Below are 57,671 nucleotides of genomic sequence, written 5' to 3' on the forward strand. Positions count from 1 at the left end.
TACCATTTGGCGGATGCTGAGGGTCTTGGCGTAGATCGTACGGACAAGGGCTCAAATGCGGTGGAGCAGTACTTTCCGGAAGTAAGACAGAAGTATAATGACATCAAAAGTATTCCACCGGAGTTATTGCTTTGGTTCCACCATGTGCCCTGGAAGTACAGGATGCCTACAGGCAAAAGTCTTTGGGAAGAACTGGTATACACTTATTATTCAGGAGTAAGTGCCGTTGAAAAAATGCAGAATACATGGGATGGGCTTAAAGATAAAGTTGATCCCTTACGTTTTGTGCAGGTTAAGCAACTGCTGGCTGAACAACAGCGGGAAGCGGCTTGGTGGCGTGATGGGTCGGTGTTGTATTTTCAAACGTATTCTAAAATGCCATTACCCCAGGGGTTCAAAGTTCCGGCACAAAGCCTGGAACATTACAAGCAAATTAAAATGCCAGATCGAACGGATAAATAATCTAATAAAAAAACAAGCAAAACTGCAAAGTTAAATTTTTAAAAAACTATGTCTAAATTATCTCAACTCATTAAATCAACGTTGTTTCTGTTTCTTTTTATTGGAAGCTTATCTTCCCTTGCACAGGAACCGGTTAACAATGCTCCTGTTCCTTCGGAAATTGAAAACCCTGAATTACTGGGAATTAATAAAGAAGAGGCCCATGCCACATTGATGCCTTATGGTAACTTGAAGCAGGCACTAAATGTCGACAGGAAAGCCTCATCATTAAGTAGAAGTTTAAATGGAACATGGAAGTTTAATTGGGTTCCATGGCCGCAACAAAGACCAGTAGATTTTTATAAGGTGTCATTTGATGTGTCAAAATGGAAGAATATTCCTGTACCCTCCAATTGGCAGGTAGAGGGATATGGCACTCCATTTTATCGGAACATGGGCTATACCTTTAAAACCAATTTTCCTTTTGTAATGAATGACACACCAAAGGAATTTACCTCTTATAAAGAAAGAAATCCAGTTGGAAGTTACAGACGGGATTTTGATCTGCCTTTGGACTGGAAAACGAGACAGATTTTTTTAACCTTCGAAGGTGTGGATGCCGGATTCTTTTTATGGATAAACGGACAAAAAGTTGGTTACAGTGTCAATAGCAGGAATGCAGCAGAGTTTGACATTACAAAGTATACCAAACCAGGTAAAAATATCGTCGCTGTAGAAGTTTATCAATATACCTCAGGCAGTTACCTGGAGGATCAGGATATGTTTCGCTTAAATGGTATTTTCAGGGATGTTACACTTTGGTCAACACCAAAGCAGCACATCAGGGATTATTTTATCAAAACAGACCTTGATGACCAGTACAAAAATGCTACTGTTCAGATCTTAACAAAAATAAAAAATTATAGTACGGTTATAAGCGGGGCTAAAACTGTAGAAGCACGGCTTTATGACGGAGAAAAAGAGGTCCCGGGTTCTACCACTATAATGGCTGTACCTGTGTTAAAACCTGGAGAAGAGGTTTCAGTAAATCTATCTTTTAAAGTGAAAGATCCGGTTAAATGGACTGCCGAAACACCTAAACTATACACTACGGTGATCAACTTAAAAGCCGGACAAACAATTATAGAAACGCTTTCTTCACATACAGGTATCAGGGAGATTGAGATAAAAGGCCGTACATTTTTGGTAAATGGTATTCCAATAAAGTTAAAAGGAGTAAACAGACATGAGCAATGGCCCGATGTTGGCCATGCTGTTACCGAATCCCAGATGATACGGGATCTGGAGGTAATGAAACAAGGTAATTGTAACCACGTTCGAACCTCCCATTATTCTGATGATCCACGTTGGTATGAGTTGTGTGATAAATATGGCATCTGGGTGCTTGCGGAAGCCAATGTGGAGTGCCATGGACTGGAAAACAAATATAGAGAAGATCCTCGTTTGAAATCGGCAATGATAGATCGGAACGTTTCCAATGTCCAGAATTTTAAAAACCATCCTTCGGTGATCATATGGTCTTTGGGTAATGAGAGTGGTAGTGGACCTATAAACTTAGTGGCAGCTTTAAAAGCCGTAAAAGCATTAGATCAGACCAGACCAACGCATTATGAGGGCTTTGGTACTGGAGAAAAAAATCCGGCAGATATTGATAGCCGAATGTATTCCGGTCCTGAATCGGTTGAAAAAAGTGCAAAGGATACGAGTCTTACCAAGCCTTATTATCTTTGCGAATTTGCCCATGCGATGTTTAATTCTATGGGGTCACTGAAGGAATATAACGATTTGTTTGATAAGTATCCCAGTGTACTTGGTGGAGCTATATGGGAGTTCCAGGACCAGGCACTTTGGAATAAGAGAGATCCGAAACATCCAATTCTTGCTTATGGTGGTGGATTTGGGGAATTTCCAAATAATGGGCTTTTTATTCATAAAGGTGTTGTTGCTGCAGACCGAACGCCAAAACCGCATTATCCGGAAATGAAAAGGTTGTTCCAATGGATCGGCACCAGAGATGAAAACCTTAGCAAAGGTTTAATCAAAATAAAAAATAAATACCAGTTTATAAATTTGAATGCATTTAAAGCGAGCTGGATACTTTCAGAAAATGGAATAGAAATTTCTAAAGGCGACTTCGATATTGCAGATATCGGTCCCGGAACAGAGAAGGTTATTAATTTGCCAGTTTCTGTTGTCAATCCCAAGCAAGGTGCGGAGTATTTTTTAAACGTGTCTTATACGTTAATGAAGGACCAGATGTGGGCAAAGAAAGGATATGAAATTGCCTCACAACAGTTAAAAATGCCAGCTCAGAAAAATAGTGTTGAGGTTAAGCAGCCATTAAATGGCAAGGTGGTATTTGCTGAGACTGGTGATGCAATTGAAATTAAAGGTGGAGATTTTAGCGTGGCCTTCGATAAAAAGTCAGGAACTATTTCATCGCTTACACGTGGTGGAATCAATATGCTTCAAACCAACGGTGGTCCCAAGCTGCATTTATGGAGAGCTCCACATCGTAAAGATGATATGTGGGCAGATCCTGACTGGCAAAAGAATGGATTAAGGGATCTGAAATGGACAGTTAATAAAATGGAGACCATGCAGAAAGATGAGGCCACTATTGTAGTAACCGTTGATCTGACTGCTTTGGGTAAGAATGATTTCAAGGTAACCCATTATGTAGTGTATACCATTACTTCCGATGGTAAGTTGAGATCAGTTAATGATGTAAGTTCAAATAAACCTGAATTACCGATCGCACGTATGGGCGTCAGGATTCTGATGGATAAGCAGTTTGGTGATTTTAGTTATTTCGGACGGGGGCCAATGGAAAATTATTCGGATCGTAAATCCGGGTCTGACGTTGGTCTTTATGGTAGTACAGTTTTGGCTCAACTCACTCCTTACGAAAAGCCGATGGAATGTGGTAACCATGAGGATATCAGATGGGCAGCCGTTAAAAATGATATTGGCTATGGACTTAAGGTAGTCTCGTATAAGAATTTATTACAGGTGTCTGCGCTTCCGTATACAGACGAAGAAATGGAAGATGTGGCTTATCGGATTGATCTTCCTCAAAGTAAAGGAACTGTACTTTGTGTAAGTTATAAAACGCTTGGAGTAGGCTCATGGGGTTGTGGTCCTAAACCGCTTGGACCTTACATGCTTTATGCTAAACCAGCTTCGTTTAATTATGAATTGAATTTGTTGAAGCGGAAATAGCTTAGTTGTTACCAAAACATACCAAATATCTAACCACACACAATTAATTATGCGAATTGTATACTTCTTAGGGTTGTTTCTTTTGATGGGGTCCTCTGTTCGGGCACAGGTATCACCTCCTTCATCCAAACCAAAACCGCAAAAAACAATCACTCAAAAACCAAAACCAGATACGGTTATCGTAAGCATGCCAGTAAAGCCGGTTTTGAGTACGAGTGTTAAGGACTTGCAATCTATCAGCTTGCCCTTGTTCCCTGCGTCTTCTTTAAATCAGGCATTAAAAGGTACTGCTGCTGGATTATATGTTCAGGAGCAAAGTGGCGAGCCTGGTGTTTATCAGTATATGCACATTAGGGGTACATTGTTACCACTGTTTTCGGCCGAAGACCTGGTAAGATCGCAGCCCTTGATTGTAATTGATGGAATACCGGTAATTTCAAATGAACATCCCTTTGCCTATGATGTTCAGCTGTACGACTACAGTAGGATAGGCCCGTCAACCAATCTGCTTGCGGGCATTGATCTTGATAATGTTGAATCTGTTCAGTTGCTTAAAGACATTTCTCAATATGCTGTTTATGGACCTAAAGCAGCCAATGGTGTTATTTATGTAAAAACCAAGACAGGAAAAACCAAAAAGGCGATCTCATTCGATTCCTATTTTGGAATAGCGAATCCTGCTCCCGTTACTACTTTTAACGGTGCTACGGAAAACAAGTTCAGAGAACAATTTTATAATCGGTACGCAAGCATGGCGCAAATGCAGAATTATGCTGCTTTTTTAAAGGATTCCCTAAACACTGTTTACTATGGTCCATCAAACTGGACAGATTCTTATTATAAAAAGGCGGCGGTTTATTCGATAAATGCGAGTGCGACTGGTGGAACAGAAAGAGCAAATTTTAAATTTTCATTAGGCAAGGTTGGCAATAATGGCGTTGCTGATGATACTCGGCTTGATAAATATGCTGTTGGTTTTAACTTAAATATGAAACCTGTTAAATGGATGACTGCAACTGCCAATATTATGGCAAGCAGGATGGATAGAAAACGTAACAGGTACAGTCGCGACCGCATAGCTGAAGGCCGTTATTTGCCTGATCTTAGTCAGCCTTTATCACCAAATAATGACATCTATGGTGGAATGCTTACCGCCTACAAGGAGGCGGTTGATGACAATCTAACAAATACTTTAAACGGATATTTTAACATGGGCCTTACATTTGGTAAAGTTAGGTTTAACAGTTTTCTGGGAGTAAGTTACACTGATGGTTCCAGAGATTTGTATAATCCTACAACTTTGCTGGAAACGATTGCCTTTGCCTCAAATTATTTCGGATATAGTCAACGGTTGGTAATTGACAATACCATAAACTATTCTTATAAAATTAATGATAATAACACAATTGATTTTCTTGGCGGTCAGTCGATAAATTGGGACACCTATCGCTATAATTATGCGTATGGATATAGAAACGGCACGGATTACATTAAAGTAAACCTGCTGAACAAAGATGACCTTCAACCCAGTATATTTACCCGTAGGTTAATATTCAGATTCCTGGATAAGACCGTTAATAATCAGGTTTCCTTCTATGGAAAAGCAGATTATAAATATAAAAACTGGTTAACGGTATCGGGGCTTTTGAGGGCTGATGGCATTTCAAATATGCAGCCGACCAATCGATGGTTTTATTCGCCAGTTGTATCAGCTTCATGGAATATTAAAAATCACCTGCTCATCAAAAACAAAACGGTGACGGATTTAAAGCTGAGAGGAAGTTTTGGGATTTTGGGAAGAAATGAACTGAATGACCGTTATGCGCAGGGGTCTCAGTATGTTGTCGATTTTGGGTGGTCTGGAGAACCCCTTGTCCCATCTTATGCGGGTACAGTTGGATTGGTACGTCCCTACACCAAAGGATATATCGGGTATGATATTCCCTGGTCTTACAATGAGCAAATCTCAGTTGGATTTGACTTTTCACTTTGGAAAGGCCGTTTAAACGGGATAATTGACTTGTACGCTAATACCGCTAAGGATCAGCTTCTCGGAGTTCCGGGATTGGCAGAGTACGGCTATACCAAAGCTTATAAGCCGGGTATGGATGTAAACAATTCGGGTGTTGACCTGACACTGACTGCTGATCTGTTACCTGCCAGGAATAAAGTGAAGTGGACTATCTCGCTGGGAGCCAACTATAATAGAAACACATTAAGGTCGCTTCCAGATGGAAGGAAGTCAATTATTATTGGGAATCGTTTATTGCAGGTGGGCAATTCGGTGGATCAGTTCTGGCTGTTAGAAAATAACGGCATCTATAGCGCTGATAATGAGGTGGAAATAAACCCTGCTAATCAGCGTAAGCTAAATTATGAGGGTGTTGATTTAAAGGCAGGAGATCCTAGATGGAAGGATTTGAATGGTGATTTTACGATTAATGAAAAGGACAAAAAACTGATGGGACACATGATGCCTGTCGTGTCCGGAAATTTTTCAAATACCATTTCTTATAAAAAGATAAGTTTAGGGTTTGACTTTTACTATAACCTGGGCAAAAATATTTTAAACAAAGAAATGGCCAACCGTTTTGATTTTATCAATCGTGAAAGCAGTAATGACATTAACTCAATTAAAGAAATTACTTTTTGGCAGGAGCAGGGGAACGTAAAAAAATATCCATTGTATAACGTCTGGAGTAGTGTTATTCCTTATCGTGCGGAACAGGATCTGTTTTTAGAAAATGCGTCGTTCCTGAAGCTTCGTACGGCATCACTGGGATATGACATGACACAATTGATAAATCGTTCCTTTAAAAAGGCCGATGTCAATAGATTTTTTATTTACGCCACAGTCAACAATGTCTTTACGCTTACACCTTATAGTGGCAGAGATCCTGAGTTGGTCGATTATACCGGTTACGACACTGGATATGGCTTGCCTATACCTCGTACTTATACGGTTGGAGTTAAAATGAGTTTATAATCAACAGCACATTTAAATGAGAAAGATATTTCTATTTTTTGCCCTGATAATTATGTTGTCAGGTGCTTGTAAGAACATCCTTGATGTTACTCCGACAAGGGTAGTTGGAGAGGAAAATATGTGGAATGTAATGGAAGACGCCCGGGCCGGCTTGATTGGGGTTTACGGTTTATGCAGATCTGCCCTGGCTGATAATAACAGGTTTTGGTATTATGGCGATGTAAGAATGGCTGATTTTGATGGTACAACCAGAGAGGATATCAAATCAATACATAATAATGAACTTAATGTTCAATATCCGCTTGTTCAGGATTTGTCAGATTGGAGGCGGTTCTACGCCGCTATAAATGCAGCCAATTTATTTATTGAACGTGCGCCCGAGATTTTCAAAAAAGACCCTAGGTATACTGAGCAGAATTTTAACCTGGACATGGCTCAGGCGAGGGTTTTGCGGGCCTTCCTTTATTTTTATATTGTCCGTCTGTGGGGAGATGTTCCGCTGATCACTACTTCGCATGATGGTGAGTTTGCAAATAAGAAAAGGGAAGATCAGCAGAAAGTACTGGCCTTTGCCGCAAATGAGTTAATTGCTTCAGTTCAATATTTACCTTATAGGTTTAATGGTGCTTTTCCTGAACAAACCGGGCAATACTATGGCCGGAATATAGACAATTGGGAATCTGATTTGGTTAGAAAGCATACTGCCTGGGGCATCCTTGCGCATATTTACGCCTGGCAAGGGAATTATGCAGAAACCGCAAGATATGCGCAGCTGGTGATGGATGCTGAGTCAAATCTCGGGCTGGCCACTGCTGCATTTCCCATCAACGGTAGCAATATACGCAGGATGTTCCGTGGCGAAGTCAATGATGAAGTCAAGGCTGTAGTTTTGGGCTTCGGACACAGGTGGAGGCCTGCCGAAACTTCTTTTACCGGGACCATTGAAGGACTTACTTTGGCTCAACCCCTGGTAAATAATAGATTGATACAGGCAATATACGTACCTAAGGATACAATTTTGTCAATTTATAAAGAGGCTAAAGATGATCGGTTTGGAATTGATACCCTGACCAAAAATGTGACAAGTGATCTCTGGTTTACAGGCTTTGATAGACCTTATCCTATGTTTAAAAAGATTTTCGCAGTGGCAGATGTCAGTGTACAGAACACGAATGTGCCAATAGCATATTTTTCCAGTACTACTGTGGTAAACAGAATGGAGGATATTGCTTTGCTCCTGGCAGAAGCCAAGGCGGTATTAAATGATCGTCCGGGTGCAATTGTGATTCTAAACAAAATCAGAACAAAACATGGACTTCCGGTCTATAATCCGCTCGTCAATGGTGAGGCGGTTGATGCCGTATTTAGTGAACGCAGGCGTGAATTGCTGGGTGAAGGGCACAGGTGGTATGATCTGGTCAGGTATAAAAAAATTAAAAACAATGACCTGGAATTTAATGATTTGATACAGTCTGGAGGAATTTACTGGCCCATTAACCGTAACCTGCTTATTCAGAATCCTTTGTTAATACAAAATACTTACTGGCAATAATCAAAATGAAGAAGCTTAATTTATTTAATTATTTAGGATGTGTACTGCTGGGCAGTATAGTCTTTTTCGGATGTGATAAAACGGATAAGGGTGATTATGATTATACCAATCTCAAGACCCCATTTAAAGGTAATACTTATGAGTTTTTAAAAAGTAAACCTGGAATTTTTGATTCTGTGCTGGTGGTTATCGACAGACTGGGACTTAAAGAGGTATTGGAAAAAGAGCGTATCACACTTTTTGCCCCTACTAACCAAAGCTTTGTGTTGGCACTCAATAAATTAAACAATGGTAAGACCATATCATCTCCCAGCTATGTTTCACTCAGCAAGTATCGCGTAAATAATTTGGATAGCCTGATGTGCCGCTATATGATTGCTGGTTTAAACCTCAGTGATTCTATGACGCTCACTGATGGAAAAACGATGAAAAGCTATAAGTATAACTATCCGATGAATGGTAAAAGGAACATTTCCAGATCGGAGGGTTATCAAAATGGTGGTGCCTCGTTGATTACCTTTTCAGATACACGCCGCAGTAGTTTTAAAGCCTCCTGGCTGGGTACAGTTGCTAATTCGATAGATATCCGTACCACTAATGGTATAGTTCATATCCTTGAACCGGGGCATTTATTTGGGTATAATGATTTTTACAAACCGATCCGTTCTCCCTTCAAGGGCTTGCCATTTGAATTCCCATCTGTTATAAATGCAAAGGCAGTACTTGAAGCCGAAGATTTTGATAAAGGTGGCGAGGGAGTAGCTTATCATGCGACTGTATTTCCCTCAAAAAATTACAGACCTACCGAAGGCTTTAGGCTTGAAAACCATGGTGCTTCGACGGCACCGCTTTCAGCAGGTTATTCCTTTCCTTCTACCTGGGATTTACAAGATGGAACTTCCGGTGATTGGGTAATCTATACCATAAACGTATCTGAAGAAGGGGATTACGAAATCATGACCAGGTACCGTAATAGAGCCGGCATTAATTCAGATTTTAGTTTGGTCAGATATAATCTGTCATTTGACTTTATAGAATCAAGTTCTATAGCTATAGTCAAAAGAGATAGTTACCCTGTCTGGTCGGGAAGTATTGTAACCGTGCATCTTAAAAAAGGCATCCATTCTATGCGTTTTTTATGGGAAGTGACCCCATTGGAACTCGACGCATTTCTTGTTAAACGAATAAACTAAATTATATGATCTCGAAAATTAATTGTACATCAGTGCGGTTTAGAGGTAGCTCATTGTTCAAACAGATGATGCTTGGCATCCTGCTTTCAAGTACTGCTTTAACAGCCTGCAAAAAAATATACAACGTTCCGGCGGGTTCTGATTATTTAAGTGAAAGCATCAATTATACCGTTGATACCTATCGCCCGGTATTAGGCCGCACTACTGTCTTTGGAAGCTTTAGTTCTGATGATTCTACTTTCCCTTTAAAGTTTGAAATTGTTAATCCCCGAAATAATGCTGGGACAGCAACAACTGCTTTTTCTCAAACGTCTTCAGCTCTGGTATGGAATGGCAGATATACCGGATTAGAAAAAAGCATAGCTGAAATTGAAGCAAAACGGAGTGTGGAAGAGCGCCCTTTATTTGAAGTGGCTACGTCGGGGGAATTCATTTTATGGGCAGGGGCTAGAAATGATAACTTCCTCAAACCAGTGTCTGACAGTGCCTATGTTTTTGATGTGAGGGTTAGCAATAACGGCGGCAGCCGGCTCATCCGAAAAATAAATATCATTCCCAGAAGAGAACGCCCTTATGAACCTAGCTTTCATATAGATGAAGTAACAGGCTTAAGTAAGCTGGAACCCAATGGTGCTGTAAAGCGCCTGATTCCGGCGATTCTTGCAGGTATGAGAGCCTCAACTTTACAAAGAAATCTGGAACGTGAAATCAGGGATGATCAGAAAAAAACGCTTACGCAGGACTGTTGGGTTTATTTCAAAAAGAAAGCCGGTGATGGTCATTCGCTAACTTTCAAATTTATGGATAAAGATTCACTGCCCATAAATCCGGCAAAGTTTAACAATACGAAGTGGGATCAGCTGGTTCATGGATTTAATATGGAAATGACTCCTCAATATGTGAAGTATGATATTGCTTATCCGGTTCCTTTGATAAAAGCTCCTACAGTTTATACAACTATCGATGGTGCCCAGGCAAATGTAGTTTTTAGTTATAGCCGAATTGGTTTCTCCGGCAGTAGGGAAATAGGCACGATGAGTCTGGCCTTTAATATTTTTGAAAAAGGGGACTGGGAAATTATCTTTTTCTTTCACAATGATACGCCAAAGTTTGAAAATGAATAAGGTTGTAAACACACTGAGGAATCCAGTAAATATGAAAAATAGAATATTGAAATTGCTGTTGATGTTAGTAATGGTGCATTCAGGTATTTACGCACAAAACAAACCAGTCAGAATAAGAGGCTTGGTTACAGAGCGGTCTACCGGTGCGGTAATTCCAGGGGTAAGTATTATTGTGAACAATAAAGCCGTTGGACAATCAAGCAACCAGGGTACTTACTCCATTTCCGTGCCGGAAGGTTCTGAGATCAAATTTCGGATTGTTGGTTATGAGGAGGTTACAGGCAAGGTTAAGCCTGGATCTGATGAACTAAATATACAGATGACCGAGAAAACGTCGGCGCTGCAGGAAACCATTATTAGGGGATATGTATCAACCAGCAGGGAAACCGATGCCGGGTCATCTAAAAAACTTGATGGTAAGAATATTCAGGACGTGCCGGTTGCAAATATTGAGTCTTTGTTACAGGGACAGATTGCAGGATTGAATGTTCAGGTAAATACAGGTGCTCCGGGGTACCGGGGTACAGTATTGATCAGAGGTGTATCCAATATTGATGTAGTGGGGAATGGAGAAGACTCTTTTTTAAATCCAACTTCGCCTTTGTATGTAATTGATGGGATACCAATAGATGCAGAGAGCGAAGCTGCGGATAATGGTTTCAACTCATTAGGGCCGGGAATTAGCCCGCTTTCGATGATTGCTCCTGAAGATGTGGCCAGTATTGAGGTACTTAAAGATGCCCAGGCAACTTCACTGTATGGCTCCAGAGGAGCATATGGTGTGATATTGATCACCACAAGGCAGGGAAATTCTTCTATACCCAGATTGCGTTATTCTTCAAATTTCTTCATAAGCACCCCGCCGAAACTCAGGTCAACCTTAGGTGGGGCCGCTGAGCGGGATTTTAAAATCGGGCAGATACTAAAGTATGGTTCTGTGAATGATATAATTAACAGACTATCAGATTCCTATTACTTATCGGATAGTTTGAGTACCTATTATAACAACTCCACCGATTGGCAGAAAGTATTCTATGGGCCGCAGTTTAATCAACAGCATAATCTTGCTATTGAGGGTGGAGTTAAAGAGTTTATCTATAAAACGAATTTAGGTTTATACAATGAAAAAGGGATCCTTGCCAATACAGGTTTCAACAGGTATACACTGAATTCCAGCTTCACTTATAAACCAAGTGCTAAGTTTTCTGTATATGCCAATATCTTCGGCGGCATTGGTAAAAAAAATAAGGGCAGTGGGGTTGGACTGCTTCAGAATGGCATTGCCAGAAACACTTCGGCATCTTCCTTATTGCCGCCGCCATCATTATACAGTGCTTCGTCAGATGTCATAGGTGCCTTACAGGTGCAAAATGACAACAGCTCCAAGAACCTAAGGACAAGTTTTCAGGTGAATTACCAACCTACCAAAAAAATAAATTTGAGCACTACCGGAAGTTATGATACAACAACGGGAACGGAAGACAGTTTTACACCTGCGGCTGCAAACGGAGAATATGCGAAAGCTTATGCTTATCATGACTCAAAATATACGGTATACAATCGAAATAATATTTCCTACAATACCTCTTTTAAAAAGAGTCACGAACTTTCAATATCCGCCTTCAATGAGGTTTATATTAAAAGCTTCCAGTCTTACGCTGCTGAGCAGACCAGACTGCCGGTGAATTCATACATTGGGCCGATTGGTTATAGCGGAGATTTTGTTACAGGCTCGTCGAGAGGGGGCGGTATGCTTCAGCTTACTAAATCCAGACTGGTGTCTTTTGCTGGTTCTATTGTTTATAATTATAAGAGAAAATATGTATTCAACGGTTCATACCGATTTGATGCAAGTTCCTTTAGCGGAGAGGAAGATCCTTATTCTAAAAACCCTTCCGTTGGTTTAAGGTACAATTTCAGTAAGGAAAAGATCTTTGATGGAGCAAGTAAATGGTTAGAGTATGCTTCTCTTAAAGCAAGCTGGGGTAAAAGTATTTCTCCAACAGGAAATGTTTTTGCTGTGAACGGAACATATGAGAACAAAGGGACTTATAATGGCTTGCCAATTACAGGATTAAAATATGATTTTATTCCAAATCCGGCATTGGGAGCCGCAACAAGAAGTACCTATAATTTTGGTCTAGAAGGTGGTCTGTTTAAGGGACGTATCAGTTTTTCTTTTGACGCGTATTCTAGTCAAATGGATCAGCAAACACGTGAACTACAGTTGAATACAATTATTGGTTACAATAAGGTATTGAGTAACGAGGTCGGATTAACCAATTTTGGGTACGAGGGAGATATCACCATCCAGGTATTGCCACCTAAAAGCAAATTAAGGTGGGTTACAAAGCTTAATGGATCCATGAATACTACTTATCTGACAAAATTACCTGGCGGGGTAAGTCAGATCGTTCAGGGAAATACTGTGTTTTCGGTTGGAAAAAATCCTTTCTCTTATTATTTCTTTAAAAATAATGGCGTATATGCCAGTGACACTGATGTACCGATAAATCCAAAAACCGGTTTGCGAATACGAAATGGGAATAATGCAAATGCTTATTTCCAGGGAGGGGATCCAATCATCCAAGATTTGGATGGGGATTACGTGATTACGGATAAAGACCGTGTTGCCATGGGGAATTCTCAGCCTACTTTTACCGGAGGGTTCATCAATAGTTTTGGATATGGCAACTGGTCTCTTAACATAAATTGCTCTTTTACCATCGATCGTGATGTCATTAATGCCGCAGATGCCTCCCGGTTGAGGATGGCTGGCGACCCTTTTGGTACACAGGCTGTTTTACCAATAGACAATCTCAATTATTGGAAAAAACCAGGTGATCGCGCAAAGTATCCGGATGCGTTGAACTACACCAGGGCTGAACTGATATCGCCATTTAGAACTAATCAATCCCTTTTTATGGAAGACGGTTCCTATTTTAAAGTTAATAACATGACGCTTGGCTATGTATTTAACAGGCAGCTGGTGCAATCACTGTCCATTAAATCTTTAAGGGTATTTACAACGATCAACAACGTAATTACTTTCTCTAACTATTCAGGTTCAAATCCAGAAAATGTATCCAATACAGGTTATGATAATTCTGGGGGATATCCAATGGCGAGAACTTACAGTCTGGGACTGAACGTGGAGTTTTAGGTTTACTTTTAAAATTATACTTATGAAAAAATATATAATATGCCTGTCAGTAGCAATGATTTTTACGAGTTTATCAGGCTGCAAAAAGTTTCTGGATGTAGAATCTATCACTGCGCTTAGTGGTAATAAATTCTGGTCTACGCAGGCTGATGTTGAGTCTTTTACGAATAATTTATATGCCCAGCTCTGGGCCAAGTTTTCAAGCGCTCCGTTTATCTCCTCAACAGGGGAATTGCGGTCGGGTGAAATATTGCCTTCAGTTGATGGTAATTATAACAGTAACAATACAACATCAAGGGTGGTATACCGGTCTTTTGGTATAAACGATCTTAAAACTGTATTGGTTTCGGGACGAGCCTGGACCAATCTCAATTTTGCTTCCATTACACGTTGGCTTGAGTTTTACCAGGTCATCCAGGGAAGTAATATCATGTATGATAAGGTAGATAGAGGTATTCCGGGGATGTCTGACATTGATACAAAGCGGTATAAGGCAGAAGCGGTTTTTATCCGTTGTTTTACCTATTTCTATATGGTTAGGTTGTTCGGAGATGTAGCTTACTATACAGATGCTTATCATTCTGACCCTATAGGCAGGGAAAACTTTGTTTCGGTATTAAATAAATGTATTGCTGAATTAGCAGCCTCCAGGAATGATCTTCCATGGAAGTATGAAGATGCGGCCTTTAATGGTTTTAGGGCTAACAAGGGAGCTGCTATAGATTTATTGATGAATATGAACATGTGGAATGCAGGGTTCGATCAGGCTAACAAGCAAAATTATTACGCAACAACGCAGTTATTAGGACAGGAAATTGTCACCAGTAATGCTTATAGCTTGGTGCCACTTTCCAGATTGCCAACGGTGATGGAAGGCGGTACAGAAGAAGGGTTATTTGCCTTTAAGCAGGGTGTTGATTTCGGAACACCAAACAAAAACGCTTTTCCAGGCGAGATATTGGTTGCCTACCCTCAAAAAGGTAATACAGCTGCAAATGGTACTTATAGCAACGCTTATTTTCGGTCTTCTTATATCAACAAAATATATAATCTGGATGAGGATGACCGTCTGGCTTCATGGTTTGTGAATCCGACTGCAAACGATGGGATCTTCAGTATGAAAAAATTTGCGGGATCCTTATCCTCTACAGGTTTTCCGGATTGGGCAATTGTGATGTTCAGATATGCGGATGCTATTTTATTAAGGGCAGAAGCAGCTGCGGAACTAGGAATGGATCAGGAGGCGGTAGATATGCTTAACCTGGTGCGTGATCGTGCAGGGGCGAGCTTGTTTGAAATTGGCAGTGCGGAGAATCTTAAGGACGCAATTTTCAGGGAAAGACAGAGAGAGTTCATAGGAGAAGGTTACAGTTTTTTTGATCTGGTAAGAACCCGCAAAATTACGGATGGTAACTGGACGAGTAATCCACTCACTCTTGCCCAGTTTAATGAAGGCGCCTGGACCTGGCCGATTGACGCTTCCGCACTTACAAGGAATCCGTTTATGACCCTGAATTCCTATTGGTTATAATTAAAATAAAGAATAAAAGATGAGAAAATATATGAATTCCGGACGCCTACTATTGGCTTTATTGGCATTTACTATACTGATTTTTGCTGCATGCGGAAAAGATACCTACTATCAGGACGGTGGAAAGGAAAACGCAAAATTTGACGGGAGCATTCTTCAGTATCTGGAGTCCAATCCACGGTACTTTGATACCCTGGTTACGGTCATCAAGTTGGCTGGAATGGAAAAAGAGTTTAACAATGATCAGTTCACTTTTTTTGCGCCTGTTGACAACTCATTCCGCGGGCTGATCAAAACCCTCAATACAGTCTTGTATGCAACAGGGAAGGACACTGTGGTAAACCTTAATGATATCCCTGATGCAATATGGCAGAAATATGTTTCGGTATATATGTTTAAGGGGCTTAAAAAAGTAAACGATTACCCGCAGATTGATTTGAACGCTCGCGGTTTGTACCCCGGGCAAAATTATAAGTCCTTAGGGGATGTGGTTTTTAATATTGGTGCCATTTACGATAATGCAGGGAATGTGAGCGGTACAGGAAGTGAGAACTCACAGGGTGTAAAATATGCGGGATACCGCCATCTATGTATCTCATTTATTCCCAATACTGCTGATCCGCTGGCAAACTGGAATACTGTACTGGTGTCATCTTCGGATATTCAACCCAATAACGGAGTTGTGCATGTGCTTAAAGCAAGCCATACTTTTAGTTTTGATGCCACAAATTTTATCCAGGATGTCCTGTTATCCAGGTAGTATAGCTGGTCATAAATAATAAAAATACGCTGATTAAATATTTAGAATATGAAATATACATACCTATTGTTTGTTGCCTTCTGCCTGTTGTTTTTCTGGGGATGCAAGGAGGATAAGACGCTTTCTGAAAATCCTTACAATGGAGGGGCTAAGCCCCTGGGGATCGGTTTTAATGCCGTTATTCCACCTGTTCCAATCGACGGTAGTTCAGGAACGACAGTTACGTTTACCGCATCTGGCTTATTAAAGTATAAAGGAGCTATTTCTTTTTCTTTTAATGGAGAGGAAGCAGAAATTGTTGATATTCAGGATAATGCTATCGTTGTCAAAGTGCCCGCTATGGCAAGCTCCGGGGCCGTTTCAATTATGGTTGAAGATCAGGTTTTTTATGGTCCTCAATTTAAGGTATTGGGTAAAGTCATGATCGATCCATTTTATAAAGCGATTAACGGTGCCAATAATTTGGTGAGGTCTTATCTTAAACTGGATGATGGAAGATACATTCTTACTGGAAGCTTTAGCGATTATAATGGCCAGGCCAATGAGGCTTCACCGATCAGACGGATTGTGCTGACCTCGGCCAGCGGGGAACTTGACCGTTCCTTAAGATTTGGTTCTGGTGCAGATGATCAGATCAATTCAGTAATTCAATCTCCTAATAAACAAAATTTTTATGTAGGTGGACGCTTTAGTAGTTACGACAGGATGAACAGGTTCATTAGTAACATTACAAGGACAACAGTTAATGGTACAGCTGATTCCATTCGGGTGAACACTTACAGTACTCCCTTCACTGGTAAACAGATTACAGTACCGGCTTTTTCAGGTGGCATAAGTGGTTCGGTACTTAAGCTTTTTAATTCGGGAAACCAGTTGATTGCAGTAGGTAACTTCAGTCATTATGTAAAACGTAACTACACTAATGGAAGGACTATTGTAATTACTAATCCGCTTACTCAGGAGCAGTTTTTTGTTTACAAAGACAGCATCACTACAGACAGTATTTCAATGAAACAACTGATCCGTTTTAATCCGGACGGTACGCTTGACAAATCGTTTCATTTTAATGCCGCCACCGGCAGAAGCTATGAAGGAGGTAATGGCTCCATTAACGCAGCCTTTCAGCAGGCAGATGGTAAGATCATTCTGGTCGGTTCATTCAGTAGGTTTAATGAGCTGCCCTCGGGGAGGATTGTAAGGGTAAATCCTGACGGAACGCTAGATAATACCTTTAATGTAGGAAAAGGGGCCAATGCGTCAATCAGTAGCATTACCTATAATGAAATTTCTAAAAAATTCCTCATCACAGGCACCTTTGGAACCTTCAACAACTTGCCTGCAAAAGGTTTGGCCATGCTCAATCAGGATGGGTCTCTTGATGCTAATTTTGTAGCTAAGGATTTCGCCAACGGTTATCCTTCTTATGCCAAACAGATATCAAATGGCATGATTATCATTAGCGGAGGATTTAAAAAATACAGCAATGTTAAACGTTCAGGCTTTATTATACTGACTGAAACCGGGCTGTTGGCTCCCGGATACAATACCGCCGGTGATTTTTCGGGGAGCATATATGACATTATTGAAGGCAAAAATGCAGAAAATAAAACCTCATTGATTTTACTCGGCAGTATTTCCAAGTTTGACGGAAAACCCATTAATAATATCACTTGTATTTCTTTTACAGAAGAATAATTGCAGATCAAATTACAAATAAAGATCACATGAGAAACAAAATTGTATTATTCCTAGCCGTTTGCATCACACTAGGACTGCTTGGCAGCTGTCAGGATAAATTTAAAAGACTTTTACCTGAAAAGGATTACGTAGATGCACCAAATGTAAATGCTGGCGCACAGAAGGTTTTATATGTTATTGTGGACGGCGCACGTGGGCTTTCTGTTAAAGATGCGCCGGCGCCAAACATAAAAGCTTTAACACAGAAAGCAACTTATTCCTGGACGTCATTAAGTGATGAACTTTATAATGATGCCAGTTCCTGGGCGGATATGCTTACCGGTGTTGGGAAAGATAAACATGGGGTATATAATGAGACCCTGATAGGCAGTAATTTAAGCAAGTACCCAACCATTATTACCAGGATTAAGTCGGCAAGACCAGAGACCAGGATCAGTTCTTTTTCTGCTTCAGATGTTTTTAAAGAAAAGCTTGCAACAGGAGCAGATGTCCGTCAGTCATTTTCTACTGATGCTGCCGTTAAATCTGCTGTCGTTACAGAACTTAGCCAACAGGAAGTGGGTATTGTAATAGCCGAGTTTGGTGGTGTCAACGTCGCTGGAAAAACTTATGGTTATGATTTGTCATTTCCGGAATATAAAACCGCCATCACCAGTTTTGATAGCTATGTGGGAGAAATGGTAGCGGCTTTAAAAGCAAGACCAACCTATAATGCTGAAAACTGGCTGATTGTTGTCACCTCTAGCAGGGGCGGGGCATTTGATATCGTTCCGGCTGACGGAACTGTTTTCAGTAACGCTCAAATCAATACATTTACGATTTTCTCAAGTCCAAAATACAATCTGAAATATATAGATAAACCTTATACCGGTAATCGCTATGATGGTACCTTCCTCAAGTTTGGTGGTATTCAGGATGATGCGATAAGTGCCCGGGTAGCTGATCCTGTTGCTAATGATCAGATTTTTAATTTTGGGGATACCGCCCAGTTCACTATTGAGTTAAAAGTTAAGAAAATCAACAGGGGTACAACTGCTCAGCCTAATTATGACTATTCCTATCCAGCTATTCTTTCCAAAAGAGCATCTAATACTGATAATAGTAGTATAGGATGGACAATTTCTTTGGATGGGAAGAGCTGGGCTATTAATTTCGGAAAGCCTTCTGCTGCTAATTTTTCTGTTAGAGGTCGCGATATTAACGATGGGAATTGGCATACACTAGGTGTTGTTGTTGAAAATAGAGATCTTAAAAGGTATATCAAAACATTTACAGATGGTGTATTTAACGGTGAATCTATGTTACCCGATGGCTGGGGCCCAATAGATCTGCCGGTTGGTACTGATTTGCCAAATTTATTAACACTGGGTTATATTCCTGGACGTATAAACACCGGCCAGGCCTTTAATGGCTTTATCAGCGATGTGAGGATTTGGCGTAAAGCATTGACTAATGAAATCCTTACAAGATTTGCCTGTGATACTTATGTGCTGAAGTCACACCCCAATTTCAAAAGCTTAGCAGGTTACTGGCCATGTACAGAAAGTGCTGGTAATCAGTTGCACGACAATAGCGGGACGTTGGCACATTTTAGTGTCGAAAAAGGTAATGATCCCATCATTAATCCGCTATGGGTCTTCAATTCCAGTTTAATTTGCCCGGTTTCTGCGACTAATCTTGCCAGCACGGTTCCTGCTTCCAGGGATGCAGCAACACAGATTTTAAGCTGGATGTCTATCCTACCGAAGGAGACCTGGAAGTTAGATGGAAGAGTATGGCTTAATCAGTAGTTTGATCTCAAAAAATAAAAGATATGAAAACTAAGTATATAATTATGTTTGTGTTGATCTTCATTCTAAGTGCATGTAAGGATGATATCTTTCCCAATAAAGAGTTCCCAGCGGTAACAACGGGATTTGATTATAAGGATGGCCGTCTGGAGGTCCGCAAATCCATTGTACAGAGAGTCGGAGCCTATATGGATGTTCCTGTAGATATTTCACTTGACGGACCAGCCCCTGCCTATTTTACGATGAACATTACTGCAAATGCAGATACTGTAAATACATTAATCGCAAATGGTGGTCTATTGAATACGGTAGCCTTACCAGCGCAGTCTTTCTCCTACCCAGCAAACACCGAGCTACATTATGGTCGGAACAGTTCAAGGATTTATGTGCGGTTTTATGTTCCAGACCTTGAGATTTACTATGGCCGAAATGTAGCAGTTGCGCTTAAATTATCTAATCCCACAAAAAATAATGAAATAGACCCTTCAAAAAAGACTATAATTCTTGTGCTCAATACAAATGAACTGATAGACCAGAGCGACCTTCGTTTGATTAGGTTTGAAAACGGTGGAGAAAGAATGGTAATTGCGCCAACGTCTGGGAGCAATATTACTCAGGATGCCACTTATTTTAACATTCCTTTAAATGCCAGGCTTATGGGGGCCGTTGGCCAGGATGTTTCTGTAAAAGTATCGTCTAATCAGGATACAGTTCAAAAACTACTGTTAGCAGGTGTACTTCCAGAAAATACTGTAATGTTGGAAAGCTCGAATTATTCTTTGCCTTCAGACCCCGTAAAGATTTTACAAGCAGAGGGGGGGAAGGGAACATTTAATTTAAGAATTAATACCAGGGATATGGCAAGGTACTTTGGTAAAAATATAGCCATTGGTCTAAAGCTGAGCGATCCTACCAGGTATCAGCTAGATCCTCTTGATAAATCGCTGGTAATTATCATCAACACTACGGTACTGAAAGACTTGGGCGGTGTTCTAAAAAATTCATTGCGACCATATGCTGTTGTTCAATCTACTGATAGATGGGGTACACCGGTAGATTGGATTGTTAACGATGCTACAAAGGTACATACTGTTGCTGGGGTAAAATACGGGGGACATGATAAAACAAACACTTGTTTAGTTATTGGAGGAGCCACTGGCAGCCCTATTGTTACAAACGGAAAAGTTTACCAAACCATTACGCTGCCGGCAGGAAGTTATCAATACACCACAAATGCAAAAGACGTAATCAACCCTAATAACGGAGTATTTTATTTTGTGGTGAACGTGGGTGATGGGCTGCCGAACACAGTAGATGTACCCAATTCTGCACTTGCTTTTACACGACCAACCAAAAATGATCATACGCTAACAGCAAGCTTTACACTAAATACGCCTACAAAGGTTTCTATTGGGTTTGTTGCCAGTTCTACAAACGGGAATTTCCTGGTAACAGTTAGAAAGATTGATCTTTTTAATACTACTGTTTATTAAACAATGAAACGGAAAAAATATAATCAAATCTTAAACATGAAATTAAAAAATCTGATCATCCTTCTTTTTAGCATTTCATCCCTGGGATATGCCCAAAAAGTAACACTTAGTGATAGATCCGCTCCGCTATCTGTTTTTCTTCGTTCGGGAACTGTTATGGATGGATCCAGTCAGTGGAAAATGAAGAAAGTTACTGAGGTGAGGGAGAAAGAAATGAAAATATCGGCAGTTAATTATAGTGCTGCTGATTGGATGCCTGCAACTGTACCTGGAACTGTTTTAAGTAGCTTGGTTGCAAATAAGATTTATCCGGATCCATATTTCGGTGATAACAACAGAAAAGAGCGCAAATTGATTCCTGATTTGAATGATGAGGGGGTCGAATTTTATCATTACTGGTTTAGGACAGCGTTCATTATTCCAAAAAGTTTTGCTGGCAAAAGGCTGTGGTTAAAGTTTCACGGAATCAATTATCGTTGTGAAATCTGGATGAATGGAAAGAAACTTGGGAATATGGCTGGCATGTTCAATGCACAGCAGTTTGACGTTAGTGAATTTGCAAACAGGCAGGGTAAAAATGTATTGGCTGTTAAGGTGAAACCAGTAGATATTCCAGGATCTAGTCATAATTCAAAAAAAAACAGGACTGGAGCAATTGGGGAGAATTTTAATGGTGGAGATGGTGAAATTGGCAGAAATGTGACGATGCTGATGTCGGTTGGATGGGACTTTACCAGTCCAGATGGGATCAGGGATCGGAATACGGGGATATGGAAGGATGTAGAGTTGTTTGCTACCGGTGATGTTTTGTTAGCGCATCCTTTCGTGATGACTAAGTTGCCATTGCCAGATACGACTTCAAGCAAGGAAACTGTAAAAGTAGAGCTTTATAACGCCGCTGCTGCCGCTCGTTCGGGTGTGCTGTCTTGTTCGATTAAAGAGGCTGGGGTTGATTTTCAAAAGCAGGTATCGCTGAAAGCGGGCGAAAGAAAGACTATGACCTTAACGCCGGAGGAATTCAGCCAGCTAAAAATTTCAAAACCAAGATTATGGTGGCCGTTAAATAAGGGAAAACAGGAATTGTATACACTTGATCTGAAATTTACTATTGGGGGCAAGGAGAGCAGTAGTGTGACCAGCCGCTTTGGTATCCGGGAAATCACCACGGATCAAAATACCCCTGATCAGTCACGCAGGTTTCTTGTAAACGGGCACCCTGTATTTATTCGGGGCTCTAACTGGGTGCCGGAGGCAATGTTAAGGAATTCTGAACAGCGTACCTATGCCGAATTGCGGTATACCCGACAGGCTGGTATTAATTTCCTGAGACTTTGGGGTGGTGGAATTGCCGAATCAGATTATTTTTATCGGCTTTGTGATGAGATGGGGATTATGGTATGGACTGAGTTCTGGATTACCGGCGATACTCGTTTTCCGACAGATACGGCACTATATTTTAAAAATATGACGAATACGGTAAAAAGGGTTCGAAATCATGCTTCATCTGCTTTTTACGTTTCTGCCAATGAATCTACCGAAATCAAGGGAGCGCGGGAGCTGATGTATGCACTAGATCCAACTAAAGGGTATCAGCCACAATCTGAATGCTGCGGGGTGCATGATGGAAGCCCGTATAAATATGAAAACCCAATGCAGTACTTTGAAAATACAGCTTCAAAAAGAGGAAGCCGGGTAGATGGGTTTAACCCTGAATATGGAGCCCCGATTTTGCCGGTCCTTTCTTCGCTGAAAGACATGATGCCGCAAAAAGAGCTTTGGCCAATCAGCACTGCTGTATGGAATTACATGGATGGGGGAGGTTTCCATCAAATGACCACAAAGTATAGGGAAGCAGTGGAACAGTTTGGCCGTTCTTCGTCAATTGAGGATTTTGCGAGGAAAGCGCAATTTGTCGGGGCAATGAACTACCGGGCACTCTGGGAGGTCTGGAATTACAATAAATTCCAATATGGCGATCGCTTTGCTTCTGGATTATTGTTCTGGTATCACAATAGCCCGTTGCCACAAACCTCAAGTAGGTTTTACGATTGGTTCCTGGAGCCGACTGCCGGACTTTATTATTCCCAGAATGGGTTGGCACCGTTGCACCCGCAATATGATTACATCAAAAATACGGTTTCCGTATATAATGATTACAGGCAGTCATTTAAAGGATATAAAATTATTGCAATGGTTTATAATTTCGAAAGTAAGATGGTATCGAAGCTTGATAAAATTGTAGACATCCCTGCTGACGGATTGGTTAAGGATGCTTTAAAAATTAGCTTTCCGGAGGATATTTCGCAGATACATTTTATCAAACTTGTTTTAGAAGATGCTCGTGGAAAGCAAATCGCTGATGCTTTTTACTGGAGGTCAAATGATAAATATAAAGGGGCCTGGACCATAACGGGGCCAGCTGTATCAGGATTTCAGGATATTAATAAATTGAATAAAACAAAACTTAGCCTAAAAACCAGTCAGAAAACTTTTCCGGGGAAAACAGTGGCAACAGTGCTTGTTGAAAATGAAGGGAATTCTCTTTCTTTCTTTACACAACTCAGGCTAACAGATGGTAGTGGGAAAAGTATCAGACCTGCATTTTATAGTGATAATTTCTTCAATCTTCTACCAGGTGAAAAAAAGGAGATAACGATTGAAATTCCATCCTATGTGCTAAAAGGTAATCGTTTTTCAATTGGTATAGATGCTTTTAATGCGGATTCGCCAAAATAGCCTGGCGGTATCCCGTTAAACTCATGCCTTTCTGCTTCTTAAAGAACTTGTTTAGGTGACTGCCATCGGCAAAGCCGAATTCATCAGCCAGTTCATTGATCCGCAGGTCGCTGTACTTTAACCGCCATTCGATCAGCCGGATCCTGTAGCTGGTAATGAACTGCTGGACGGTTTCTCCGCAAGCTTTTTTGAAATAGACACCCAGGTAAGCCTGGGAAATCCCAAAAGCCTGACTTATTGCGGCCGCAGTCAGCTGATCTGGCCTAAAAATATGGCGCTCAATGTGGTTGATGATCTGGAGGATGCGCTTGTCTGTGTTGGTACGGACATTTTCAGGTCTTATCTTTGAAATGTTCCTTGCCGCAATCACAATCAGCGCGTTCACCAGGTTCATGTCCAGATCCTGCTGGTAAACACCCCCAAGCTTCATTCCAAACAGCAACGATTCGACAATCATTTCAACGAGGCGGCTGTCGTCTTTGCAACGCATTACACAACCCGACAGGTGGGTGGCATAGAAGAGCAGACATTCCAGGTGGTGAATGCTTTTCCATGGGTAGCTGCGAATGTAACTGTCGCTAAACCGGATCAATAGGAACTCTGTTACTTCGCTTATCTCGAAAGTATGTCGGTCGTTGGGCGTGATCAGTAACAGATTCCCGTCACGATAAGCCATACGGTTGCCGTTGATGCAGACTGTGCCTTTACCAGAAATCAGGTATACCATTTCAAAGAAACTATACTGTTTGTCGCCCAAGGGGCAGTGATCGGTTTTGAGATATTCCAGCTCCACCTGCTGGTGCATATTTTGTTTGACCATAATGCAAACATACCTTTTTATCATAGAAATGAACCGAAGGAGTGCGTATTTATCGGTTTACTTTTGTTAAAAATGACCTCAAGAATAAAAACTATGTTTAAAGATAAAAAGAATACACTGACCCTGGCCGCCGTTTGCCTTTCCTCACTGATGTTTGGATTGGAAATTTCAAGTGTCCCGGTATTGCTGCCTACACTCGAAAAATTATTAAGGGGCAATTTCAGTGATGTACAATGGATTATGAATGCCTATACCATTGCCTGCACTACAGTACTGATGGCTTCTGGCACGCTTGCCGATCGCTATGGCTGCAAACTTGTTTTCATGGCCGGGCTTGTGCTTTTTGGTATAACCTCCTTGCTTTGTGGGCTGGCTACATCAATGACACTACTCATCGCCGGACGCTTTTTGCAGGGGCTTGGCGGGGGGATTATGCTGATCTGCCAGGTTGCTATTCTTTCTCATCAGTTCCAGGACGGGCGCGAACGCAGCCGGGCATTTGCTGCCTGGGGTATTGTTTTTGGAATAGGATTGGGGTTTGGGCCGCTAATTGGCGGTCTGATCCTTACATTTTTAAGCTGGAAATGGGTTTTCCTGGTACATGTTCCGCTCAGCTTGCTTACGTTAGGACTTGCATGGGCGGGAGTGCGGGAATCAAGGTCAGCTCAAATACAGCGGCTGGATACCTTAGGTATGGTTAGCCTTTCCATAGCTGTTTTCGGGCTAATCTATTACATTACCCAAGGACCCGCAATGGGGTTTACAAGCGTATACTCCCTGCTGATTCTGGGAGTATCTACAGGGAGTTTTCTAATCTTTTTATATGCAGAAAAGACAAGCGTCCAACCCATGTTTGATTTTACTGTATTCAGGATACGGGACTTTTCCGGTGCTATCATCGGCTCTATAGGCATGAACTTTTGTTTTTGGCCTTTCATGATCTACCTTCCTATCTATTTTCAGGGCGTTTTGGGATACAGCAGCCTTTTGGCTGGTACGGTGTTGTTGGCTTATACGCTGCCCACATTAGTGGTTCCACCACTGGCCGAGCGATTATTGCTGAGATATCGTCCTGGTATCGTTATCCCATTGGGGCTTTTTATCATCGGATTGGGATTTATATTGATGTGGTTTGGCATTTATGCTGCACATTTCGGAACTTGGACTATGATGCCCGGCATGCTGTTGTCTGGCATCGGATTGGGGCTCTCTAATACTACTGTTACGAATACCACTACAGGCGCTGTGAGTCCTGACCGTGCAGGTATGGCTTCGGGGATAGACATGAGTGCAAGACTGATCACCCTGGCAATCAATATCGCTTTGATGGGGTTTTTGTTAAGTAAAGGTGTGTTTATGCATTTAAAGGTTGCATTTGCAGGAACTTTTGATAACCTTCAGCTCCATTCAGCGGCCGAAAAAATCGCAGCAGGTAATTTTGCGGGCCTTCTGGAAAAAATCCCTGGGATTATAACTTTAGACCCAAGTGGTGAGGTAACACATGATGCATTGGCTGGTGGTTTTCAATTGCTGACTTTGTTCAGTGGAATTGGGGTCGTTTTCCTGGCATTGGTTAGTTTCTTTATATTTAAGCCGGGATCACAGAATAAGTAATGCCATGGCATTTGGTGCGGAGTAGATCAACTATTATTATGAATAAAAAGAATACAGGTGAAATCTTAGCGGCTTTATGTTCATTTCAAGTCCAGAAAGTCACTTTTTACACATAATCTGTTGATCTTCAAATTTTAACCGAAAAATGTAGGGTCTTCAATTTAAAAGAATTTATATATTTTTGAATCGAATTGCCAAGTTTGAATTCACAAGCGCTCTATCGGCAAGGGAAAATGAAGCCTAAGCAAGAAGTAAAAGAAACGTCTAAATCATCTCTCAAATTGAAGAGTTCGTATTTCAAAGCAGCATTGGTTATTGCGATAATTATAACCCTTGGAATGTTATTTTTTAAACGCTCGGCTAAATTTATTCCGGTCGAAAATGAGCGTAGTTCTGAACATGAATTTGCTTCTATCACCCTGTCTAGTGGCGAAAAGGTAGTTCTTAATGATGAAAAATCAGGAGTTATTCTCGATGGCAGTCAGTTTAAATATAACGATGGCTCGATTATAAATAGAAACAAAACAAAACAATTCTTTTTTGATAAGCCCTTTTCAGAAATTTTGCTGGAGAAGCAGGCGTTTGCGGTAATTATGTCTCCGGCTAAAAGGATGTACCGTGTAGCGTTACCAGACAGCACTAAAGTCTGGTTAAGAGCAAATTCAAGCCTAAAGATTCCTTCAGATTATAATCAATCTGACAAGCGAATAATTCAACTGACCGGAGAAGCATATTTTGACGTCCCAATTAAAATAGCTTCTTCAACAGAAATGAAGAACGTGCCATTTGTAGTCTTAACAAATAATCAGAAAATAGAGACATTTGGAACAAAGTTTAATGTAAGTGCATACTCAAATGCTAATCACGTGAAAACTACTTTATTGGAAGGGGAATTGAGGCTTAGTTCTTTGGTGAATAAATTATGGTTATCTGTAGATCAAGTAGTTGCAGACCCATTTGAAAGTGTTTCAGCTGGGCAGCCGATCATGCTCAAACCAAATCAACAAGCAAATTTGATAGATTCAAAATTCTATATTGAGACTGTTGTCGCTGAAGAAATAGTTGCCTGGAAAGATGATGAGTTTGTATTCAGAAACACATCTTTGGAAAAGATTATGGATGTAATTTCTGGATGGCATAATATTAAAGTCGTTTATAAAACGGAACGCAGTAAGCATATTTTATTGGGTGGGGAAATATTTAAGAACCAGTCATTATCTACGGTCCTTAAGGGCTTGTCTTTAGCAGTTAAAGTAAACTTTAAGATTGTTGGGAATAAAATAATCGTTTACGGCTTATAATGCGAGTTTTTTCCTGATAAATAGTCTTTTGAGGGATGGGTACTTCTGAGCTTTTTTGGAATTTCACCGACATAGCTTTTAAAAGCCCTACTAAAATAATGAGGCTCTTTGTATCCACATAAAATAGCAATGTCTTTAATTGGTTTATCAGTTGTTAGCAGTAATTCTACAGCGTATTCAATTCGAAGTTTTATAACTTGTTCATGAACAGGTAAACCAAAGGCCATTTTAGATAAACGATCCATTGTTCTGATGGAGAGCATCAAATTTTGAGCTAGTTTACTTGCGCTATCAACTTTAGAAGTTGTAAAATTTGCTAAAATGTACGCTTTGATCCTGGAGGCAGAATCCTGTTGATAAATGGTTGTTAATACTTTTCTCTTAATATTGCTGTAGTATTTATCAATACATTCATCAATAAGATAGTAACCATCGTCGTCAACACCATTGAATATTGAACTATTTAGCAATTTAATTAAACGGCGGGGTATGCTAACCTGTGTTAGGTTGATTTTCTTATTTGTTCGATTATAATAAGATGAAAGTATAATTTCAAACTCCGGCATTTTTCTGCATCGATACATGAACCAGTCTGGCTTAAAATTGATTAATATTATTGTATTCATACCTTCATGAGCAATTTTCCGATATTTTCCTGGAGGATGGTAAGTTAAATAACAGGTTGACTTATTAATATTTACGAGCATATAGAACGAGGGGGAGGTTACTGAGATATCGATCAAAACTTTTTTAGAGAGTGAACCTTCAAACATTTCTACATTTGCGAAGTAGAAGGAGTTGGATCGAACAACCAAAGTTCCCTCATTCAAATGATATTTTTTTAAGTTGGTATTTAAAAGCGGTTTGTCAGACTTAGCTGTTAAATCAGAAAGGATTTCAGATTTAATCGGATCCAAGTGAATAACGATATTCGAGCGCATTTTTGTCCCAGTTTGTTTTGAGCGAAAGGTGATTTAATTAAGATTCTATATATTAAGTCAATCTTTAAGCGGGTAAAAACAACAATTAGGGGATGCAAAAATAAATTAAGATTAGGGTTATACAAATAAAGATAGAATTAACCTGTCATTAAAAACCAATACCACTTGCTTTTGTTATATCTAGTCAAAACCCTATATTATGGAAAATAAAATTCTTGAACTTGAAAAAAAGTATTGGAAAGCAATGGAAACCCGTGATTTTGATACTGTAAGAAGTCTTACCCGTTTCCCCTGCATCGTGGCTGGTAAGGATGGGATAAGAAGTGTGGATGAACCTTCTTTCAAAAAAATGTTTGATTCGGGAGCCGGAAACCAGTTGAAAGTAGTGGATATTTCTGATGCGGAAAGCGAAATCATAGCTGAAGATACTGCGGTTTTAGCCTACCTTGTAGAATTAGAATATAGCATGGAAGGTCGGAAATCTTCAGGAAAATGCGCATGTACATCGACCTGGGTTAAGGTAAATAAAAATTGGGTTTGTGCCATGCATACAGAATCTGATTTAAGAAAATAAGAGATGAATATGGTTATATATATAAGATGATTATTGAAACTGAGAGGCTTTATTTTAGAGAATTATTAGAAACTGATATTAGAGGTGTTTTTAGTTTGGATTCTGACCCTGAAGTGCATCAGTATTTAGGGGGGAATCCAATTGAAAGTGCCCAACAAGCTCTAAATGCTATAAAATTCATTAGACAACAGTACATTGACTATGGAGTGGGCCGTTTAGCAATAATTGAAAAAGAAACCAATAGTTTTGTTGGATGGGGCGGTTTTAAATTAATTACTGATTTAACTAATGGGCATAAGAACTATCATGACTTAGGATATAGATTTCTAAAAACGGCTTGGGGAAAAGGTTATGCCACTGAATCTTCAAAAGCAACAGTAGAATATGGTTTTAATAAACTTAAGCTTCCAGTAATTTATGCTATGGCTGATAGAGGTAATTTGCAATCCCGAAAAGTTCTAAAAAAATGTGGTTTTATAGAAAAAGGGTTATTTGATTATGATCTCGTCCCACATTATTGGTATGAACTTTTTAATCAATCGGGAGTGTAAACCAAAAACTACTACCATTTCCAAGCTCGCTTTCTGCTCCAATTTCCCCATCATGTTTTTTAATAATTTCTGACGATATATATAAGCCAAGGCCTAAACCTGAATATTGGCTCCGACTTTTATCGCCTCTGTAATAACGGTTAAACAAATGGGGGATCTGGTCTCTTGGTATTCCTGGGCCCTGGTCTATTACAGAAACCTTTGCTTTGTTTTTTATTTTTTGAATATCAACAATAATCTCTTTAGACTCTGGGGCATAGTTTCTGGCATTATTTACAAAGTTTATGATCACCTGATCGATTCTATGAGGATCTGCATATACCTTCAAATTCAGGTCTCCTGTGGCTTTAATACTATATATGCCTTCAATTTTGAGGTGATTGCAACAGTCTTCTATCAGTTCAGAGATGGTAAACCAGTTTTTTTTTATATAAAGTTCCCCCTGATTTAACTTACTTGCAATTAGCAGGTCATCGACAAGAATGTTGATTTTATCCAAACTTCTAGAAGCCTTTTCAATTAGAGTGGGCAAGAAATCTGTTTCTGGATGTTTCTGGAGTCTGGTAATTAATTGCATAAAAGCAGATAAGCTGGTGATTGGTGTTTTTAGTTCATGACCAGCAATACTAACAAAATCGTCCTTTTGTTGCTGAAGTTGTTTTAGGTCATGAATATCGGTGGCCGTTACAATCCAAAGGCCAACGATCCCATCTTCTTGAACTGGTTGCATTCGGTTTAAATGCCAACGGTAGGTCCCTTCAGCGCTGCGATATCTGTTTTCAAATTCTCCTCCTTCATGACCTGATCTAATCAAATTATATTTGCGAAGTGTTTCATGTAGGTCATCTGAATGAATCACTTTGAGCCATTTGCTGCCGTATGCTTCAGTGGGATTAAGACCTGTATAATCATACCAACGTTTGTTAAAATAAGTCATTTTTCCCTTGATTGTACTGGTCATTGCCATTTGAGGAAGTGCATTGATCAAAGCCCGAAATCGCTTTTCACTTTTTTCGACTCGTAACTTTGCCTTCACTTGTTCCGTTATTAGATTGGCTACCAGCATTATTCTGTCAGTTTTACCTTTTGAATTTTTCAAGGGCTGATAGACAAGGTTTGAGTAGACTTCCTCTGTTTTATGACTGTGTATCAGAAAAACTTTCACTTCATTTCCATAGTATGGAGTTCCGCTGGTGTAAACTTCATCCATGATCTCGAGAAAACCTTGGCCTTCTAACTCAGGTATGGCTACCTTAAGTGGTTTACCTATAATCGTAGCATGTTTACCCCAAACTTCAAGCATTTTCTCGTTTACCGTTTCAATAATTAGCTCTCTTCCTTTAAATACAGCAATGGCCACAGGTGCATCTGCAAGTAGCGATCGAAATCTGGCTTCTCGTTCTGCAAGTTGTCTTAATGTATCGTAAATCTGATGTTCAGATTTTTTTTGGCTATTAGATTCGTAAAAGGTAACCAATAGCCCACAAACCTTTCCCTCGAGATCATAGAGTTGGCTGCAATTAAAAACCCAGAAACTATTGGCAGGATGTCCGTCCTGTTGTTTTGGGATCAATTGGTCTTCCTGCTCCAACATTTTATTACCGGCCATAGCCATCTCGATACTGGGTTCTATTGCGAGCCAGACTTCCGGCCAGCAGTCCTGGGCTCTCGCCCCTAATGCTTTAGGGTGTTTGTTTAATTTTTCGAGGGTTGTTTTATAAGTGTCATTATAAAATTGAATAAGCTGAGGACCCCACCATAGAAACATTGGAAATTTTGATCTTAGAATAATGTCCAATGCCGTTAGTAAATTTTGCGGCCAGGTATCGGCATTACCTAAACTAGTGTTAGACCAATTGGCCGAATATATTAGATTGCCCATTTCCCCGGCTTCTTTTAGATGCGCGAGATAATCAAAAGATGATTTGCTATGAACTGGCATAATAAAAATCTTTTAGAACGGGTCATGTAGCGTTTGGCGTTACTTTTGTCATTCGTTGGTGTCAACATTCAGCACTGCAAAATGTTTTATAAAATATTCACCTTTTTATCATGAAATAATTGTGATCCTGCAGTTACTTAGGATTCACAAAAACAATTATTTGCAGTATTTAAGTAAAAGTTCATTTGCCGTTTTATTACCCATGAGTTGTATTTTAGTCCAGTCTGCACATGCCCCCTTCAAGTTTCCTAATATTTGTTTGCAGATTCCTCGATGGTATAGATTTTCTACCTCATCAGGCCTTACTTCTAGTGCTCGGTCGTAATGATATAATGCAAGTTCGTAGTCTTTATTATTATAGGCAGTGTTGGCCTTTTGAGAATCGAAATATGATGGTAACGTCTGTTCAGAAGTGAGATATTTTAATGATTGGTTCATCAGTACCGTAACAGTTTTGCCATTGTGCTGAGCTGGCTGCCACATGTTCCTGGCTGAATTAAAGGCTTTGATATATTCGGCGTCATATTTTGGATTGATTCCTTGGATAATTCTAAGACTGTCAGGATGGCCATCTGGATCAATGATAAAAGTAGATAGGAGTTCTCCACTCTTGACATCCATCTTTTTTTTACGGATCAGTTCGTACATATAGGATTGAAAAGACGATCCCTTAAATTGAGCGTAGATTTTTTGTCCGGATTTATAAACGGTATCTGTTCCTTTGATGCTGAAAATGTCATTTGGACTGAGTAGCGTATTGTTTTGGATGAATTGTTCCTTATAAAGCGTGTATTTGATTGCCCATGGATCCTCTAATGATCCACTTGCAGAGCTACTAATGAGCACCAGTTTGTCTGCATTATTCTCCATAATCTTCAGTGTATTCATAACTGATCCTACTTCACTTTTAATAATTAAGCGGTTTCCACTAATTGCAAATAGGTAAGGGGTTCCCTTTTCGTAATAGACGCCTGAAATGCCAATTTGATCTTGATTACTGAAAGTATATTTGAGGTAGGTATACTTAAGAATATTATCCTCGGGAAGCTCATCTCCACTTAAGTAATTGACCTTCGTAGCAACATAAGAGCCGTTTAATTTTACCTGGGCATGGCTAGCCTGTACATAAAGTGTTAAAGCAATGAATATGAGAAAGCGGAACGGAGAGTTTGTTGTAAATTTCATTAGAGCATATAAACCATAAATATAACATTTAGGTTCAATACTTATACATTTGACCAGACTGCCAATTCATTTCCTGCGGGGTCGAGGAAATGAAATCTTCTTCCCCCTGGAAAGCTGAAAATATCTTTAGAGATTTTTCCCCCTGCTTCTATAACTTTATCTTGTATTTGAGAAAGATTATCGTGGTAAAGAATAACTAGTGCGCCGTTTTTAACAATAGCATCACTTTTGAAGAATCCTCCGTCAAGCCCACTTTCGGAAAAAGCGATGTATTCGGGACCATAGTCGGTAAAATTCCAGTTAAACGAGATTTGGTAGAACTGCTTTATTGCGGCCAGATCGTGTGCCTGGAATTCAATGTAATTGATGTGATTATTTTCCATGCTTTCAAATTTAAGAATAATCTGAACCAGGAAACATCTTGTTTACTTTTTTGATTACTTTTTCAACTCTAGATCGCTTACTTTCTTTCTTTCTCAATTCACTAATTCTGGAGCCTAATGTATTTATGAAAATGAATACATCCTCATTATATTCTCCTAATAAATAACTTTGGGTGTAATTTAAATAGCTATTATTCTAATTTCGTATATTTCGTGAATATAGTTTCCAGAATTACATTTGGAAACTATAACCGAGCATAGTCCTAAATACTTTTTGCTCGTGGTCATAGGCCGGCATGATCCATATCGTTGACTGAAGCTTAGGGATCGTGTACCTAAGGTTAGGACCAAGTCCGTGATAACGCCAATCCATAATACCCAAACTGATTTTTTCTGAAAATTGATGGAACATATTGACTTTATATAAGTAGTTATTATTACCATTTCCCCGTTCACCAAGTATCAGGAAGGATGTTTTTCCCTGTTTCCACCATACACTTGCTGAATATCTAGGAGAACTTTGTCCATGCTCAATACCTGCATAGCCCGAGAAACTTAATGATTTAATTGGTGAATAGGATAATCCTATTAAAGCCTGGCTCCACTTTTCGCGAATAAGTCCAAAAAATACTACGGCAAAATGATTACTTATTTTTTTGCTTCCTGCGTAATTTATGACAGGCTCAACTGATCCGTCCTTATTAAACTTACCGTAGAGTTCCAATTGTGCCTGTGCTAACATAGGTAGCCCTAACATGAAGATTCCAATGATAATCTTTGCACGAAATTTTTTGGGATAAGAAAAACATATCGCTAATGCGCTATTATTTGGCATGGTAAGAAGGATAAATAGAAACTGCTCCTATTATTGGAGCAGTCTTCATCTGAAAAAATATATAATATTCTTAAGTTATAAGCCTAACCAGGTATTAGCTGAGTCGCTATTCCTATTCTATTCCATGCATTGATAGTTATAATAGCTAGGATAACTTGGGCCAAATAGCTTTCTCCCAATGCTTCTAAGGCCTCAGTATAGGTTTGGTCCCCAACGTGATTACTGATCAGCGTCACTTCCTCCGTTAAAGCCAGGATGGCGCGCTCGTCTTTGGTAAAAAATGGCGTATCACGCCATGCATTGAGCGCATATATGCGCTGTTCTGTTTCACCCGCCTTACGTGCGTCTCTGGTATGCATATCTATACAAAATGCACATCCATTTATTTGTGATGCCCTAATTTTTATCAAATCTTTGTGGGTCCTGGTTAATGGTGTACTTTCGATGAATTTTTCTAAGCCCAAGATCGCTTTGTAACCTGCTGGTTCTACTTGGTCAATTTTAATACGTGTTTCCATTTTTATCTTTAATTATATGTGTAATTAGATGCTAATCTATTTGAATGATTTAAAATGCTTTTTCAATTTCAGGTGTATCCTCAAGCATTAAGAATTTTGTGATTTTTCCCTCTTTAATTGTGAATCTTTGACAAAAAGTGGTAGTAAATCTTTTACCAGTCATCTTTACTTTTCTCGACATAGTACCAAAAACGGCAGCTTCATAACCATCGATAAAGATATGATCAGGTGTTAGTTCATCATCGCCGTCAACGTGAGCATCAAAAAGTAGTTGCAATGCTTTATGAATAGCTGATTTTTCAGTTTGTTTTCCTGTCCAGGGAAGGCGTGCTGATTTAACGATGTACCAGTCGATATCTTCTGATAGTAGTGAAATAATTGAATTGGCATTTTTCTCAGAAACATTTTTATAAAACTCGTTGAGAATTTCTTGTGTTTGTATATTTATTTCAGTTGTCTTCATCTTAGTTTTTATTAATTAAAATTGATTACTATTCTTAATAGTGTAAACTTAAAAAGTTATTAGTTGTCAATTACATTCCAGTTTTGAAAGATGATCTGGCCCAGATTTGTTTTTTAAATTCATCACACCAACAGCAATCAGGATTAAAATGACGCCAAACCATTGCAAAGGGCTAACGTTCTCCTTTAATAGGAGACTGGCAGCCAAAACAGCAACCGGAATTTCGACAGAGGAAAGGATAGCACCAAGCCCTATGCCTGTTAATGGCATGCCAGCGGTAAACAATAAGGGAGGTAGTACCGTTCCAAATAAGGAGATTAACAATCCCCAACTATAAAATATATGGTAGTTAAAATCGCTGTTTAGCGACGAATGGTAGACGATACATATAATTACAAGTCCTCCTAATATCATATAAAGACTTCTTTGGTAGGGAGAATATTGCGGCTTGATATTTTTAGTGGAGTACATCGTAGCCGTATAACACAAAGCTGCCATCATACCCCAGAGGACGCCTTTCCAATTTAGATCAACGGATTGTCCCAGTAAATTTGTGGCTATAACTGAGCCAATGATTACCATGATGGCAGCTACAATCTTGTTAAGATCAGGAATCTTTTTGGTGATTAACATCTCGAGTATAATACCCATCCACACAGTCTGCATCAGCAGAACAATGGCGAAACTTACCGGTATATGTATAACCGCCAAATAGTAAAATATACTGGTTAAGCCAAGGGATGTTCCTGCAACCATTAATTTCAATTTACTTGTGAATGGAAGCTTGGTCTCAGCTACCTGGGGCCTCTTAATATTTCGGAAAACATTCACAATGAAGAGCGTAATGAACCCTATTCCAAATTGAGATAAAGTCACTTCTGCTGTATTGTAACCTTCTAAATAAGCCTTTTTTACATAAATCCCTAACATTCCATAGCAGGAAGCACCCAAAAATATCAGTATACTCCCTTTCAATTTACCATTCATGACAAACTGAGTTTCTGATTAATTAACGTTCTAAGTTGTTCACGAACGTTCAATATTTCTTCGGTTAAATCGCTACTTTCTCTAGAGGTCCCATTTATAGCTAATTCATCGACATCATGGATTCCCATGATGCCAAAAACCATTTTTAGATAGCTGCTTTGAAAATTCATGTGTGCATTTCTTTCTCCTTTTTCATAACCTTGGCTACCTCTGGAAAGTAAGAGTATTAAGCTTTTATTCTCGAGCAAACCTCTATAAGGTTGATCACCTCTCTGCAGATTTTTGGTGAATGTTTCATTAAACCGCATGATATTGTCTATATATGCTTTAAGCGTACTTGGGATCGACCAGTTATACATCGGGGATGCAAGTACGATAATGTCTGCATCATGCAATTCCTTTATATAAATATCGCTCCATTTAAGCATCTCCCTTTCATTTTCACTTCGATTTTCGGGGGATTTGAGGTTCGCATCAATCCACATTTGGTCGATATGGGAAATCTCACTCTCGCTGAAGTCGCGATATTGAATTTGGTGGGCAAAACCTGTCATTTTCCAATATTCAATGAATGTATCGCTAAGGCTTCTACTAACTGAGTTTTTTGTATTGGCACTTGCATTAATTACTAAAATCTTTTTCATTGCTTTAGGATAATTTATCGTAGACAACTCCTATAAGTTTTAACATGCTTAATTTTAGTTACTTTTATGAAGTAGGTTATCAATACTCCATTTGTAAATTGGAATGTATGATAACAAAAGACTAGCAGCAGAGGCTGTAAATACGCCAAAATTTATTGGTTTTTGTATTCCGACAGATGTCGCCATAAATAAAATGAATGTTAAGGTGAGCAGGGAGCTTCCAATTGCAGCATATTTTGTTTTAAAGCCAATAATCAAAAGCACTGCAATGGTGAATTCTGAGAAAGTAGCTATTCCTCCCATTACATCTACCATCGGTCTACTTAAATATGGCATCAAGGTAGATGTATAATTAATAAAGTTACCCCAATTGCCCCATTCAATATTTCCAGTCCCGATAGGACCTAGAATACCTAACCTGTCTAATACTGGAGTTAGAAATGTGATGCCTAGTGCTCCTCTTAGGAGTAACTGCGGTACTTTAAATGAATTTTCCATAAATTATATCTTTTGTTTATGCAAATCTAATGTCATTCAAAGTCGTATTACTATTCCAGTTTAATCATAACAGATGGCCCAGAGCCGATCTGTTATGAATTTCCTATTCTTTCCATGGGGAGTGTAAGATGCAGTCACAGAAGTTTTTACGATGGAAATTTGGGATCATATAGGCGCAAACGTCCGCCTTGATGTTTCCAAAGGTCGTCTCGGTTTTATGCTCAAATCCACTAAAAAAAGTTGGGATAATATTTTTTTTGAAATCGTTTCTCGGGAAGGCTGTGACGATTTCAATTCTGTTTTCTTCGCTGAGGTTTTCATATCCTTCTCCCATAACATCCAGACCTACACCAGAATACATTAGGGCTACCTCCGGTTCTTTATGCTCTGCAATACCTATAGTGGTATGTAGTGCGATGGTGTCCCAAACCAATTGCAAAGATTCTTTTGGTAAGCCATGGCTTTTGAGGAAATCGCGGGCAGCATTGGCGCCGTCTACTTCGAAACGTAAGTCAGGACTGCTGTAGTGTTTTGTCAAACCCAAATCGTGAAAAACTGAACTGACATACAACAATTCCTGGTCGTATTTCAGTTGCTTTCTTTGACCATTTAAAGAGGAGAACAGAAATACCCTTAGAGAATGATTGTAAATGAATTCTGTTCCGTGTTCCAGTAAAAGTTCTGTAGCCTGGTTGGCGATTTTGCTGTCAGGGATACTTATCCCGGCAACTTTTTTTAATTGATGAACTGACATATTTTTTTGTTTTCCCAAAATTACTGCTGTCTGAGGAATAGGAAATGTCAAATTCGGTTCATCACATGCAAATAGCTGTGATGAATGGATTAATAGCTGAGATTCACTACGAACCTATGATCATAAAATGGGTTCGATATTCTTTGGGAGATATCTGTACGTTCTTTTTGAAAAAATGACTGAACTGCTCTGCGGAACTGAAGTTGAGCTCAAATGCTATTTCTTTTATTGGTCTGGCAGAAAACTGTAAAGATCGCTTTGCCTCTGTAATCAGATGCGCGTTGATCAGTTCCTTAGCTCCTCTGCCGCTGGAGTTTTTTGACACATCAGTCAGTTTTCGAACAGAGATACCTAAAAGTCTGGCGTAGTCCGTTACCTCATGTGAGGTTTGATAATGTTCGTTTATTAAGGAGATAAACTGTCGGTAGATCTTATTTTCATGACTTTCGAACGCGTTTGAAATGGCAATATTCACATTGGCGATTTTGATCATGATAATTTTCAGATAAGCAGCCATTGCATCCAATTTATTGATGTATGCATTTTTATTGTATTCACCGAGCAAGGATTGAAAAAGAACATTAAGCTCCTGGAAGTCATTTGCTGTTAATTGAAGGGATTGATTGGCAGATGCGTTGTTGAACAATACTGCTTTACAATTGTTTGCACTTTGTGGAGCCCTTTCCCAGAAACAGTCGCCAAAACTTAGTTCATATCCTGTAAATTCAGCTCCTTGCTGAAAAGCAATGACCTGACCTTTAGCAATCAGAAAAAGTTCTGCCGAAGAAATTTTAAAAATATGCTCATCTATTTTTAGGGTTCCAATGCCGGAAGTGACCAGGATTATCCGGTGATAAGCAAGCCGCTGAACCCTGATATTAGCAAATGCTTTTTCCTTAAAAAAGTGTATCAAAAACGAATCTTTGATGTCTTTTTCGATATCAATCGGTTCTGCTAGATGAGGATTGGTACTTCCCATAACTTTTAAATTATGCCGCCAGACAATTTTACAATACAAAGATATAAAACATTTCGCGAAATAGACCGAATGGTTTATTTTTGCATTGTAATATTTTAACATGAATAAGGCAGAACGAACCAGAAGATTTATTATCGAAAAATCTGCTTCTATTATTAATAGAAAAGGAATGGCAGGTACCTCACTTAGCGACATTATGGAGGCAACGAAATTGGCTAAGGGGGGAATTTATGGGAACTTTGAAAATAAAGAGGAGATCTGTATGGAGGCTTTTCTTTATTTGACTGAGACGCTTGCCCGGCGTCTGGATGGAGCGGTTAATTTGGGTAGAAATGCAAAGGAGAAATTCCACAACTTACTGGAGGCTTACAAAGGAAATAAAGATGTCGAAGGAGGCTGCCCGATCTTGAATTTCGGTGTGGAAGCTGATGATACACATCCTAATATGAAAGTTTATGTAAAAAAGGCAATCAATTCCTCTCAGAAGCGAATTTTAAATATCATTTCGGATGGTATAGCTAATGAGGAGATATCTTCAACTGTAAATCCGAAGAATTTTAGTGTCAAAGTTTTTGCCATGATTGAAGGTGCTATTTTGTGCAGGAGGGTTGTAGAGAATGATGAGCAAATGAGGATCGTTATGGATTCAATCTGGGAGGAATTTGAATCTTTTTTAAAGTAATTTTTTTTGTCAATAAAAAGACCGATTGGTCTATTAATACATTAATCACTGAAAAACAATGAGAACATTAAAAGAAAATCACCAGGGCTTTAGCACAATACTAGCCATGTCACTGATTCCATTATCAGGGTTTGCAACAGACATCTATCTGCCTTCGCTGCCGGCCATGGCAAAAGATCTACATGTTTCAGCGTCAGCAATCCAGCTTTCTTTGGTGTTATTTATGTTTAGCACAGGGATAAGCCAGATTTTTATTGGGAGTATTCTGGATAGTTTTGGACGGTTTAAGATCAGTATAATCTCACTTGCAGTTTTTTCACTGACTAGTTTCGTCATCGCAATCGTACCCAATATCTATGTGATTTATGCGATGAGAATTATTCAGGGGATTACCATTGCCTTTATTGTGGTGGGCAAACGGGCCTATTTTGTGGATATCTTTTCTGGAGAAAAATTAAAGAGCTATATTAGTTTATTTGCCATTATCTGGGCTTGCGCACCCATTATGGCACCGTTTGTAGGGGGCTATCTGCAAAGTATCTTTGGCTGGCGTTCCAATTTTTATTTCCTGGGCGGCTTGTCACTACTGTTTCTGATTTTAGAACTGATCTATAGTGGGGAATCTTTGAAACATTTTCAACCTTTTAAAATGAAATCGATTTTACAGACCTATGGTGGGATGTTAAAAACGGCTGATTTTTCGCTGGGCTTGCTGATTATTGGTAGTTGCTTTGGACTGGTTGTTATTTACAGTTTGTCCAGTCCTTTTATTATCGAACGTGTGTTTGGCTATTCATCAGTGACTACCGGGTACAGCTCATTGTTGTCGGGATTGTCTATTATGACTGGTGGAATCATTGCCAAATCGCTTCTTAAAAAATCTTTGGTCAAAAAAATAGTAACGGCCTTGGTTTTTCAGGTCAGTTTAGTTTTACTTATGATATTTACCGTGCCCATTGGTACTAATATTTATACTTTAATAGGTTTCACGATTGGAATTCATATGAGTGGTGGATTTATTTTCAATATTATATATGGCTATTGTCTGAGTCGATTTTCGCGAAATGCAGGGGTAGCAAGTGGACTTACTGGCGGAGCTACTTATATGGTCAGTTCTGTATTCAGTTATGGTTTCGCAAATTTATATGCTGTTAAAAGCCAATTTCTGCTTGGGGTGGCGAATATATCTCTAATCCTGCTGATTGGCCTGCTGTTTATTGCTTTTAATGGCCGCCGGAAAAATTATCTCTCCGCGCAGCTGAAAGATGCAGTAGCGGTATCATAATTATTATCAATTTAAACACCTAAAATTACAAATCATGTCTGAATCTATTCAATTAATTCCTAACGGTTCTCTCATTACCGCCACCCCTGAAGAAGGAAGACAGCTCGCTGTTAAAATGGCGAGCTATCATCAAAGCCACTCAGCCTGATGCGGCGATCAGGGAAAGGTTAAGGCCTTTATACGCAGAGGATCCGGCACTGCTAATCGCTATCGGCCAGACCGTAGCTATAGAATTCACTACTATCGCGGCAGCCAATAATTGTTGGAAGAAAGCGGACCAGCTGAAATAAACTTTTAATCCCGTTTTCCTGAAAATATCAAAATCGATGGGAGATTAATGATTGCCGATATTTATTTTTAGTTTTGCGGAGCAGACCTTTAAAGATTCATGGAGCTAAAAGCCGTAAAAGACGCAAATTATTGGATGGAGGCACTTCAAAGGGAAGATCAGAAAGCTCTGGGATATTTCTTTGATTTGCATTACAAGTCTTTGTGTTATTTTGCATGTAGGCTCGTTCAGGATGATGTTGAGGCTGAGGATATTGTTTCGGCCTGCTTTGTCAAACTTTGGGAATCTGAGCGAAAGGTTGTAACGGCAGAAAGCGTGAAGGCTTTCTTGTATATTGCTTGCCGGAATGCCTGTTTTGATTACCTTAAACACCTCAAAGTAAAATCTACTGTCCAGGAAGTCTATTTCAAACAATTGGAGCAGGGCGAGGAGACTATTTTAAATAATATTATCGAGACAGAGGTCCTTGAGATGCTGGTGGCTGAAATTGAACTGCTACCGGAGAAATGCCGTGAGGTTTTTAAGATGATTTATTTCGGGCATAAAAAAACAGATGAAATTGCAAAACAGCTTGATCTTTCTCCCAAAACTGTTCGCAATCACAAAGCGAAAGCTATCGGGCTGCTTAAAAGTGCAATCCTGAAAAAAGGGGTTTCTCACACCTTTTTTCTCGCTTTTCTGCTCTTTCTGGATCGACGCTAAAATTAATTTGATTTTTATTTTCAGGTTGAATGGGCATTCGTATAGGTACAATCGTATCTATATCAATTGACATTAATAAATAGTGGGGTATAAAATCAGACTAAACTATGCTTGAAAAAGAATTTCATATCTCCAGGTTAATTAAAGCGCATTTAAAAGGAGGATTGAATGCTATGCAGGAGCTAGAACTGAATGCTTGGCTTGAACTGTCTGAGGATAACCGCCGACTTTTCAATGATTTTAATCTGGAGCAGGAAGTCCGTAATAAGATCAACAAATATGAGTCTGCAAATAAAGCTGCGATATGGAGTAAAACCATGAGCCGCCTCAATGGTCATAAACCATTGAAATCAACCACACCACTTTGGTATAAGTTAACAGCAGCAGTAGCAGCTGTGGCTATAATTCTATCCAGTATCTATTTCTTTTCGTCCAACGATGGAATACTGGAACAAGTAGATTATGTTAATGATGTGCTACCAGGGAAATCAAGTGCGACACTTACACTTGGTAACGGAGATAAAATTAGTTTAGAGCAAGCTATTAATGGTAAGATCGCTGAGGATTCTGGTATCATTATCACTAAGACGGCTGATGGGGGAATCATTTATCAAACAGATAAGAACAGCTTAAAATCGTCTCAGGAAATAAATACACTCTCTACAGGCAGAGGACAAACGTACATGTTAACTCTGCCTGATCATTCCAAAGTCTGGATGAATGCTTCTTCAAGTCTGACTTATAGTATGGGTTTATTACAAAAAGGAGTACGTCTCATAAAACTAGAGGGAGAAGCATATTTCGAGGTATCCAAGGACAAAATGCATCCATTTATAGTGGAGAGCAATGGGCAGCAGGTGAAAGTTTTGGGTACACATTTTAACATCAGTTCTTACGCGGAGGATGGGGCCACTCAAACCACTTTGCTGGAGGGAAGTGTGGAGGTCAGGAATAAATTGAACATCAGGATTCTTAAGCCTAACCAGCAGGCTAGATATGCCGCAGGGGATATCCAGATCAAAAATGTCAATGCCGAATCATTTGTAGATTGGAAAAATGGCGTTTTTTCATTTGAAAATGAAAGTCTGCAATCGATCATGCGTAAAGTGGCCAGATGGTATGATGTAGAGATGGTTTATCAGGGGACTGAAGAAGAAACTCAGACTTTTTCGGGGACAGTGTCCAAATCGTCAAATGTTTCCAAAGTGCTTAAAACATTCAATGACAGCAGCGATCTTAAATTTAAAATAGAAGGAAGAAAAATTTTTATCAGCCGATAGGCGATTAACTGAATCATCATGGAGACTAACCGACTCCTGTCATAATAAATACTTAATCAACTAAACGAATGAAACACACCAAATTAAAAAGAGATCCTTAATGCCAGGGAAGAGCACACCAATGACAAGGTGTGAAAGCAGACCAGGAATGCAGCAAACATTCCCGGTCGAATGTTCAGGTTAATTACCGCCAACAAATCTTGAAAATCAATTTACGATTCAAACCCAAACAACCAAATGTATGAAAATTTGTACTAAGAACCCATGCTGGTATACCTACCACATGAAAAAACTATTGCTGGTTATGAAAATCACCACATTTCTATTATTGATAGCCATAATGCAGGTTAGCGCAAGCGGTTTCGCCCAAAAAATTACGCTTAGCCAAAAAGAGATTACCCTGAAGGAATTCTTCCGAGCCATAAAAAAGCAAACCGGATATAATGTCTTTTATTCTAACCAATTGATTAATGATTCCAGGAAAATCAATGTTGATTTTGAAAACGAGGATCTGGAGCCAGTCTTGAAAAAAGTTTTGACAGCACATGATTTATCCTTTAATATAAGGGATAAAGACATCTCTGTGAAACCGGAGGAAAAGACATTTTTGGACAATCTTGTTGCCCGTTTTCAAGAAATTGATATCAATGGTAAGATTGTGGATGAAAAAGGAAATGCTTTGCCCGGAACAAACATAAAGATTAAGGGAACAAACAGGTACGTGATTTCGGATAACAATGGAGCTTTTTTACTTAAGTCCGTTGACGAACAAGCTATTGTCGTCATATCATTTGTCGGTCACCGTACTTTGGAAATCCCGGCCAATAAAATTAAGGGCACCATTACTTTACGTGCAGTTTCTGCGAACCTTCAGGAAGTAAGTGTTACGACTGCTTATGGAATAGAACGGAGTAAAAAAGAACTGGGATATTCCGTTGCCCAGGTAAGCGGAGAAGCAATCAACAAGGCAAATAGCGGGAATATATTGAATGGTTTGATAGGAAAGGTTTCCGGCCTGAATATCATGAGCCAAAGCTCGGAAATGTCCCCTAAAATGCGGGTACTGTTAAGAGGAATCCGGTCATTTGGCCAGTCGAGTAATAACCAGCCTCTATTTATATTTAACGGCGCACCGCTTTCTTTTGGTGGCGACATGAATGCTGCACAGCGCTCGTTAGAATTTATCAACAACTTAAATCCTGCGGATGTTGAAGAAGTAACAGTGTTAAAAGGCGCCAATGCAACGGCTATGTATGGACCGGAAGGTGTAAACGGTGTGATCATCATTACCACCAAAAAAGTGAAGCAGGGGGAGATGAGTATCAATGCTAGGGTAAATTCCTCCTACACTCGGTATGATTATAGACAGCGGTCTGATCAACGGACGTTTGGTGTAGGTGATGAGAGTGGTTTTGGAGTTGGGGGCGCACAACCCGGTAACTGGGGGCCTGCTTATGATGGGAAAATTATCAGGGTAGGCTTTCCTGATAAGGATGGTAATTATCAGGAAGTTCCTTACAGTGATCTGGATGACCGCTACAATTTTTTTAATGTCGCCAGGAACACGCGCGCCAATGTTTCCATTGCAGAAGGAAATCTAAACTCTTCCTATTATATAGGTGCAGGATATAACGATCAGACTGGATTGTTGCCGGGGGATAAAACCAGGCAATCTACTTTCTTATACAATACCAACAAGAAAGTTGGAAAGCTATTGGATTTGCAGCTTAATGTAAATTACTCCAATACGATAGCTGACAGGGGCGCTGATGTGAGTTCAAAGGTTTTAAACACCCCCAGTTTTATACCTTTATTAAGCTACAAGGATTATAAAAATTCTCATTGGGCGACATTGGACAACTATTGGTTTGGCATAAACCCTTATGCCGCGCTGGATATGACCAGGTCTTTAGCAAGAGCTAATGCTTTTACAGGTAATTTTATTGCAAACTTTAAACCACTCAAATGGCTGAACATCAAGGATCAGATTTCTGTGAACTATCAGGGGACAAATAATAAAATAAATGCGCAGCCCATTATGTTTTCAGACTTCGCCAGGGTAGATCCGGTTAAAGGACTGGATAAAGATGCATCTACCATTGATCAATTTAGCAGCGCTACAGCATTTAACAATGATCTGTTAATCTCAACAATTCACAAAACCGGCGACTTCCTGATCCGCACAAATCTGGGCAACAGCATTCGCGACAATTTTGATAAGGCGCTTCAAACCTCGGCCAATCTTGTAGTTCCAGTGTTTAATAATGTCTTCGCGAGGACTGATCAAGGTGTTGCCGGACAGGAGAAATATACAACGACAAGGAGCATTTCAGCTTTCGGAAATGTCTCTTTAGGTTATAAAGATAGGGTTTTCCTGGAGCTTACCGGGCGTAATGAATGGGATTCAAAGCGGGCAAAAGTGGCCAGAGGAAAGGATCTTTATTTTGGTGCAAATACCTCACTGATCCTGAAAGAGATCGTGCCTTTTTTAAAGGAACAATCCTGGATTGATATTTTCAAGCTAAGGCTGTCGGCCGCATTTACTGCGAATATGAATATTCTTCCCCAGCAAAGTGAAAAGACTTTCCAATTGCTGATTCCATTTCCCATTACAAATCCAACCACTGGAAAATCAGTTCTTGGATATGCTTTAACAGGGAATCCTAATCCTTTAATCAAACCTGAAAAAGTGTTTTCGCAGGAGTATGGAACAGAGCTAGCTTTTCTGGAAAACCGGATCAAATTTGATGCTGCTTATTACCATCAGATTAATAATGGTGTGATCATGACTGTAGGTATTCCTCCATATAGCGGATATCCTGGTACAGATAATGCAGGTCGCTTTAAAAATACTGGATGGGAATTTGATTTAGGTATAAACCCACTTGTAGACTTTGGAAAAGATGTTGACATATCCCTTACAGGACGGTTTTCTATCAATAATAATGAAGTTTTACAGGTCGCCGATATTTACAATGGTACATTTATTATGAATGATCCGTACGGGAATTTGTTTTATGCGAGAGAAGGACATTCGGCATTTGAATATCCGGTAACAGATTTTAAAAGAAACCCGGAGGGAAAGGTAATTGTAGATAAAAATACTGGATTACCTACTGTAGATACACAGAATCCAAAAATAGCAGGAAAGACATTACCGATATACCAGGGCGGCGTCACTTTGAGTGTAAGGTATAAGCGTTTTACACTGAGTTCCCAAGCAGATTATTCAGCTGGAAATCATTTTCAGTTTAGTTCCGCAAATATACAAACAGGTGTAAGCAATTTAACTTTAATAAACAATAGGGAAATTTTTGTATTCCCAAATTCAGTAATTGAAGACAGTCCTGGCCATTTTATTGAGAATAAGGATGTGCCAGTTTCCAATGCAGGAAAAGATCTTTTTTCCAGGTTCGCAGCGGCAAGTATCCACACCATTACGAACGCATCATACTGGAGAATAAGAGAGGTTTCACTGCAATATGAAATGCCGTTGAAAACCAAGTGGGTAAAAAAGATTTCGGGAAGTATTTACGCCAATAATGTGTTCTCTTTTTATCCCCGCTCTAATATATACGGAGATCCTGTATTAAGCCAGGGCCCGGGCATACCTCAGAGTAGAGCTACAGTGGTTGGCCAAAACTCAACTAGTGACACAAATAATGTGAGTGGTGGCTCTGCTGATGCAAATGCAGGTCCTGGGCTGATTCTATATGGATTTACATTTGGTTTATCCTTTTAACATTATAATCTAAACATATGAAACGATATTTTAACTTTACATTAATAGCAGCAATTTTGTTGACTTTCCTGTCGCAAAGTAGCTGTAAAAAGGGATGGCTGGATGTAAATTACAATCCCCAACAGTTGACAGATAATGTAGTTACGCCGGATTTATTGTTGCCGCCATTACTTCTTGAATGTGCTGCACTCCCGCCTGATTTCGAGATTCTGTCGATGTGGCTAGGCTATTGGGCGGCTCCGACGTTGGGAACAAACCAAAGCCTTACTAACTATACAGACGTTGTAACAGGCTCTATTGCTTCCTCCAGCGTCCCTATACTTGAACAAAAATCTGCAGATCTGGGACAGGAATTTTATCTTGGTATTGCCAAGGTTGTTCGCGCGTTAATGTGGAGCCGTTGTGTGGACAAGTTAAATTTTGTTCCCTATACAGAGGCTTACAATCCCGCTATTCTTCATCCGAAATACGATAATGGTCAACCGATTTATGATGATCTGATCAAACAGTTGACTGAGGCAAGCGGACTGATTAAAAATGCGGATGTGACTAAGAATTTAAAAATTACCATAAGCGATATCATGTTTCATGGCGACAAAACAAAATGGCTACAGTTTATCAATACCTTAAAACTGCGTTTATTAATCCATCAGGCTAACCGTCCTGATAGGGCAGCTTATATTGCTGCTGAGATTCAGGTAATCAAAGACCAGGGATCAGGCTTTCTTCCTATGGGGGTTGAAGGGGCTGTGAATCCTGGTTGGATCATTTCAACTGCCGTAAATCCTTATTTTGGTCTTTATTCCAGTCATAATATCAGAGGAGGAGCAAGAGGAGATATTTATACTGGAATAACCAGTCCAGATATGGCGCACGCCAATGAGTATGGGCTTAATATGCTCAAAAGTGACAATGATCCCAGGATTGGCTTCATTTATTCCTCCACAGACAATGTTAAACCAGCTAGTGGTGCTGAACCTTTTCCGCAACCAGCACCTTCAAATTTCAGGGGGAGCCGTTTTGGACTGTCATTTAGTTCCTTCCAATATCCTTATCAGAACCGGGTTTATCTATCAGCAGTTGGCGGCTCAAGGAATATAGATGTAGTAACTCCTGCTTCAAGCGGCATTATTAAAGGCAATAATATGGACTCCTGGATCATTACCAGCGTGGAGAATGCTTTTCTGCAGGCTGAAGCTGTGTTTCGTGGATGGCTGCCGGGCGATGCTGAGCAGGCCTATCAAACAGCGATAAAAGCCTCTTTTCGCTGGCTTAACCTGGGTGGAAATGCAGCTACGCCTGCACTTTCTGATGCAGTGTTTAATGCCTGGTATAGCTCCCAGGTAAACAATCAAAGAGTAAACTGGACAACAGCACCTGACAAATATAAACTGATCATGTATCAGAAATACATTGGTTTGAATGGCATTGATCCGATCGAGACCTGGACAGACTACAGGAGAAATGGACGTTTTCCTGACGTACCTGTATCTGCTGATCCGACAAGGATTGCCAATACAGTTCCCATCCGGTTTATGTATACTCCGCGCGAAATCCTTACCAATATGGTTGAAATCAAAAAACTGGGCGAGATCAATGCGTTTACGGATAAAATCTGGTGGATGCCTTAATTTTTTAACTAAAAAATATAAAAATGAAAATATATATACTCATGGCAATGGTAATGTTGTCATTAAGCAGTTGCCTTAAAAATAAGGATGAGATTCTAGATTACCGTGGAATAAAGCCTATTGTGATCAATCCTAAATCTAACTATCCTTCAAAAACCATATTGCCAACCCTTCTGACGGATAGTGCATTTGGGGTAACCCGATTGAACCTTATAGCTAAGTACTCGTTTCAGGCTCCCGCACCGCGCGACCTTAAAATCGCCTTTATAAGAGATGACGCTGCTATGGCAAAGTATAATCCTTTTAATACTTTTACGCCGCTGCCTGCGGATGCTTATGAGATGAGCGCAAATGAAGCGATCATTCCAGAGGGGATGCAGCTGGGTGTGCTTCCTGTTAAAATTATTCCGGGAAAAATTGCCGGTAGCAAAAGATACATCATCGCCTTTTCAATTAGCAGTGCTGAAGGTATCGATATTCCGGGAAACTCCAAGACTATTATTATTACCCTTAAGGGACAATAATCCATCCACGTTGACCGGCAGGCTTAGTCTTGCCGGTCAATTTAACTTTCGTTTAATATGAATCCAAAAAAAATGTTGACCGGGCTACTATTGTGCCTGTTTTCAACGCTCTTTTATAAATCTTATGCACAGCAATTACCGCTCGACCCGGAAGTAGTTACCGGTAAACTGGCGAATGGTTTTAGCTATTATGTCCGCAAAAACAGTAACCAAAAGAAACGGGTCACACTTTATCTGGTAAATAAAGTAGGGTCGATTCTGGAAACAGAGCAGCAACTTGGACTTGCCCATTTTATGGAACACATGAGCTTTAACGGTACTACTCATTTTCCTGGGGCAACACTGGTTGATTTTCTGGAAAAGGCAGGTGTCAGATTTGGAGCAGATTTGAATGCCTATACCTCCTTCGATGAAACGGTATATCAGCTTCCCATTCCGATCGATGACCCAAAAATGCTAAGCAGCGGGCTGCAGGTAATCCGGGACTGGGCGGCTGAAGCTACGCTCGACCCCAAGGAAATTGACAAGGAGCGAGGTGTAGTGCTGGAAGAAAAAAGGCTGAGAAATGGTGCGCAACAAAGAATCCAGCAACAAACGTTTCCGATGATGGTTAACCATTCCCGTTATGCGGACCGTCAGCCCATAGGTACTGAAGAAGTTATCAAAAATTTTACCCGTGAAACCATTCTCTCATTTTATAAAGACTGGTATAGGCCTGATCTGCAGTCAATCATTGTTGTTGGTGACGTGGATGTGAAGGATGTGGTAAAGCGTATAGAACATTTATTTTCAGATCTGAAGAACCCAGAGCCATCCAAACCCAGACCTGTATATGATATCGAGTTGTCCGGTAAGAATCAGTTTCTTGCCATTACGGATAAAGAGGCACAGGGCACATTGATGCAGGTAATGATTAAATATCCTCATAAAAAATTACAGTCGCATTTAGATTACCTGGATTACATCAAAAGAAACATTTTTAACCAGGTTCTGGCACTCCGTTTCAGGTCAGTTTCACAGAAAAACGCAGGGAACTATTTGGCTGCAAGTGCGGGTTTAACTTCGGTAACAGCAAATGTTGATGCATTTAATGCGTCGCTTTCTGCACGACCGGGCGAATTGGAAAAGGGTTTTGCTGCATTCTGGTCTGAATTGGCCAAAATCAAAGCGCAGGGATTTACGGAAGCAGAAATTACTGCCGCCAAGTCTCAATATCTGGCTTCTATCCAGGCTTCTTTAGCTGAACGAGATAAAAAGCAATCGGCACAATACGCTAACGAATACGTCCGTCATTTTCTTCATGGAGAAGCAAGCCCTGGTATACCTAAGGAAGCAGAGCTCATTGAAGCTTATTTGCCTACGATCAGTTTGGGCCACCTAAACCAAATGGCCCAACAGCATATAGTTGATTCGAACAGGGATGTGATCCTGATTGCACCTGAATCAGCCAAATCAACTTTGCCTGATGAGGCTACTGTAAACGCTTGGTTCTCGAAATATGAGCAAGTCGCGGGGAGTGGTGATGATACAGACGCACAGAAGCTGATAAAGAAACTTGCAAAAATGCCACTGATTGCTTCCCCTCCGGTAAAAGGTAAGGTGATTTCATCAACAGAAATCAAAGAACTGAAAATTACCGAACTAAAACTTAGCAATGGGGTAAGAGTGATATTGAAGCCTACTACCTTTAAAAATGATGAGATCATTTTCAATGCTTACAGTCCGGGAGGAACCTCCATTTATCCGGATGTTGATTACCAGTCCGCTACCAATGCCGCCCCTTTGGTTACAAGTGGCGGCCTGGGGGATTTTAGTGCAGAAATGCTAATACAAAAATTGACGGGAAAATCCGCATCTGTGAGTCCCTACATAGGCGAGCGTACAGAGGGCATATCCGGTTACAGCAATACCCATGAACTGGAAACGGCCCTTCAACTCATCCATCTTTATTTTACCGAACCCCGTAAAGATACAGCGGCATTTAATGCGATTATGAGCAGAACCAGAGCATCACTTGCAAATCCTGTTCTTACCCCGGAGAAAATGTTTGGTGATACCCTAAGTGCTGTTCTCAGCAATTATAGCGTCCGCAGGAAGTCTGCCGGGCTTGCCGAACTGGAGCAGTTAAGCCTGGACAGGGCATTTGAGATCTATAAAGATCGTTTTAGTGATGCATCTGATTTTACATTTGTGATGGTGGGGAATTTTGATGAGAAAAAGATCAGGCCTTTACTGGAACAATATTTAGGCTCACTGCCTTCAGCAGGCAGGAAAGAAGCCGCAAGGGATCTCAAAATTCAAATACCTGCTGGCAAGATCACAAAGACTTTGTACAGCGGCTCGGAAGACAAAGCAACCGTTCAGCTCGTACTCAGCGGTGATTACCAGTACAGTGAAGAAAACAGGTATAATATGGAAGCCATTAAATACATCCTTGGATTGAAGTTGAATGACAGGTTGAGAGAACAGGAGGGGGGGGTATATTCTCCTTCGGTATCTTTAACTTCGTCACGTAGACCCAGGTCAAGGTATGCTTTTTCCGTAGGTTTTGGCTGCTCACCCGCAAATGTTGAGAAACTGATTGCTTCGGTATGGGAAGAAATTGCTAAACTCCAAAGTAATGGTCCTTCTGCCGATGACCTTGCTAAATTTAAAGCAGAACAGAAAGTGGGCACTAAAAATGCGATGGGAACCAACGCTTTCTGGCTGAGCTATCTGGGTAGTCAATTTCAGGAAGATTCTGATCCTAAACAGATTTTGCATTTTGATGCTGTCATCGATGGCATGACAACTGGTAAATTAAAAGAAGCCATGAATATTTATTTGAATGATAAAAACTACGTGCGTGCGGTACTAATACCCGAAGACAAATCAGTTAATTAATATCTCTCAAATGTACAACGGGGAGGCAGCTCCCTGTTGTACTCAAAAAAACAATTATCTATGAGATCAATCCGTTGCATCCTTTGTGTTGCGGTTTTTTGTTTTACCTGTCTCTCTGCGAACGCACAGATCAGGGTGTCAGCAACCCCGGTGCAGGTGAGCGGGACTATTAAAGGAGTGGTAACATCACAGGCCTCTGGAAAAGTAATCCAGGGTGTTTCTGTGATGGCAAAAACAAAAGATAGTTTATTATTAAGCTATACATTTACTAACGAAAAAGGCGAATATATTTTATCCAAACTCCCATTTGGGCAGGATTTTAAAGTGTTTGTCTCATTGTACGGATACCACCGTGATACCTCCGAGGTTCAAAGATTTAAAGTTTTGGAACCCATGGTGATCAACAGGAACTGGACATTATCCACTGACTTAAATGCGCTGGATGAGGTGACAGTTAAAGCGCGTAAACCGCCATTTGTCATTAGAAAAGACACGCTGGAATTTGATGCTGCTTCATTTAAATTACTTCCACATGCGATACTGGAAGACCTATTGAATCGACTTCCGGGGGTATTGATTGATAAAGAGGGAAATATTACTGTTAATGGCAAAAAGGCAACTAAAATACAAGTCGATGGGAGGGATTTCTTTGGCCGAAACACAGTCATTGCAACAAAAAATCTACCAGCAAATATTATAGATAAGATCCAGGTTACCCCAACTGATGATCCGGCAAAAAGAATTAACAGAATGCTTAACCCGGCTACGGATGATGTAACCATAAACCTGCTGCTGAAGAAAGATCAAAATAGAGGACTACTGGGAAATGTAATGGCTGGCTATGGCACAAAAGATCGTTATTCGGCCAGCGGTATGTTAAGCTCTTTTGGTGGAAAGATTCGATTTGGTCTGTTTGGCTCTGGTGGGAATGGTAATATGATTAATAGTGCTGGAGCAAACCCTGGTGCCGGGCCTTCTGGAATGCCAGTAGGTGGTACACTTACTGCTACCGGTGGTGGTTTAGCCGCAGCTATAAGGGGGGCTAAATCTCCCGGACTTTCGGGTGCTGGACTCAATGACCGAAAAAATCTATCCAGTACATTCAATACCGAGCTAAGTAAGAAGGTTAAGGTTAATGGTAATTATAATTTCAGTCATCAGAAAAGCATACTGGAAAAACAATCACAAAGAATTAATTTCCAGGATTCGGGTAATTTGAAATATTTTGAAGACCAATCAGGTGCCGACTATAACAATACCCATTCTTATTTGACAAATATTGAATTCGCACAAGACACTTTGACTACCTGGCGGTTTATGGCCACAGTAAACTATGCCCCCTTTAAACGTGAAAAACAAATCTCTGCTTTGAGCGAGGGCCCCGATGGTACTAAATTGAACTCTTCAGATATTTATAATCTATCTGATGGTACCCGAAAAGGATTTAGTCATTCCCTGTTTTTTGGGAGGCGCTCGAAGGATGGAAAGACGGGTTTTATACTTAACTGGAATATTAACGGAGATCAGACAGGAGATCAGTTGACTAACTATTCCGAGAATGAGTTTATCAATAATCTTGGCGCATCATCTAAAAATACGATTGACCAAAAGGGAGATTCGAGAAGAAATTCACTAAACAATGATTTGTCTTTACAGTTATCTAGAAATTTAAACAAGTCTTTCACAGGTCAACTGGAGTATAGCTTGAACCAACAATCAAATCGATTGAAAAAGCATCTGTTTAATGTTAATAATGGCTCAGGTAAGTATGATGTTCTGGATAGTACGCAGTCTGGTGATAGTAAGGACAATAATATACAACAAAATGTGTCTTTTCAGCTAGCTTATAACAAGGAGCGCTTCAGTGTGGCCTTGAATGGTGGAATGCGTTTTATTAATCAACGCAACCGGCTTTTTATTCAGGATACCTTAATTACTATAAACCAGCATCAGTTTACGCCAAAACTTATTTTAAATTATTCGCTTGCTAATAATGGTAACCTGAACTTAAGTTATGATATCGCATCTTATGCTCCTTCAGCTGATCAGCTGTCACCAGTAAATGACAACTCTAACCCTTTGTTGGTTATTATAGGTAATCCTTTTCTCAAAACGGGTTTAGGACACAATATCAATGCGGGGTTTAGCAAGTTTTTTCCTAACCATGAAGCCAATCTTCATGTCAACGGAGGAGCGAATTTTATCAAAAACCAAATTATCCAGGATGTCGTTTATGATGATCAGGGAAGACAGGTACAGAGCTATCGAAATGTGGACGGATATAATTCTTTTCGTTTGTCAGGGGGCTTACAAAAAGGATATCATATAAAGGAATTGAGTATTAGACCCTTTATAGATTTGGCCCTAAATAAAAAGCAGGATGTGGGTTTCATTAATTCACATAGAAATGAAACCAAACAATGGCAGTATGGCGGGAATACAGGATTTGCTGTTAGTTATATGAATTTTGTGTCTCTTTCCTCATCGGCGGATGTTTCTTTTAACAAAACGGACTATAGTTTAAATGATCGTGAGGATCTCAATTATAATACTCAGAATTATTCGTTTACGCTAAAAGTAAGCCCCGTTAGCAGAATTGAATTTGGAAGCCAGTTTTCCTACCAGTATAATTCTCAAATTCCAGCGGATTTTCAACGTACTGCAGTGGTATTGAATAGTAGCTTTAGTTGTCGTTTTCTTAAAAGCCAGCAATTAAATTTTAAACTTTTTGTGAATGATGTGTTTAACAATGCCATAGTTAATTCTACTATAGTAACTCCATTTTATAGTGAAAATAGCAGTGTCAATTCCTTAAAAAGATATTTTCTTTTTTCGTTGCAATACAATTTTAATGGCTTATCTGCTGCGAATAAGATCAGGTAGATCGAGGCAAACATTCTTTACTCCAGTCGTTCAGCGCATCAAGGACTGGCTCTAATTTTGCCCCTTTTTCTGTCAAAGTATATCCTACTGTAGGAGGGGCGGTCGCGAATGCCTGACGAACAAGTAACTGATGATGTTCCAGTAATTTTAATTTTGGTAGAATCGTCTAATCAGAGGACCGATGAATATGGTGGCTCTTTTGAAAACAGGTCCCGGTTTGTTTTGGAACTTATTAAGGAACTCATTACTGTAGCTGGTGAGGCAAAAGTAGGCATCAAGCTATCCCCAAGTATTGCCATTCATAACATGTTTGAGCCTAATCCTCTGGAGCTGTATAATTACTTAATAACGGAACTGAACAAGCTACCCATTGCCTATTTTCACCTGATGCAGCCTTTATTTCCTCTGGATGAACTGCCACACTACCCCAAAAATGTACTGACAAGCTTTGGTCATCTAACCGAAAAAAACATTATTGTAAATGGAGGATACAACAGGGAAACAGCAGAAGCGGAACTACAAGCAACGCAGCGCAATTTGTATCTTTTGGTAGCCTGTTTTTGGCCAATCCCGATCTGCCCAGAAGGTTTGAATTAAGTGCAGCACTTAATGAACCCGACAAAACCACAATGTATGGCGGTGGTGATGAAAGGGGGTACATAGATTATCCCGCACTAAACTAAATGACATTTGGATTGATGAAAAAATCCCAGCTGCACATCGTCTGCGCGGCTGGGATTTTTGAATTTAAACCCTAACAGTTTTTTATAAGCTGTTGTTGGTTTTAGCTGTTTCTGGTAATAATATAAACTGTATGCTGTTCTCCGGACTTAAAAAAAGCGAAGCTGCCTTCTTTAAGTTTTCAGGTGTAACCATTTCCAACGTCTGTTCTGTGCTTAAGACCTCGAGGATATCTTCGCCGTTTTCGTATTGCCCCGCAAGATAATTTAGCCAGTAGGCGTTATCTTTCATAGCCAGTTCGACATTTTTACGGTAAGCGGCTTTATATTTCTGGATATCTGCCAGCGAAACACCCTGAGTACGGATAACTTCCATTTCTTTGTTAACCTCTTCGATCAAATGTGCGGCATTTACAGGTGCACAGCCCAAAGTGAAGAACAGTCCGTATCTGCTCTTAGGATATTTAGTAAACGTAGTCTGCACTGAAGGTGAATATACTTCTCCATCAGCTTCCCTTAATTTTTGAAGGACCTTTATCTGAAGCACATCTCCCAATGCATGTAGTAGCTGATTGTTTTCAGTACTGTACTTGTAATTACCACTAAATATCATTCGGACAGTAGCCTTATTTTCGCTGCCTTTATATATTTTTTTAATGTGTTTTCCTTCCGGTATATGAATGCCGAGGTCACGTGCCTTTTGGTTTCGGTACAATGAAGGTAAACTGCCCAGGTATTGTTCAATAAGTGGTATAATGGATGTTGAGTTGAAGCTCCCGGTAAATACAAAGGTAAAGCCAGCGGCATCAGCGAAGCGATCTTTATAAATCGAATAAACTTTCTCCAGGTCTATTTTATCCAGGCGGTCTGTAGTTAGCGGAGAAAAACGGTAACTGTAATTGCTCAATACATAATTGATGGAATCGGTAAATACATTTCCTGGATCTGCATAACGCATTTTAATGCCTTCCTTGGTCTTGCTGATGATATTTTTAAAGATGGTACTGTCCTTGCGCGGTCGTGTAAACTGGAGATTGACGATCTGAAGTGCAGTTTCCAAATCGGCAACCGTGCTACTGCCATTTATGACATCTGAACGCGGACCAATACTTGCGCTTACGGCAAGGACTTTATTATTTAACACCTGGTTAAGCTGGGCAGGATTAAAGTCGCCCAATCCGAAATTGCTGATCAGGGGGGCTGCATTTGTCGCATTGTCAAACGCTGCCTCATCGTATAGCGACGTGCCTCCTGAACTAAAACCCTTGAAAAGAATCTGGTCATTTTTAAACACTGTAGGCTTTAAAACCACTTTTAATCCATTACTTAGGGTCAACAAGGTTACCTCAAGTTCTGGGATAATTTGCTTTTCAATTACTTTTCCACTGACAGGCTTTATGTCCATCAGTTCAGTTGCAATCTGTTCTTCTTTGAATGGTAGAATTGTTGATTTTGCTGCCCTATCCATCCAGGAAGCAACTGTAGCTTCACCTGGAAGTGCAGCTTTTTCTTTGTCCGTTGCCAGAATCAATATATCGCGGTTGATAGGTTTTATAAAGTCGCGTAGCATGGTATTTAGCGCTTCAACAGTGACCTCATGAATATGGTTTTTCACATATAAGGCTTCCCATTCAATACCTGGTGCGGCTTGCTGGTGTAGAAACAAGTCCTGATATTCCGTTGCATAATTAACCGAGGGGGTGTTATTCTTTTCCGCAAGTGCGCTCTGAAAAGAACGTAGATATTGCTGAGCGGCCTGTTTAAGTTCTGCTGCTGTAAAACCAAAACGTTTCAATTTTTCTAAAAATGTCCAGCTTTGCTCAAAAGCATTTTCCAGCTGTCCCTCTTTTGCTTCGGTATTAAAAATGAAGGCTTCAATACCACCTGCTAATGGTTGAATACTCATACCCATATTTAGGTAGGAAGGATTGTCCTGTCTGTTGATTTCCGAATAACGGCGTGAGGCTAGCATCTTGCTAAAGAGCGCACGTTTGATATGGATCAGGTAGTCCGATTCTGTTTGTAAAACAGGTGCTTTACGTTTAAAAAGGACCTGAAGTGTTGTACCAGACATTTCAGGATCGGTTACGGCCATAAACTGCATTTTACCACTGAGGGGAATACTGTATTTGATGCGCTCGCGCTTGTTAACAGGATTTTTAAGATTCGAAAAATGTTTTTTGATCAGCTCTTCAATACTATTTACATTGATATCTCCAACTACAATCAGTGCCTGAAGATCCGGGCGGTACCAGTCCTGGTGAAACCTTTTGATTGTTGCGGGTTTAAAGCTTGTCAGTATTTTTTCCAGTCCAATAGGCAACCTTTTTACATAGCGGGAGCCATTCAGCATCATGGGATAATACTGATGGGCCATACGGTCTTTCGAAC

The 57,671-nt window shown here is 39.9% G+C and carries 42 protein-coding genes and 1 pseudogene (2 of these 43 cut by a window edge); 28 read left to right on the plus strand and 15 right to left on the minus strand.

Annotated elements, in window-relative coordinates; all coding sequences use genetic code 11:
* The 13 genes in view from FBD94_RS04710 to FBD94_RS04770 are tightly spaced (at most 49 nt apart) and all read left to right on the plus strand, a layout consistent with a single transcriptional unit that may run on beyond the window.
* Positions 1-462, plus strand: the final stretch of a protein-coding gene (locus FBD94_RS04710) for an alpha-glucuronidase family glycosyl hydrolase (protein WP_136879309.1). It extends 1,737 nt beyond the left edge of the window; only the last 462 of its 2,199 coding nucleotides appear in the window; the start codon falls outside the window, past its left edge; the stop codon is at positions 460-462.
* A gap of 48 nt (positions 463-510) precedes the next feature.
* Positions 511-3,684 carry a glycoside hydrolase family 2 TIM barrel-domain containing protein gene (locus FBD94_RS04715; protein ID WP_136879310.1) on the plus strand — a complete coding sequence of 1,058 codons (3,174 nt, stop codon included), beginning with the start codon at positions 511-513 and terminating at the stop codon, positions 3,682-3,684.
* Positions 3,685-3,733: 49 nt separating this feature from the next.
* Positions 3,734-6,670, plus strand: a complete 2,937-nt coding sequence (locus FBD94_RS04720) for a SusC/RagA family TonB-linked outer membrane protein (RefSeq protein WP_136879311.1) — start codon at positions 3,734-3,736, stop codon at positions 6,668-6,670.
* A 16-nt stretch (positions 6,671-6,686) separates the two neighbouring features.
* Entirely contained in the window at positions 6,687-8,222 is a 1,536-nt protein-coding gene (locus FBD94_RS04725) for a RagB/SusD family nutrient uptake outer membrane protein (RefSeq protein ID WP_225874603.1), read from the plus strand.
* Positions 8,223-8,227: 5 nt separating this feature from the next.
* A complete protein-coding gene (locus FBD94_RS04730) occupies positions 8,228-9,415 on the plus strand; it encodes a fasciclin domain-containing protein (RefSeq protein WP_136879312.1) in 1,188 nt (395 codons plus the stop codon).
* 5 nt (positions 9,416-9,420) lie between these two features.
* A complete protein-coding gene (locus tag FBD94_RS04735) occupies positions 9,421-10,539 on the plus strand; it encodes a DUF5007 domain-containing protein (protein ID WP_136879313.1) in 1,119 nt (372 codons plus the stop codon).
* A gap of 31 nt (positions 10,540-10,570) precedes the next feature.
* Positions 10,571-13,702 carry a SusC/RagA family TonB-linked outer membrane protein gene (locus FBD94_RS04740; protein WP_169472216.1) on the plus strand — a complete coding sequence of 1,044 codons (3,132 nt, stop codon included), beginning with the start codon at positions 10,571-10,573 and terminating at the stop codon, positions 13,700-13,702.
* A 22-nt stretch (positions 13,703-13,724) separates the two neighbouring features.
* Positions 13,725-15,233: a RagB/SusD family nutrient uptake outer membrane protein gene (locus tag FBD94_RS04745; RefSeq protein ID WP_136879315.1), complete on the plus strand. Its 1,509-nt coding sequence runs from the start codon at positions 13,725-13,727 to the stop codon at positions 15,231-15,233.
* Positions 15,234-15,252: 19 nt separating this feature from the next.
* Positions 15,253-15,993, plus strand: a complete 741-nt coding sequence (locus FBD94_RS04750) for a fasciclin domain-containing protein (RefSeq protein WP_136879316.1) — start codon at positions 15,253-15,255, stop codon at positions 15,991-15,993.
* Positions 15,994-16,041: 48 nt separating this feature from the next.
* Positions 16,042-17,688 carry a DUF5008 domain-containing protein gene (locus tag FBD94_RS04755; protein WP_136879317.1) on the plus strand — a complete coding sequence of 549 codons (1,647 nt, stop codon included), beginning with the start codon at positions 16,042-16,044 and terminating at the stop codon, positions 17,686-17,688.
* 29 nt (positions 17,689-17,717) lie between these two features.
* Complete coding sequence (locus FBD94_RS04760) at positions 17,718-19,481, plus strand: LamG-like jellyroll fold domain-containing protein (protein ID WP_136879318.1); 1,764 nt, start codon at positions 17,718-17,720, stop codon at positions 19,479-19,481.
* Positions 19,482-19,504: 23 nt separating this feature from the next.
* The gene (locus FBD94_RS04765; protein WP_136879319.1) at positions 19,505-20,974 is read left to right on the plus strand and encodes a DUF5013 domain-containing protein; all 1,470 of its coding nucleotides are present in this window, start codon (positions 19,505-19,507) and stop codon (positions 20,972-20,974) included.
* A gap of 36 nt (positions 20,975-21,010) precedes the next feature.
* Positions 21,011-23,710: a glycoside hydrolase family 2 protein gene (locus FBD94_RS04770; RefSeq protein ID WP_136879320.1), complete on the plus strand. Its 2,700-nt coding sequence runs from the start codon at positions 21,011-21,013 to the stop codon at positions 23,708-23,710.
* Here the strand turns inward: FBD94_RS04770 and FBD94_RS04775 are convergent.
* A complete protein-coding gene (locus FBD94_RS04775; protein ID WP_131606740.1) occupies positions 23,688-24,530 on the minus strand; it encodes an AraC family transcriptional regulator in 843 nt (280 codons plus the stop codon). The genes FBD94_RS04770 and FBD94_RS04775 overlap by 23 nt on opposite strands.
* Before the next feature lie 72 nt (positions 24,531-24,602).
* Here FBD94_RS04775 and FBD94_RS04780 point away from each other — a divergent pair, with 72 nt between their 5' ends.
* The gene (locus tag FBD94_RS04780; protein WP_235884372.1) at positions 24,603-26,144 is read left to right on the plus strand and encodes an MFS transporter; all 1,542 of its coding nucleotides are present in this window, start codon (positions 24,603-24,605) and stop codon (positions 26,142-26,144) included.
* 200 nt (positions 26,145-26,344) lie between these two features.
* Positions 26,345-27,445 carry a FecR family protein gene (locus tag FBD94_RS04785; RefSeq protein ID WP_131606738.1) on the plus strand — a complete coding sequence of 367 codons (1,101 nt, stop codon included), beginning with the start codon at positions 26,345-26,347 and terminating at the stop codon, positions 27,443-27,445.
* Here FBD94_RS04785 and FBD94_RS04790 read toward each other — a convergent pair.
* Positions 27,433-28,386, minus strand: coding sequence for a helix-turn-helix domain-containing protein (locus FBD94_RS04790; protein ID WP_131606736.1), 954 nt, complete (start codon positions 28,384-28,386; stop codon positions 27,433-27,435). The genes FBD94_RS04785 and FBD94_RS04790 overlap by 13 nt on opposite strands.
* 199 nt (positions 28,387-28,585) lie before the next feature.
* Between FBD94_RS04790 and FBD94_RS04795 the strand changes: the two genes are divergently transcribed.
* Complete coding sequence (locus FBD94_RS04795) at positions 28,586-28,960, plus strand: nuclear transport factor 2 family protein (RefSeq protein WP_131606735.1); 375 nt, start codon at positions 28,586-28,588, stop codon at positions 28,958-28,960.
* Positions 28,961-28,986: 26 nt separating this feature from the next.
* A complete protein-coding gene (locus FBD94_RS04800; RefSeq protein WP_131606733.1) occupies positions 28,987-29,511 on the plus strand; it encodes a GNAT family N-acetyltransferase in 525 nt (174 codons plus the stop codon).
* Here the strand turns inward: FBD94_RS04800 and FBD94_RS04805 are convergent.
* The 11 genes from FBD94_RS04805 to FBD94_RS04855 form a co-directional block, all read right to left on the minus strand.
* On the minus strand, positions 29,492-31,453 hold the full coding sequence (locus FBD94_RS04805; protein ID WP_136879321.1) for a PAS domain-containing sensor histidine kinase: 1,962 nt from the start codon (positions 31,451-31,453) through the stop codon (positions 29,492-29,494). The two genes, FBD94_RS04800 and FBD94_RS04805, sit on opposite strands and share 20 nt — an antisense overlap.
* Before the next feature lie 156 nt (positions 31,454-31,609).
* Positions 31,610-32,638, minus strand: coding sequence for a hypothetical protein (locus FBD94_RS04810; protein ID WP_136879322.1), 1,029 nt, complete (start codon positions 32,636-32,638; stop codon positions 31,610-31,612).
* Positions 32,639-32,679: 41 nt separating this feature from the next.
* Positions 32,680-33,021 (minus strand): VOC family protein, encoded by a 342-nt coding sequence (locus tag FBD94_RS04815; protein WP_136879323.1) that lies wholly within the window; start codon positions 33,019-33,021, stop codon positions 32,680-32,682.
* Between the two features lie 232 nt (positions 33,022-33,253).
* Positions 33,254-33,856 carry a hypothetical protein gene (locus FBD94_RS04820; RefSeq protein WP_131606727.1) on the minus strand — a complete coding sequence of 201 codons (603 nt, stop codon included), beginning with the start codon at positions 33,854-33,856 and terminating at the stop codon, positions 33,254-33,256.
* Between the two features lie 83 nt (positions 33,857-33,939).
* Entirely contained in the window at positions 33,940-34,374 is a 435-nt protein-coding gene (locus tag FBD94_RS04825; RefSeq protein WP_131606725.1) for a carboxymuconolactone decarboxylase family protein, read from the minus strand.
* A 49-nt stretch (positions 34,375-34,423) separates the two neighbouring features.
* Positions 34,424-34,837 carry a nuclear transport factor 2 family protein gene (locus FBD94_RS04830; RefSeq protein WP_131606723.1) on the minus strand — a complete coding sequence of 138 codons (414 nt, stop codon included), beginning with the start codon at positions 34,835-34,837 and terminating at the stop codon, positions 34,424-34,426.
* A 66-nt stretch (positions 34,838-34,903) separates the two neighbouring features.
* A complete protein-coding gene (locus FBD94_RS04835) occupies positions 34,904-35,824 on the minus strand; it encodes a DMT family transporter (protein ID WP_136879324.1) in 921 nt (306 codons plus the stop codon).
* Positions 35,821-36,468 carry an FMN-dependent NADH-azoreductase gene (locus FBD94_RS04840; RefSeq protein ID WP_136879325.1) on the minus strand — a complete coding sequence of 216 codons (648 nt, stop codon included), beginning with the start codon at positions 36,466-36,468 and terminating at the stop codon, positions 35,821-35,823. Before FBD94_RS04840 ends, FBD94_RS04835 begins: the two co-directional genes overlap by 4 nt.
* A gap of 54 nt (positions 36,469-36,522) precedes the next feature.
* Complete coding sequence (locus tag FBD94_RS04845; RefSeq protein ID WP_136879326.1) at positions 36,523-36,966, minus strand: DoxX family membrane protein; 444 nt, start codon at positions 36,964-36,966, stop codon at positions 36,523-36,525.
* Positions 36,967-37,069: 103 nt separating this feature from the next.
* Positions 37,070-37,720 carry an HD domain-containing protein gene (locus FBD94_RS04850; protein ID WP_131606715.1) on the minus strand — a complete coding sequence of 217 codons (651 nt, stop codon included), beginning with the start codon at positions 37,718-37,720 and terminating at the stop codon, positions 37,070-37,072.
* A 106-nt stretch (positions 37,721-37,826) separates the two neighbouring features.
* Positions 37,827-38,699, minus strand: a complete 873-nt coding sequence (locus FBD94_RS04855; RefSeq protein ID WP_169472217.1) for an AraC family transcriptional regulator — start codon at positions 38,697-38,699, stop codon at positions 37,827-37,829.
* Positions 38,700-38,799: 100 nt separating this feature from the next.
* On the opposite strand from FBD94_RS04855, the gene FBD94_RS04860 reads away from it, so the two are divergent.
* The 10 genes and pseudogenes from FBD94_RS04860 to FBD94_RS04905 all read left to right on the plus strand — a co-directional run bounded on the left by FBD94_RS04860 (position 38,800) and on the right by FBD94_RS04905 (position 54,600).
* Positions 38,800-39,381, plus strand: coding sequence for a TetR/AcrR family transcriptional regulator (locus tag FBD94_RS04860; protein ID WP_131606711.1), 582 nt, complete (start codon positions 38,800-38,802; stop codon positions 39,379-39,381).
* A 58-nt stretch (positions 39,382-39,439) separates the two neighbouring features.
* On the plus strand, positions 39,440-40,666 hold the full coding sequence (locus FBD94_RS04865) for an MFS transporter (protein ID WP_131606709.1): 1,227 nt from the start codon (positions 39,440-39,442) through the stop codon (positions 40,664-40,666).
* 34 nt (positions 40,667-40,700) lie between these two features.
* Positions 40,701-40,956 (plus strand): annotated as a pseudogene (locus tag FBD94_RS26565) (hexameric tyrosine-coordinated heme protein).
* A 98-nt stretch (positions 40,957-41,054) separates the two neighbouring features.
* A complete protein-coding gene (locus FBD94_RS04875) occupies positions 41,055-41,657 on the plus strand; it encodes an RNA polymerase sigma-70 factor (protein WP_131606705.1) in 603 nt (200 codons plus the stop codon).
* 107 nt (positions 41,658-41,764) lie between these two features.
* Positions 41,765-42,937, plus strand: a complete 1,173-nt coding sequence (locus FBD94_RS04880; protein ID WP_136879328.1) for a FecR family protein — start codon at positions 41,765-41,767, stop codon at positions 42,935-42,937.
* Positions 42,938-43,220: 283 nt separating this feature from the next.
* Positions 43,221-46,679: a SusC/RagA family TonB-linked outer membrane protein gene (locus tag FBD94_RS04885; protein WP_169472218.1), complete on the plus strand. Its 3,459-nt coding sequence runs from the start codon at positions 43,221-43,223 to the stop codon at positions 46,677-46,679.
* A 17-nt stretch (positions 46,680-46,696) separates the two neighbouring features.
* Positions 46,697-48,310 (plus strand): SusD/RagB family nutrient-binding outer membrane lipoprotein, encoded by a 1,614-nt coding sequence (locus FBD94_RS04890; RefSeq protein WP_131606699.1) that lies wholly within the window; start codon positions 46,697-46,699, stop codon positions 48,308-48,310.
* 23 nt (positions 48,311-48,333) lie between these two features.
* Complete coding sequence (locus FBD94_RS04895) at positions 48,334-48,834, plus strand: DUF1735 domain-containing protein (RefSeq protein WP_131606697.1); 501 nt, start codon at positions 48,334-48,336, stop codon at positions 48,832-48,834.
* Positions 48,835-48,891: 57 nt separating this feature from the next.
* Positions 48,892-51,717, plus strand: coding sequence for a M16 family metallopeptidase (locus tag FBD94_RS04900; RefSeq protein WP_225874601.1), 2,826 nt, complete (start codon positions 48,892-48,894; stop codon positions 51,715-51,717).
* Between the two features lie 60 nt (positions 51,718-51,777).
* Positions 51,778-54,600 (plus strand): outer membrane beta-barrel protein, encoded by a 2,823-nt coding sequence (locus tag FBD94_RS04905; RefSeq protein WP_136879330.1) that lies wholly within the window; start codon positions 51,778-51,780, stop codon positions 54,598-54,600.
* Here the strand turns inward: FBD94_RS04905 and FBD94_RS26570 are convergent.
* Positions 54,593-54,763 (minus strand): winged helix-turn-helix transcriptional regulator, encoded by a 171-nt coding sequence (locus FBD94_RS26570; RefSeq protein WP_136879660.1) that lies wholly within the window; start codon positions 54,761-54,763, stop codon positions 54,593-54,595. The two genes, FBD94_RS04905 and FBD94_RS26570, sit on opposite strands and share 8 nt — an antisense overlap.
* Between FBD94_RS26570 and FBD94_RS04915 the strand changes: the two genes are divergently transcribed.
* Positions 54,709-55,197, plus strand: a complete 489-nt coding sequence (locus tag FBD94_RS04915) for an oxidoreductase (protein WP_136879331.1) — start codon at positions 54,709-54,711, stop codon at positions 55,195-55,197. The genes FBD94_RS26570 and FBD94_RS04915 overlap by 55 nt on opposite strands.
* A 168-nt stretch (positions 55,198-55,365) precedes the next feature.
* Here the strand turns inward: FBD94_RS04915 and FBD94_RS04925 are convergent, their stop codons facing one another.
* A protein-coding gene (locus tag FBD94_RS04925) for a M16 family metallopeptidase (RefSeq protein ID WP_136879332.1) crosses the window boundary here: on the minus strand, positions 55,366-57,671 show its 3' portion. It continues 508 nt past the right edge of the window; the window shows 2,306 of its 2,814 coding nt (coding positions 509-2,814); its start codon lies beyond the right edge, outside the window — the gene reads right to left on this strand; it ends in the stop codon at positions 55,366-55,368.

It is taken from the genome of Pedobacter hiemivivus (assembly GCF_005144565.1).
Lineage (GTDB): Bacteria > Bacteroidota > Bacteroidia > Sphingobacteriales > Sphingobacteriaceae > Pedobacter > Pedobacter hiemivivus.

Coding starts and splice junctions, on each gene's coding strand:
- FBD94_RS04830 (WP_131606723.1), bottom strand. CDS start 34,837: ATGAAGACAACTGAAATAAATATACAAACACAAGAAATTCTCAACGAG.
- FBD94_RS04845 (WP_136879326.1), bottom strand. CDS start 36,966: ATGGAAAATTCATTTAAAGTACCGCAGTTACTCCTAAGAGGAGCACTA.
- FBD94_RS04715 (WP_136879310.1), top strand. CDS start 511: ATGTCTAAATTATCTCAACTCATTAAATCAACGTTGTTTCTGTTTCTT.
- FBD94_RS04770 (WP_136879320.1), top strand. CDS start 21,011: ATGAAATTAAAAAATCTGATCATCCTTCTTTTTAGCATTTCATCCCTG.
- FBD94_RS04835 (WP_136879324.1), bottom strand. CDS start 35,824: ATGAATGGTAAATTGAAAGGGAGTATACTGATATTTTTGGGTGCTTCC.
- FBD94_RS04800 (WP_131606733.1), top strand. CDS start 28,987: ATGATTATTGAAACTGAGAGGCTTTATTTTAGAGAATTATTAGAAACT.
- FBD94_RS04775 (WP_131606740.1), bottom strand. CDS start 24,530: ATGGTCAAACAAAATATGCACCAGCAGGTGGAGCTGGAATATCTCAAA.
- FBD94_RS04890 (WP_131606699.1), top strand. CDS start 46,697: ATGAAACGATATTTTAACTTTACATTAATAGCAGCAATTTTGTTGACT.
- FBD94_RS04900 (WP_225874601.1), top strand. CDS start 48,892: ATGAATCCAAAAAAAATGTTGACCGGGCTACTATTGTGCCTGTTTTCA.
- FBD94_RS04720 (WP_136879311.1), top strand. CDS start 3,734: ATGCGAATTGTATACTTCTTAGGGTTGTTTCTTTTGATGGGGTCCTCT.
- FBD94_RS04865 (WP_131606709.1), top strand. CDS start 39,440: ATGAGAACATTAAAAGAAAATCACCAGGGCTTTAGCACAATACTAGCC.
- FBD94_RS04730 (WP_136879312.1), top strand. CDS start 8,228: ATGAAGAAGCTTAATTTATTTAATTATTTAGGATGTGTACTGCTGGGC.
- FBD94_RS04880 (WP_136879328.1), top strand. CDS start 41,765: ATGCTTGAAAAAGAATTTCATATCTCCAGGTTAATTAAAGCGCATTTA.
- FBD94_RS04815 (WP_136879323.1), bottom strand. CDS start 33,021: ATGGAAAATAATCACATCAATTACATTGAATTCCAGGCACACGATCTG.
- FBD94_RS04735 (WP_136879313.1), top strand. CDS start 9,421: ATGATCTCGAAAATTAATTGTACATCAGTGCGGTTTAGAGGTAGCTCA.
- FBD94_RS04860 (WP_131606711.1), top strand. CDS start 38,800: ATGAATAAGGCAGAACGAACCAGAAGATTTATTATCGAAAAATCTGCT.
- FBD94_RS04765 (WP_136879319.1), top strand. CDS start 19,505: ATGAAAACTAAGTATATAATTATGTTTGTGTTGATCTTCATTCTAAGT.
- FBD94_RS04810 (WP_136879322.1), bottom strand. CDS start 32,638: ATGAAATTTACAACAAACTCTCCGTTCCGCTTTCTCATATTCATTGCT.
- FBD94_RS04825 (WP_131606725.1), bottom strand. CDS start 34,374: ATGGAAACACGTATTAAAATTGACCAAGTAGAACCAGCAGGTTACAAA.
- FBD94_RS04750 (WP_136879316.1), top strand. CDS start 15,253: ATGAGAAAATATATGAATTCCGGACGCCTACTATTGGCTTTATTGGCA.
- FBD94_RS04875 (WP_131606705.1), top strand. CDS start 41,055: ATGGAGCTAAAAGCCGTAAAAGACGCAAATTATTGGATGGAGGCACTT.
- FBD94_RS04790 (WP_131606736.1), bottom strand. CDS start 28,386: ATGCGCTCGAATATCGTTATTCACTTGGATCCGATTAAATCTGAAATC.
- FBD94_RS04740 (WP_169472216.1), top strand. CDS start 10,571: ATGAAAAATAGAATATTGAAATTGCTGTTGATGTTAGTAATGGTGCAT.
- FBD94_RS04885 (WP_169472218.1), top strand. CDS start 43,221: ATGAAAAAACTATTGCTGGTTATGAAAATCACCACATTTCTATTATTG.
- FBD94_RS04805 (WP_136879321.1), bottom strand. CDS start 31,453: ATGCCAGTTCATAGCAAATCATCTTTTGATTATCTCGCGCATCTAAAA.
- FBD94_RS04895 (WP_131606697.1), top strand. CDS start 48,334: ATGAAAATATATATACTCATGGCAATGGTAATGTTGTCATTAAGCAGT.
- FBD94_RS04905 (WP_136879330.1), top strand. CDS start 51,778: ATGAGATCAATCCGTTGCATCCTTTGTGTTGCGGTTTTTTGTTTTACC.
- FBD94_RS04745 (WP_136879315.1), top strand. CDS start 13,725: ATGAAAAAATATATAATATGCCTGTCAGTAGCAATGATTTTTACGAGT.
- FBD94_RS04760 (WP_136879318.1), top strand. CDS start 17,718: ATGAGAAACAAAATTGTATTATTCCTAGCCGTTTGCATCACACTAGGA.
- FBD94_RS04840 (WP_136879325.1), bottom strand. CDS start 36,468: ATGAAAAAGATTTTAGTAATTAATGCAAGTGCCAATACAAAAAACTCA.
- FBD94_RS04915 (WP_136879331.1), top strand. CDS start 54,709: ATGCCTGACGAACAAGTAACTGATGATGTTCCAGTAATTTTAATTTTG.
- FBD94_RS04725 (WP_225874603.1), top strand. CDS start 6,687: ATGAGAAAGATATTTCTATTTTTTGCCCTGATAATTATGTTGTCAGGT.
- FBD94_RS04855 (WP_169472217.1), bottom strand. CDS start 38,699: ATGGGAAGTACCAATCCTCATCTAGCAGAACCGATTGATATCGAAAAA.
- FBD94_RS04820 (WP_131606727.1), bottom strand. CDS start 33,856: ATGCCAAATAATAGCGCATTAGCGATATGTTTTTCTTATCCCAAAAAA.
- FBD94_RS04755 (WP_136879317.1), top strand. CDS start 16,042: ATGAAATATACATACCTATTGTTTGTTGCCTTCTGCCTGTTGTTTTTC.
- FBD94_RS04795 (WP_131606735.1), top strand. CDS start 28,586: ATGGAAAATAAAATTCTTGAACTTGAAAAAAAGTATTGGAAAGCAATG.
- FBD94_RS04850 (WP_131606715.1), bottom strand. CDS start 37,720: ATGTCAGTTCATCAATTAAAAAAAGTTGCCGGGATAAGTATCCCTGAC.
- FBD94_RS04780 (WP_235884372.1), top strand. CDS start 24,603: ATGACCTCAAGAATAAAAACTATGTTTAAAGATAAAAAGAATACACTG.